Here is a 56,758-nt window from a genome sequence, read left to right as displayed (position 1 = left end):
TTCGAAGCGGGCCAGCGACAGGCTGCCGTTCGCGCGCCGGGGCGCGAGCGCGTCGAGCGTCGCGAACGGCGGGGAATCGAGATCCGCGTAGCGGCTCGCATAAGCGCGGTCACGGCCGGACGGCGTCAGCACGATCGCGCCCGCACCGTCGGCGAAGCCGCTCTCGGCCACCTGCTCGACGTCCGCGAGCGCTTCCGCGCGAACGACGAGCGCGCGCCGATAGCCGAGCTGCCGGCAATGGCTTTGCGCGAGATCGAGTGCGAGCGTCCAGTCCGCATCGAGCAGATCGAACACGGCCGCATGTCGCGCACGCAGGTCGCGCTGCACGGGGTGCGCGAGCCGCGGGCCCGCGATCGACGGCGAGTCCGCCATCCGGCTGGGGGAGATCGACAGGCTGACGATCAGATCCAGTTCCGACGGCAGGCAACCGGCTTGCCGCAGCGCCTGCCTGGCCGCCTTGATCGCGTAATCGTTGGCATAGGGTTGCGCAGCGGTCGCTGCACCCGGCAGGGCCACCGCGGCTCCAAGAATTTTCATAGCGCTAGCTCGTTTTGGACTGCGTGATTCAGGGGACTCGTCGCGCCGTTGGCCTGCTGCCGGAGCACGGCGCGCCGCAATTTGCCCGATTCGTTGCGGGGCAAGCCGGCGGCGTGATAGGCCACGCGATGCGGACACTTGTACGGCGCGATCACGCTTTTCACGTGCTGCTGCAGCTGCGACGTCAACGCGTCCGAGCCGTCGACGCCCGGGCGCAGCACCACGTGCGCGCAGATGAGCGTGCCGCCCCGCTCGTCGACGTGCCCGACGACGCCGCATTCGGCGATATCCGGATGGCGCAGCAGCGCCTGCTCCACTTCGCCGGGCGACACCGTGTAGCCGGAGGTGATGATCATGTCGTCCGCGCGGGCCTGGTAGAACAGATAGCCGTCCTCGTCCAGGTAGGCGCTGTCGCCCGTCAGGTTCCAGCCGTGCTTGACGTAGTCGCGTTGCCGCGCGTCGTTCAGGTAGCGGCATCCGGTCGGCCCCTGCACGGCCAGGTAGCCGATCTCGTGGGGCGGCAGGCACCGGCCGTGCTCGTCCACGACGGCAAGGCGGTAACCGGGCACCGCCTTGCCGATCGCGCCGTCCTTCGTGCCGGTGTCGCCGGTCGACGCGAAGATGTGCAGCATCTCGGTCGACCCGATGCCGTCGATCAGGTGCAGGCCGGTGCGGATCTGCCACGCGTCGCGCGTCCATGGCGGCAGCGCCTCGCCCGCCGACACGCATTTGCGCAGGGACGACACGTCGTGATGGTCGAGATGGCCGAGCATGGCCCGATAGGCCGCCGGCGCCGTAAACAGGATGCTGACCCGATGTCGCTCGACGGCGGCCAGCAGCTGTTCCGGGCCCGCTTTCGGCAACAGCACGACGCTCGCGCCGACGCTGACCGGAAACAGCAGCAGCGCGCCGAGGCCGAACGTGAACGCGAGCGGCGGCGATCCGCAGAAGACGTCGTCGGCCGTGGGCCGGAGCACGTGCTGCGGAAAGCAGTGGCAGGCCGCCATCACGTCGCGATGAAAATGAACGGTGGCCTTCGGTTCCCCGGTCGTTCCCGACGTGAACGCGATCAGGCAGGGATCGTCCGCGCGCGTTTCGGCGGCCGTGAAGTCATCCGAATAGCCGCTGAGCCAGCCGTCGCGCGGATGAACGTCGTCCGTGTCGTAGCGTCGAACGTCGCCGCGCCACTGCAGGCTCGCCATCGCCGCGTCGAGTTCGGCGGACAGCCCGGCTTCGCAGATGACGTGCGTGACCCGGGCCCGCGCGATGATGGTCGACAGTTCTCCCGCGCGCAGCTTCGGCATCGTGGCGACGGCGACGCCGCCGGCCTTGACCACGCCGAACCACGCGGCGGCCAGCATCGGGTGATTCGCGCCGTGCAGCAGCACCCGGTTGCCGGCCACGAGGCCCGCGTCATGAACGAGCAGGTTGGCGATCCGGTTGGCGGCATCGCGCAATTCGCGATACGACCACGTGATGCCCGACCCGGTCGTGATCGCCACCCGATCGCCCCAGCCGCGCTCGTCGACGGCGGCATCCAGCAGCGCGGCGGCGCAATTGAGAAACGGCGGAAACTGCAGCCCCGGCAATTCGAAGACGAACGTCGGCCAATCCTCGGCAGGGGGCAAATTCGCGCGGCAAAAGTCGTCCATCGTCAGCGCTCGCAAGCGTGTGAGTTCAAAGTTCGCGATAACGGCATGGCGCCGGCCGAACGCAATGCTCACGCCCGTTCCGTGCAGCCTGAATCGCGATGGCAAAAAAGGGGTTGTCGAAGCGGCAGGCGCATGTCATCCCCGGGTGGCGCACGGCGCATCCGGTCATTCACATGTCGGCCTGTTGATTCACTTGCAGGTATTTCGTCGCGCCATTTTTGAAAAACAAACAAGCGCGACGAAAGCAATTCGATCAATTCATTTCAACGCAATAAACTCAGGATTCCGAATTCAAAAGTAAACAATTTCAAAATCGGAGTAATGATCTTGCAAGCTTGTCGGCATTCTAAATGCAAGGCGTATGTGAAGCTAGATGGATCATTCAAATCTTTGCGCGAAACCGACATCATCAAAATAAAAACTATTACGAATCGCACTACTGAATTAAATTATTTCGCAACGCAGAGCAATGACTGATCGATCGGGCGCTTCGCGCGTCACGCGTGGCCCGCAAGAAACTTGAGTGCGCGCGCCGCCGACACGGGCGACGCGCGAAACAGTTTCGGATGACTGCCGCCCACCTCCACTTCGAGCCGCGCGCCCGGAATCCGCCCGGCGGCGAACACCGACCCGCCGCAATGCGCAATCTCGTCGTCGTCGCCCGCGACGACCATCGTCGGCACGCTGACGCGCGGCAGCAACGCAAGGGCGTCGACCTTGTTGAGCGCATCGCTCAACTTCGCATACCGGTACATCAGCTCGGCATTCGCATACGGATAGAGCGCCGCGTGCGCGATCTCGGCCGGAACGGTCACGAGCGTCGATGGATCGGCGAACCTGCGCTGCACGTCCTGCGCGACGTCGCGCCCCTGCGCGGCGGCTTCCATCAGCCACGCGTAGTTGCGCTGATGCATCGTCCGCAGCGCGTCGTCCGACAGGTTGTAGTCGCCGTACCACAGGTTCAGCGACACCGCCCGCGCCGGCTGCGCGAGCGCCGCCTGCAACGCGACGACGGCGCCGCCGCAGATGCCCATCAGGTGCGCGCGATCGACGCCGAAGCGGTCCATCACGGCGAACAGGTCGTCGGCCTGCGCGTCGATGTCGGTGCGGGCCGCGTCGAACGCATCGCACGCGCCGAACAGCGCGCGCGTTTCCCAGGTCAGCACGAAGTGGCGCTCGGCGAGCGCGTCGAACCAGCGCTGGCACAGGTCGAGCGGCATCCCGCACGGCAGCGCGAGCACGACCGCGGGCCGGTCGCGATGCGAGCCCGCATACGCGGACAGCGAAACGCCCGCCTCGCGCGCGATCCGCACCCGCTCGACGCCGGCGCTCAGCACATCGAAGTCGAAGTCTTCCGCCTCGCGCTGCGCGCAGGCCAGGCGCTGCGGCGTGTCGAAGTGATCGTAGCGGTAATCGAACGCCGCGCTGATGCGCCGGCTCATCAACAGTTCGAACGACGACAGGCGTGCCGCGCCGTCCGGTTCGAACCGCACGTCGCGCGCGCCGATGCGTGCGAACGCGATCGCGACGACGCGCTGCGCGTCGCGCGCATCGGACGCCGGGCGATCGGACGCATCGTCGAACAGGCACAGGCGAACCGGCCCCGGCAGGCTCGCGGCGAGATGCCGGAACGCGCGGATCGTGCTCAGCACGCGCAAGTCGAGGATCGAGTCGGACGCGTCCAGTGCGGCGGCGGTCGATTCGTGCATGAAGGGATTCCAGGCGATCGATGACGAAACAGGCGCGCCGGGCACGCCGCCCGGCACGTCGATTGAAGCACCCGTGCGCCGGAATGTCTGCAACGGAAAGCCGGGACACGTGCGAGCGTCGCGATCGCCGGCGCTCGCGTCGGCGCTCTGTGGGCGAACGTTCGCGACGCCGCCGTCCCGCGGCGGTCCGTCATGCAGTTCACCGTCACGCAGCCGACGCGCACGGCACGCGTTCGTCGATCATCCATTTCCTGAGCCCGTGCCGCCCGCTGATGCCGAGCTTGACCGCCGCGCGCTTGATGTAGGTCTCGACCGTGCTCTCCTTCAGGCCGAGCTCGCCCGCCATCTCGCGCAGCATCTTGCCCGCGAGCAGGCCGAGGCACACTTCGCTTTCGCGCGCCGACAGCACGACCGCCGAGCGCGCGAGCCGCGATTCGAAGTCGCGGCGCAGCGCCTCGACACCCGGTGCGCCCGCCGCCGGATCGCGCGGCGCCGCGCCTGCGACTGTGCCGTGACGCCACGTCGACGCGTGCCACTCGACGAGCGGCAGCAGCGTATCGGCGAAGTTCTTCAGGAACGACATCTCCTGCAACGAGAAGTCGCGATGTGACGACGTGCGATGCAGCGAGATCACGTAGCGGCGATTCGCCTTGCGCGACACGAGATGACACTGGAATCCCGCGCCTGTCTCGCGCAGCGGCATCATGCTGCTGCCGTCGCCGCGCCGCGCGGGCGGGTTGATGTGAATCAGCTGACGGTCACTGGCGCTCACGATCCAGTTCAGCAGCGGATGCCCGGCCGGGTCCCGCTCGACCTGCGCCGCGGGCGGCACCATCCGCGGATCGTCGCGGGGGGCGCCGGACGCGCCGAGCGATTGCACGTCGACGACCTTGCCTTCCGGTTCATTGAGCGTCCATTCGCTGATTCCTGTGATCGCGAGCGGAATCGACTCGGCCAGCAGCGCGTGCATGTCGGATGCGAACCGCTCGCTTCCCGCGCTCGAAATCACCTTTCCGAGCTTCGTGAAGATTTCGACCATCTGACTCTCCTTGTATTGCGTGCCTGAAGGCAGCGACGCGCCGCCGGCGCAGTCGCGCGCAGCGCGGATCGCGATGCGTCTGCGCTGCCATCGCGCGCCGTCCGGCTTGCGCCGGACAGCGCCCTCTTCTTTCATGTCAGTTCGATGCCAGTCCGAGCGCGGCCCCGGCGGCGGCCGCAGCAGGATCGCCGGCGCTGCGCACCGCCTGCTGCCACCATTGCGCGAAGCGCTCGACGTGCGGCGGCCGAATCATCGTGTAGTGATTGCCCGGACAGCGCCACATGGCCATCCGCGGCGCGAAGCGCCGCCAGCCGGACAGCACGTCATCGGGCACGAAGCCGCGCTCCGCGTCGTCACCGTCGGCGGCGAGCACGAGCGTCGCGCACCCCGCATAGACGTCGGCCGGACGGTACGCGGTGCGCAGCGCCGTCCCGTAGGTGCGCACGATGCCCTGCACGTCATGCAGCCCGGCGCCGCTGCGGATGATGCGGGCGTCGACCATCCCGCGATGGAGCATCGCCCATTGCCCGCGCCGGTCCGCGCGAAACAGCGCATCGCGCTCGATGCCGAGCGGGCGGCCCGTGGCCTGTTCGAGCGCGCGGGCGAGATTCCACACGACGCTCGCGAACGTGTACTGGCGCCCCAGCCGGCCTGCCGACGCCGGCGCCTCGGTGTCGACGATCGTCAGCGACGCGGGCGGACGGCCGATCGCCTGCAGCCGGCACGCGATTTCCATCGCGACCCAGCCGCCGAACGAATGGCCGATCAGATGCACCGGCGCGCGCGCGTCGGCCGCCAGCCGTTCGACGACGGGCAGGTATGCCGTCGCCGCGGCGTCGACGCTCGCATACGGCGCGAGCACGCCGTCGAGGCCGCGCGGCTGAAGGCCGTGCATCGGCCAGCCCGGCTCCGCCGCGATCGTGAACGGCAGGAACGTCGCGACGTTGTCGCCTGCGCCCGGAATCAGCACGACCGGCCGGCGGCCCGGCGCCCCGCGCTGGATCGGCAGGTGCGGCGAATAGCTCGCCTCCGGCGGGTGCGCGTTCTGCTCACCGCCGCCGGCAGCCGCGCGGCGCTCGTCCTGCAACGCATGCGCGATCGCGCGGCCGAGCGCCGGCGCGGCGCCGCCCGCCGACGCGTGCCGCGCCGGCACGTCAACCACGCGGATCTCGCCGGGCTCGAGCCGCGCCGCCCAGCCGTCCGCACGATCCGGCAGCGCGGCGGCGGCGCCGGCACTGCGCAGCTCGAACCAGTGAACCGGCATCGACAGCGAAAACGGCTCGTAGTGTGCAAACGCATGATCGAGCGCCGCCCAGCGGTCGAGCCATCGCAGCAGTTGCGCATCGCTCAGGCCCCGCAACCCGGGCGGCAGCAGCCCCGCGTCGCGGCACCGGGACGCGATCTCGGCAAAATCCGACGTCGCCGCGTCCGCGATCAGTTCGCGTGGATCGATCCCGCCGCCATTCGCTTGGCCACCGTCCGCTTCGCCATCGAACAGCCGCAGCCATTCGGCCCGCCGCATGTCGCGCGAACGGGCGGCAACGCCGCCGGCTGCATTCGATTCGGCGACCAGTTCGACGAGACGCTCGCCGGCCGGCACGTCGGCGGCATGCCCGGGCCGGGCGGCCGCGTCCGCCGTCGACAGCGACGCATCCGCGATGCCGAGAAACGCGACGGTCTCGTCCCGCCCGGCCAGCTGGGTCGCCACTTCGTAGGCGAGCAGGCCGCCGGACGCCCAGCCCGCGAGCCGGTACGGCCCGCGCGGCTGGAGCGCGACGATGCGCTCGAGCAGGCGTGCGGCAAGCCATTCGACGGTCGGTGGCGCATCGCACGACGGGTCGGCGTCCAGCTCGCACACGCGCCAGCCCGCGCCGAGATGCTCGGAGACGCGCCGCGCGCCGTCGCTCGAGCGTGCATAGCCCGCGATCCAGAAGACGCGGTGCGCATACGATCGATCTTCAGGCGCGGCGACCGCAGCCCCGTCATCGACGATCGACAAGGCCGATGACAAGCGTGAAGCAGGCACGATGTTCCCTCCGTGTTCGACGGCGCCATGCCGGCGGCGTCGCGTTGATCAACGATCGTTACTGGCAAATGCTGCGAAAAAACGCCGAGACGACTTCCGTCATTGAGCTTTGCTGATTGGCCGCCCGGCCGACAGACCCGGCGGAAAATCGTTTCCGCAAAACGAAACGATTATTCCCATTGAATTTGGCTCAGGCACATCCTAGTCGAGCATGATAGCGATGAATTTAAAATTTTGCATTTAGTAAAATGTTTCTTTTTATATAACTAAACGGCCCAGCCACTGAATTCCCGGGAATTTCCGATCGATTCGCGCGTTCGATTGCAGCCAAATCGGGAAAAATTTCCTTTGCGCACGGCAAATTCGGTAGAAAACTCTTGCGTATGCACTAAAACATCCATTTCAAAGACGTCTTATTCAGAACAATTAAGGCTTAATGCGATCAACATGAGATACTCATCAGCAAACGCCAGGCCGTTTCTTTCCAGCGAACTGTTTCGATTCATTCAACGATCGATTCGATGTGCCACGCAGCCTGACATGAATTGTCCGCCGGCCGCCCGGCACCGGCTCGCTCACGCGCCCAGCCCCGAGGGACGGCCCGGATAGCATTTCCGATGAATATGACATCGACGTTGCAGAACACACATAAATCAGATGATCGTTTCTTGACACAAAACTTCGCGCGGAAACGATTGTTTCGAATATTCTCGAAACCGCAATAATCATGGCAATACAACCCGATTCCCCTCGATCACCCAATGACTTGCCGCAGCGAATACAAGTTGCTAACCTTGGCTGGCCGTAAAAATCAAATTGTCAACCGATTTAAAACTGCTTCCAAATTTATTTAATACCCTGAAACCATGAAAACAGGCATTCCCAGACCATCATTATTCTGACGATCGTCGGATATAGCGTCTCGAAACATTCCAGAGCGCATCGTTTTTCACTCCCGACCAGCCAACGCGCGAATCTGCACGCGCATCCGTTCCGCTGAAACAGCACCACCCGCGGTCTCAACTCGTTGTCTTTGGCCTTTCCATCTGCAAAACAATTCCAATAGTTGGAGCACACCTTGAATCACGACTTCCGAGACGAATCCAAGCCGCGTCGCGCGTTCCTCGCCGACATGGCCAAGCTCGCGGCAGCCGGTGTCGTTGCCGGCTGGACGCCGATCTACCAGGTTGCCGCGAACGCGGCGACGGCCGGCGCGACGCCGCCCGGCTTCCCCGGAGACATCCCGCTCTACAAGCAGGCGTTCCAGAACTGGAGCGGCGAGATCGTCGTGCAGGACGTATGGACCGCCGCGCCGCGCTCCGCCGACGACGTCGTCGCGACGGTCAACTGGGCGCGTGCGAACGGCTACCGGGTGCGCCCGCGCGGCTACATGCACAACTGGTCGCCGCTGACGCTCGATCCGGGCGTCGCCCCCGCGAACCTCGTGCTGCTCGACACGACGAAGTCGCTGACCGCGGTGTCCGTCGACACGTCGACGCGGCCGGCGCGCGTCACCGCGCAAACGGGCGTCTCGCTGGAGACGCTGCTCGCGAAGCTCGAGGATTACGGCCTCGGCGTCGTCGCCGCGCCCGCGCCGGGCGACATTACACTCGGCGGCGCGCTCGCGATCGACGCGCACGGCACCGCCGTGCCCGCGGTCGGCGAAACCTTGCAGCCCGGCCACACCTACGGCTCATTGAGCAACCTGGTGCTCTCGCTGACCGCGGTCGTGTTCGATCCAGCCAGCCGGCAATACGCGCTGCGCACGTTCCAGCGCAACGATCCCGACATCGGCGCGTTCCTCGCGCACATCGGCCGGGCGCTCGTCGTCGAGGTCACGCTGGCGGCCGGGCCGAACCAGCGGCTGCGCTGCCAGAGCTTCATCGACATTCCGGCCTCCGAACTGTTTTCCGCCAACGCGTCGCAGGGCCGCACCGTCGCGTCGTTTCTCGATCAGTCGGGCCGGCTGGAAGCGATCTGGTTCCCGTTCACGACTTGCCCGTGGCTCAAGGTCTGGACCCTGCAGCCCAGCAAGCCGCTGCTGTCGCGCGCCGTCACGCAGCCGTACAACTACCCGTTCTCCGATTCGATCCCGCAATCGCTGTCGGATCTCGTCAAGCGGATCATCATCGGCGGCGAGGGCTCGCTCACGCCGCTGTTCGGCCAGACGCAATACGCGATCACGACCGCCGGTCTCGGGCTCACGCTCAGCGTGGACATCTGGGGCTGGTCGCGCACCGTGCTGCAGTACATCCGCCCGACGACGCTGCGCGTCACCGCGAACGGCTACGCGGTGCTCGCACGGCGCGCCGACGTGCAGCGCGTGGTCAGCGAGTTCGTCCAGTACTATCAGAACCGCGTCGACGCGTACAAGGCGCGCGGCGAATACCCGATGAACGGCCCCGTCGAGATTCGCATCACCGGCCTCGACAAGCCCGCCGATGCCGGCGCCGGCGCGGTGGTCCCGACGCTGTCCGCGCTCAAGCCGCGGCCCGACCATCCGGAATGGGACGTCGCCGTCTGGTTCGACATCCTGACGCTGCCGGGCACGCCCGCCGCCGATCGCTTCTATCGCGAGATCGAGCAGTGGATGCTCGCGAACTACAGCGGCGCGTACGCGACGGTGCGTCCCGAATGGTCGAAGGGCTGGGCCTACACCGACACGGCCGCATGGCAGGACGACACGATGATCACCACCACGATCCCGAATCTGCAGAGTGCGGGCCAGCCCGCCGCGAGCAACTGGGACGCGGCGCGCGCGACCCTCGAGCGCTACGACCCGCAGCGGATCTTCCGGTCGCCGCTGCTGGATCGGTTGATGCCGTAGCGGTATCGGCGAGCGTCGGCGCTGCGCTTTGGCTTGCGCGCGGCGTCGACGACGTCAGGCCGGATATTTGCGATCGAACGCCTGGTTGTTCGCCTCGATCGCGTGCAGCGCATCCTCCGCCCAGGCCTTCAGCGCGACGACGAGCGGCAGGAGCGTGAGCGCCAGCCCGCTCAGCGTGTACTCGACGCGCAACGGCAGTTCGTCATAGACGTTCCGCTCGATCAGGCCGTCGCGCTCCATCGCGCGCAGCGTCTGGGTCAGCATCTTTTGCGACACGCCCTCGAGGCGGCGCCGGATGTCGCCGAAACGCATCGGCCCGTTCTGCAGTGCGACCATGGTCAGCACGGTCCATTTCTGCCCGATGCGAGACAGCACCGCGCGGGACGGACAGACCTTCAGGAACGCATCCGGCGGCAGTTCGATCTTCTTCGACATGGTTACCTTCAGGTACCTAATTGATTGTGGAAACCATCATTGAAAGAATGATGCCACTGACGCAATCGCGAGGAACATAACCATGAAGATCGCATTTCTCGGTGGCGGAAATTTCGGCGGGAATCTGGCCGAGCTGCTCGTCGCGGCCGGACATGACGTGGTGGTCGGGTTGCGCGACCCCGGACGGGCGCGGCCTCGGGCGCGTTACCGGGTAGCGTCGCTGGAGGAAGCGGCGGCGCACGGAGACGTCGTCGTCATCGCGGTCCTCTATCAGGCATGCGCCGACGTGTTGCCGCCGCTTGCCCGGCAGTTGGCCGGCAAGATCGTTGTTGATGCAACGAATGCGCTGCACGACGACTGGTCGCCCCTCCCGCTGGGCGCCGACGATTCCGCCGCGCAGCAGATCGGCCGCTTGTTGCCGGGCGTTCGCCTGGTGAAGTGTTTCAACACGGTGTTCGCCGACATCATGACGCCGAAGCGCATCGATCGAGCCGGACATGCGGTGACCGCATTCATCGCGGGCGACGATGCCGAGGCCAATGCGGCAGTCGCGGAGATCGCCGCGAGCGCGGGATTTGCGCCGCTCGTTACCGGAGCCTTGAACAACGCCCGCTATCTCGAGGCGATGGCGCATCTCAACATTCAGATCGCGGTCGTTCGGGGTGGCGGAACGAATGCGGGCTTCGTGTATCACCGGGTCGGCGCGTAGGACCGCGCATCACGGATCAAGTCAAAACGAAAAGGGCCGAGCCCCGTGCAATACGGAACCCGGCCCAGTCAGCCCCGGCCGTCAGTCGGTTCAGACCGCCGGGGCTTTCTCCATCGACGGTCGTCAGCCGATGTTCACGCCATGGGCTTCAGCCAGAGGCTTCAGGCCGCCGGCGAAACCCTGGCCGATCGCCTTGAACTTGAACTCGTCGTTGTGACGGTACAGCTCGCCGAAGATCATCGCGGTCTCGGTGGACGCATCTTCGGACAGGTCGTAGCGGGCGATTTCCTTGCCATCGGCCTTGTTCACGACGCGGATGTAGGCGTTGGACACCTGGCCGAAGGACTGCTTGCGGCTTTCGGCGTCGTGGATGGTCACGGCGAACACCAGCTTCTTCACGTCGGCCGCCAGGCCGGTCAGCTTGACGACGACCTGTTCGTCATCGCCTTCGCCCTGGCCGGAACGGTTGTCGCCGAGGTGCTCGACGGAGCCGTCGGCGGACTTCTTGTTGTTGTAGAAGATGAAGCCGGCATCGCTCAGGACCTTGCCGCTGTCGCCGGTGACGAAGACGGAGGCGTCGAGGTCGAACTCGGTGCCGTCGGTGACGCGCGGGTCCCAGCCCAGGCCGACCAGCACTTCGCTCAAGCCCGGGGCTTCTTTCGACAGGGAGACGTTACCGCCTTTGGACAGACTTACAGCCATGGTGAGATTCCTCGTTCAGTTGAATTGAGTTGCGTTGCGTTGCGCGATCAGAAGCTCATGCCGTAGCCGTTGGCCAGCGCGCGCAGGCCGCCGGCGTAGCCTTGGCCGACGGCGCGGAACTTCCACTCGTTGTTGTGGCGGTACAGCTCGGCGAAGATCATCGCGGTTTCGACCGAAGCGTCCTCGGCGAGGTCGTAGCGAACGACCTCGGCGCCGTTGGTCTCGTTGACGATGCGGATGAACGAGTTGCTGACCTGGCCGAAGTTCTGCTTGCGAGCGTCGGCGTCGTGGATGGTGACGGTGAAGGCAACCTTGTCGACATCGGCCGGCACGCGGCTCAGGTCGACCTTGATCACCTCGTCGTCGCCGTCGCCGGCGCCGGTGCGGTTGTCGCCGGTGTGCTCGACGGAGCCGTCCGGGCTCTTCAGCTGGTTGTAGAAGATGAAGTCGGCGTCGCCGCGGACTTTGCCGTTGGCGCCCAGCAGGAAGGCGCTGGCGTCCAGGTCGAACTCGGTGCCGTCAGTGGCGCGCGGGTCCCAGCCCAGGCCGACCAGGATCCTGGTCAGGCCAGGGGCCTCTTTGGACAGGGAGAGGTTGCCGCCTTTTTGAAGAGTCAGTGCCATGAGTACAGCTCCTTGTGGTTGCTACGGGTTACGGGTTGCCGGCCGATGCTTGCGCATGGCCGAATGGACAGCGCGTCAGAGCTCGAAATCCGCCGGGTTCAGGCCCAGCTCCAGGCAGATCAGGCGACACGCAGCCTTCTCCTTGTCGTCGAAGTTGCCGTCCGAGCCGCCGATGGCAATGCACACCCGCACCAGCAGGCGCGCTTCGCCGTCCTTGCCCTTGATCTTGCTGATGGCCTTCAGCGCTTCGGCCTGGCCGATCTGAAAGTCGAACTCGAACTTCGCGCAGGCGTCGGTGAAGACCTTGATCACATCGGTCAGATTGAAGACCTTGAGCTCCGGGGAGTTGTTGATGAAGCCGACCATCTTCATCTTCTCCTCGGACTGGATCACGCCGTCGGCCGCGGCGATCAGCGCGCAGCCATTGGCGACCGCCTCCATAAAGGTCCGGTTCTTGAACTTGGCGACTTCCGTCGTCAAGGTTTCGCGCGCTTTCGCCGCGTTGGTTTTCAGCCACTCGAGCATGGTTTCCTCCTCGTTGGGCGGGGCGCCCCGGCCCCGCCGGATATCTCGTTACTTGGAGCCGGCGCGCCAGCGCATCCCCCATCCGTAGGCACGGTCCATGTCGTCATGCCCACGGTGGAAGTCGACCTGGCGGGTGACCTTGACGGCGCCGCCCACGTTTTCCAGCAGCGCGATCGCGCACATGCCGTGGCGGCCGCCTTCCTCGTTCAGCCGCACCTCGATCTCGGGCTGGCCGGGCACGAAGACGGTCACCACGCCGTCGGTCGCCTTCCAGTTGGGGGCGCCTTCGTAGATGAACGCGAAGACCAGGATCCGCTTGATCTCGCTCCACTGCTTGCCGTTGATGTGCAGCCATTCGCCGCCCGCGACGGAGCCGGTGCGGTCGTCACCCATGAGCTGGATGTAAGGCTCGTCATTCAGGTCGCCGAAGCAGTTGCCGAGCGCCTGGACGACGCCCTTGTAGCCGTCCTGCAGTTCGAACAGGCAGCCGACGTCGAGGTCGACGGAACCGCCCTTGCCGAAGAGGCCGCCCAGCAGGCCCCCGCCGCTGCCGCTGCCGCGGTTCCAGTTCAGGTTCACCTTGATCTCGCCGAAACCCGCTGCCGGCTTGTCCAGGCTGATGCTGGAGCGCGTCTTGTCCAGCGTGACCTTGCTCAGGCTGACCGTCGATTTCGGCGGCGCCGGAGGAACGGGCGCCGGGGCCGGCGTCGGCGCGGAAGCCGGCGCCGGCGCGGCAACGTCGACGCCGAAGTGCTTGGCCAGCGGCTCGAGGCCACCCGCGAAGCCTTGACCGACGCAGCGGAACTTCCAGGCGCCCTGGCGGAGATAGAACTCGCCGAGGATCAGCGCCGTCTCGCTCATGCCGCCGGTCGGGATCCGGGCTTCGATGCCGCCGGTGACGGCCAGCGCCAGGGTCGACACGCGGTCGAAGGCGGCCTTGTTCTCGTAGATGGTTGCGGTCAGCGCAATCTTCTCGACCGCCGGGTCGACACGGCCGAGGTCCAGCGTGAACTCGGCGCGACCCGCGGCGCTGCCGGTCAGTTGGACAGCCCCGCCCAGGATGCTGGTCTGGCCGTAGAAGCACATGTCGCCGTCGCCACGGACTTTGCCCGTGGTGGTCAGCGCGAATGCGGAGATGTCGATATCGGCGCCCGGGATCGGCGCGTAGTGGATGTCGACGCGAAGTGGGCCGGTGGCGACCGGCGCATTGCCGCCAGGCAGGAGCGTGGTCATGCGCGCACCGCCTGAATGGCCAGGTTGACGAGGTCTTCGGCGGTGCGACCGTTGGTGGACTGGCCGATCGCCTTGAACTCCCAGCCGCCGCTCGCACGGCTCAGGCTGGCCATCACCACGCCGGTGTGGCGGCCTTTCTCGGCCAGGTTGAAGCGCGCGAGCTCCTTGTTGGCGGTTTCGTTCAGGATGCGGCAGTACGCGTTCTCGACCTGATCGAAGGTCTGGCCGCGGAAGCTGTTCACGGTGAAGACCAGATGCGTCGCCTTGGCCGGCAGGCGCTGCAGGTCCACGTGGATGGTTTCGTCATCGCCGTCGCCGTCGCCGGTCAGGTTGTCGCCGGAGTGTTCGATCGAGCCGTCCTTCGATTCCAGCTGGCGGAACCAGACGACATCGATGGGCGCGTAGTCGCCATCCAGAACGATGCACGAGGCATCGAGGTCGATCGAGTCGTTACCGCTGCCCAGCATCCTGGAAAGGAAGCCGCCGGGCTTCACGGGGTCCCAGCCCAGGCCCAGGCTGACGTTGCTCAGGCCGGTGCCGGCCGTCTTCTCCAGCGAGATGCTCTGATTCTTGCTCAGGGTGAGTGCCATGATTACGCTCCTTGTTGATCTTCGTTGTTCGGTCGGGATTGAGAGGTCGAGGCGCTCTCCTCGCGCCCGATTTCTTGAACCGCGTGCGGGCCCGCCGCCGCCCAGGTTGAAAATGTCGCCGGCATCAATTGGCCTCCGCCAGGCGGATGCTGGGCTCGCCGCCGCCGGCCTCGGCGGGCTTGACCCCGAGCCATTTGGCGCGCTCGAGGATGTTGGCTGCCCACTTGTGATGGGTGGCGGGTTCGCACATCGCGTCGTTGTGCCTGAACACGGCCTGCGCACCCTGATCGACGATCAGCCTGGCGGCGTTGAGATCCTCCAGGCTGACGCGAAGCGTGTCCTGGATGAGACTGATCTGGCGGGGGTGAATCGCTGTCTTGCCCACCAGCCCGTGACAGATGTCCAGCTCCAGTTCCGCTTGCAGGAGTGCCGGCGTGGCGTGCTGCTCGAACACCGGCGCGGTCAGCGAAAAGCCTTGCGCGCCCATGACGCCGGCCAGCATCGGGATCACATAACTCATCGGGGTGTCGTAGAGCGTCCTGGCCGGGTTGCGGCGAAGCCCGAGGCAGCCCATGAGGTCGTTGCCGCCGATCCGTAGCGCGATGATGCGTTCGTTCAGGCTGGCCTTCAGCGCCTGGCCCAGCTCCACCATTGCACCCGGGTTGTAGACGTCGGCTGTCTCGAGCGTGGGCATGAGGAGCAGGTCCGGGTTGCTGACCGCTTTCTCCCAGGCGCCCAGGCGCTTCAAGGTCAGCTTCGGCACCACGAAACCGTCCACGTGCTTCATCAGCGGCCAGTCGTTCAGCACGGCCGCCATGCCCACATCGCGGGGCCGGACGAACACGAGCGGACCTTCCGCGGGACGTCCGCCGCGAACGTCGATCTGCGTGAGCAGCGCCTGCAGGTTCCCCAGCGCGCGCTCGACATCGATCTCCGCCACGGCGTCTTCCAGGCACACCACGAGCGAGCGAAGCTCGGGGAGCTTGCTGCCGAAGACCACGTCCAGAATGTCGCTGCGGGTGGCCGGCATGTACAGGGTCGCCCCGAGGGCGAACGGCGAAATGGCCTTCATCCGTTCACACTCCGGATGAGGGTCGCTGCACGGTACGGGCCCAGGGCCGAACCCGCTTCTTCGACGGTCACGCCGGCGCGCTCGGCGAGGTGCATCAGCAATTGCACGTCGCCGTCGCCGCGATCACGGACCAGGACGTGGTCAGGCACGCGGCGAAGGACGGCGCGCGTCGCCTCGGCGATGCCGGGCTTCACGCGGTTCAGGTTGGCGATCCCGAAGCGCGCCGCGAGCGAATGCACCACGTTGTCTGCTTCCGCCTGAAGCATCAGGCGCTGATCGGCAGTCCACGGAGACGCCTGCGGCACCTCGCCCAATGCGCGACGCGCGGTCTCGATCTGCTCGATGAAGTCACGGGTGACGTCGTGCTCATGCAGGTGGTCGTACACCACACAGCCATGCAGACCGCCTTGCGCCGGCCAGATGGAACGCGATACCAGGCCGGATACGGTGGCGCCCAGAATGCCGGACGGAATCACCCAGTCTTCCGCCGACGCGGCCAGCCACGCACGGCCGCACGGGTCCGCCAGCACGACGAGGCGCGGAGCCTCCGGGAAGCGCTTGTCCGCGCCGAGCGCGCGCGCGAGTTCGCCGGAAATCGCGCCCTTGCCGGTCCAGCCATCCACGAAAACGATGTTCTCCGCACCGTGGAGACGGACGATCGCTTCGAGGGCAACCGTGTCCATGCCGCGGTCGCGGATGATGCTGACGCCGTAGTGGCGCGCGTCGCGCCCCATCGCCACCAGCGCGCGGCGCAGCAGCACGCCAAGCGGCAGTCCGGCGCGCACGAAGGAGACGAGCGCGATGCTCGCGCCGGTATACGCGGCATTCAAGGCCAGCGCCAGCGACTGCACGTCAGTGGCCATGCGCTTGCCGTTCTGCGCCAGGGCGCGCGCATAGAGGCGCTGGTGCAACTCGGTCGGCGCATGCTCCAGGCTGATCATCTCGGAGTAGTGCTTGCGGTTCGTCTGGATCAGGCGCTCCTTCTCCCGAACGTCCGTCACCTGCATCTGCATGCGCTGCAGCAGCAGATGCACGTCGTCAGGGGCATAGCTGCCGCTGCCGATGGTCATGAGGGAGGCGAAAGGATCACGCATGGATCAGGCCCTCCGCTGCCTTCGCCAACTGGCTCCGGGCCGGCGTGGCCCACATGTGGCAGAGGTCCATGAAACCGAGATCGGTGATGCTGTCGCCCAAGCCCAGCACCGGGCGTTCGCCGTTGAGTTCGCGGTCACGGCGCAGCCATTCCCGAACGGCCAGGCGCTTGGCCAGCCCGTCGGGCAGGAAGGCCAGATTGTTGCCGTTGGCGTGGATGTGCATGCCGTCCAGCAGCCCTCGGGCCTGAACCTCGGCAAGCACCGTGGAAAGCACGGCGTCGTCCGATTCGTTGTGCTTGGTCACCACGTAGTGGCGCAGCCCGTGCTCCGCCGCGACCCAGCCGCGCAGGGAGAAGCCAAGCGCCGCGCCGATCCGCAGCGTGGCTTCGCTCAGCGCCGGCAGACGATCCTGGAAAGTCCGGAGCGCTTCCGCCATCCGGCCGTGCCAGTCCTGATCGAGCGTGCCGTCAGCACGCAGGATCACGCCGCCGTGGGAGCAGATTGCGCCGCGCGTGAACGGCAGCTTCACGCGGCGGTAGGCCTCGACGCTGCGCGCGGTGACCGGAACGACGTCGGCCGATGCCAGCAGCCAGTTGATCAAAGCCTGCTGCACCGGGGTCATGTAGCCGTTGGGCTGGCCGTGACCATCCACGGTTGCCGGGATGCGCGGGGTGCCTTCCGGCATCTTGCGTGCGGTCTGGAACAGCGTGTCGTCGAGATCGACGAGCACCAGCGGGCGCTTACTGCTCATCGACGATCACCTCCGCGCCCAGGGCATCCACCAGCTCGGCGGGCAGCGCCTGCGCGGGGGTTTCGGTGCAGATCAGCACCCGGTCGAACTGGCCGGGCTTCACGTTGTAGAGGAAGTTCGGGATGCCGAGGCCGTAGTTGTCCGGGAAGGAAAGCGCGTGCTCGATGGCGTGGCCCAGTGCGATGGGGGAACGGGTGGTGGAGCTGAAGTGGACATCCGCGCCGGCGCGCTTCAGGCGCTCCGCCAGCAGGAAGGGCCGCCACACGAACTCGCCGGTGCCGATCACGACGATCTTCTCGCCCGGCGCGACCTGGAGGTCCGGCGCGAGGGTGTCTTCCACGTTGCGCACGCCCAGGCGTCCCCAGTCGTTCCGAGGGGAGAGCCGCCATTCGCCGGCGGACACCGCGCCCACGTCCGGCATGTCCGGCAGCGGCGCGGACGGGTCTTCATGAAACCGGTAAGAACCCTTCATCAGCGACACCGACGTGGCCGATTCGCCGATGGCCTTGCCAACGGCCCCTGCGGACCAGTCGGTCAGGACGCAGGTGACGACCCGCTCGACCTTCGTCAGGCCGGCCTCCACCAGCGCGCGATGCAGGTTGACGAAGGTCTTGCCGGTGGAAGCTTCATCGTCCACCAGCACCAGCGATCTGGCCTCGAGCATCATCTCCCGGACTTCCGGCTCGACCGGCATGTGGATCAGATGAGCGCTGGCGTGGCTATGCTCTTCGTCGAATCGAGCGAAGAGTTCAGTGCCGAGCGGATGGCGGGTGCTGACCAGGTAGACGGTATCGGGCCGGGTTGCGCTCAATGCACGGTGCACGCCGGCGCCGAGCCCGACGGCGGTTTCTGCCATGCCGATCACGAGCACCGGGCCGGGCAGGTCCGCCGGGATCTCCGCCGCCAGGCGCTCGAAGCTGGCGGACATGACGGACGGGCTAACCGGTATGTGCCGGCCCAGGACCTTGGACACGAACAGGAAGGCCCGCTTGGGGTTGCGGCGCTCGGCGAAGCCGAACAGGGCGGACGGAGGCAGGACGGCGTCGTCGACGTTGACTTCGAGCAGTCCCCGCATCAGCTGTGCGCGGAGGGACACGGGTACGGCATGGCTTTCCATAACTGCTTCCTCGGGATTCAAGTCAACGTGCTTCTATGGGTTCCGCGCCTCGATTCGCCATAGAAACTGCTGCGCCTCGCGGGATATCTGGGCTGTGGTGAAGGTTTTGCCCGAGGGGGTTCTGGAGGCGACGACGCCGCAGGCATCCAGGAAGGCCAGCGCGAGGCCGGCCTTCACCGCGAAATTCATGTTCTGGGCATCCGGCACCGTCGAGGTGACCATCCCCACGACCGCGCCGGACGTATCGAACAGCGGACTGCCGCTCGATCCGGGCTGGATCGGGGCCGTGAACTGCAGCAGGCTGGCGTCGTTGTGCAGTCCGAACAGTGCGGAGACACCTCCCTGCGTGACCTGCACGCCTCCGCCGGTCAGGCCGGCCAGCGGGAAGCCCATCGCGACCACCTGCTCGCCGAGGTCGCAGCCCGTGCCGTCCCTGAAGGAGACATGCTTGAAGACGGGCGCCCCCTGGACGCGCAGCAGCGCGAGGTCGTTGCGGCGGTCCACCACCACGGGCTCCGCGCGGTGTCGGCCCTCGAGGGAAGCGATGTGGATTTCCTGCATGTCCTCGATGACATGCGCACAGGTGAGGACGTGCGTCGCGCTGATGGCGAAGCCGGTGCCGCTGGCAGCGCGACACGAATCGGAGGAGCGTGGGCGGCGATCGGGATGGGCGTCGTCGACAGCCAGCCCGATCCTGCGGCCGAGGGCGGAAAGTCCATAGGCGGAGCCTTCGGCCAGCGCGCGGAACTTCCACTGCTGGTTACGGCAGTAGAACTCGCCGATGATGATTGCTGATTCGCCGTTCTCGGAGAGGTTCAGGCTGAACTCGATCTGGTCGTCGACCTGCAGGCGAAGGGAGCGGAGCTCGCGCACCGGGCCGATGGCCGAGAAGGTGTACACGACGACGAGTACGCGGTCGGCGCCGGCCGGAAGTGCGGAAAGGTCCAGTCGGCAGCCGATTCTCTCCCGGCTGCCGCTCCATGCCATCCAGCCTCGTTCGACCTGGAACAGGGCCGCGTCCCCCTTGGGCTGACGCTTGTCGTCAACCGGGAGTAGAGCGACTGCAGCATATTCCCCGAAGGCCGAGGGGTTCGCGCATTCCAGCGTCCAGGAACATTGAGGTGCTCCTAAAGCGGTGTTTGCGCCAGGCGCCAGCACCATCATTCCTGCTTCGCTCCTTGAGTCCGAACCCATACAGAAACAATACAGTTGCCATACAAATAGTGGCGGTATGGTATCAAACTTAAGGAATTTTGTAAGACGAGAAACGAACCTGTCTTGATGGTTCCGGCTATATGGCGGCGCTGGTCTGCCGTGAACCCTGAATCAGGAAATTGCCCGGCTCAAAAAATTGAGAAATTCGGCGGGCAGGCCATGACGTTTGAACGGTTCACGCAGTCGTCACCAATCTGAAATTGTTGAAGAAAAAACGATATCGAGCGACCTGCCTTGGGGAAACCATGTGCACCAGGCGGCATCACCGCCCTGCGACCGTCACGAGCGCCTGCGCCAGGCACCCGTCGCGACGCGCGAGTGTCTCGAGTATCGAAAAGTGCGTGCAGCCCGGTACGTGGAGCAACTCGACCGCCTCTCCGGCGGACGCACACGCGGCCGCATATTCGTCCGACTGCCGCACGAGTTCCGGCAATTCCGCGCCGCCGACCGCGACCATCGTCGGCACGCCCTTTCCGATATGTCTCAACGGGCTGAATTCATCGATCTCCCGGGCCGACAACTTCAGTTTGTCGTTGAGCCATGACAGGCTGATCGGCTCGAGATCGACGAGCGCGCTGATCGGCAGTGCGCTCGTCACGACCGGATGCCCGCGATACATCGCAGTCAGGTGGCCGCCGGCCGAATGGCCGCACAGCACGAGCGGACGCCCCTTCGTCCCGAGCGCGTCGCGATCAGCGCCAAGATGATCGAGCAGGCGGCCGATCTCACCGACGATCTGCGTCATCGAAGCGTCGGGCGCCAGCGTGTACTCGGCAAGCACGACATTGAGCCCGTTCGCGAGCGGGCCGCTTGCGATGAACGCGAAATCTTCCTTCGCGCAATTCTGCCAATAGCCGCCGTGAATGAATACGAGCGTCGGCGCAGCGGGCTGCCCGCATGCGATCCAGTCGTATCGTTCGCGCGGGCTGCCGCCATAGCGAAGGTCACGGCGGCACGATGCCTGCTCGTATAGCCCGGTGCTGCGCGCCTGAAAATCGGCCAGTACGGCCGGGAAATCGGGAATGGCCTCGACGTTGTTGTAAGCAGCGTCGAGCGCCGCGCGGTTCATGCCGCGATAAAGCGTCGTCATGTTCGTGTCCTCATCGGCTTCCAGGATAGACGGACGTGCCGGCTGCGCGGCACGCGTCAGCCATGGTTCCACGAAGGCTCGCCGCGGACTATCGCAACGGCGCCATCCGTATCGAAAACGCGCCATCATTTGCCGAAGACCCGCGCGCCCTTCGTTATGTTCCATGTGTGCAATTTCCGATGCGGCAAGGTCGATCAACCTTGCGACACCTGCTTGCCGCTTCCAGTTGCCGGGTGTGCCGTCTCCTTCATGTTCGAAGGCAATGCGATCCCGGCAACGGCCGGCGCATGCAGATTGATCTGACGCGTGAACATCACCTCCTTTTGTCTCGCAAGACCTCGTCATCGCAGGCGGGGCACGTGCCAAGGGGAATCCGTATAATGCTTTCGGCATTGAGCCCTGTCCGGGCATCCGGGTCGCTCACCGCGGCCGAGCATCGCATACGGTCCCATCATTCCCGGAACATTCGCCGGTGACTATCGCGGTTGCTCCGCCAGTATCAGAAAAGCGCCATCTTTCGTTGTCCGTGACAACGAGCGGCCCGCTACCAGGAGCCCGATGATGAACGGCCATCCTCCCTGTCCGCACCCGCCGACGCTGCATTTCCCGCCGCTCTTGCCCGGTAGTGATATTCCGCGTGGCGCGCTGCTGTTCCAGTCCGATGACCTCGAGCACGCGCGCACCAGGATCGGCCGCATCTATCGTCCATATCGGTTCACGGCTGGCGAACGCCGCACGATGCCCGTCACCATGTTCAAGCTCGACGGCAACGGCATGGCGCTGACATGGTTCGCGTACGGCACCGACATTTCGATCCAGCCCGAGATCTGCGGCAATTTCGCGCTCGTGCTCACCACTCTCGCGGGACACTCGGAAGCCCGGAGCGGCCGGGTCGAACAGGTGGGCGGCACCGGATCGACGGTGCTCGTCGCGTCGAATGCGCGGTCGGCATTCCGCTATAGCGCGGACAACGTGCAACTCGGCGTGCGCATCGACGCGGGCCGCATCGCGGACATCTGGCGCAGCATCGCGGGGCGCGAGCCGCCGGCCGAACTTCCCGTGCCGGCGCCGTTCGATGCGCCACGTCGCGACCGCTGGCTCGCCTCGGTTCAACTGGTCAGGCAGTTGCTCGATCCCGACACGCCGGCCGCACTCAGAGCGATGCAACTCCCGCGAGCGGAAGAAATCCTGCTGATGAGCCTGGTCGGCGAACAGCTGACCGACGCGCTGCCTGCGGAAGGCGGCATTGCATCCGCCTGCGTGAGACGCGCGGTCGCGTTCATCGAGGAACACGCTGAACGACCGCTGACGCTGACCGACATCGCGGCGGCATCGCATTGCAGCGTCCGCACGCTGCACCGTGCGTTCCGGCAATGGCGCGACGTCAGCGTCATGCGCCATCTGAAGGACGTGCGTTTGCGGCGCGTGAGAATGGCGTTGCACGATCCGGACGAAACGGCCTCGATCACCGAGATCGCGACGCGCTGGGGATTCGCGCATCTCGGGCAGTTCGCCACGGACTACCGGAAAGCGTTCAACGAACGGCCGTCAGACACGCGCGCGAAGCGCTAGTCTGAATGGTCGGCGAGCGAAGCCTGTCAAGCAAAGTCGGCGTCGGCTCAATTCGATATGTAGCAATCCTTCCGGGATTGCTCCGATGCGTCGCGGTGTTGAAACGGATATTTTTGCAGAACCTCCAGGGACGATCACCACCCAGCCATCATAAAATGGCTCATGCGCTACCCACCTGTCAGCCCGCCAAACCAAATTGACAGATGCGATGTGAGGCTATCTCGAAAACTATCGGAATACATGTGGAATAAAATTTCATCGCGATCGAGTAAAGCTGGCGCTAAAGGAACACGCGAGCGGCATGGTCGGCACTGGGCAAGGACACCTATAACGCCCCGCTCAGGTGACATCCTTGAAGGAAACAAGAATAACCGCGTCGAAGAACTACAATGCCAACTGTCCTGCCACGGGGAAACCATATGACAATGCTGGGCAACAGCCTGATCGGGATAGGTGCGCTCGCATCGCTGGTCGGGATTAATGGCTTTATCGACACGCGTAAGGTCGATCGGAGATTCAGGACTGGCTATAAGAATAACGAGCCGGATTCCAGAAACTTTGGCCGGTCAAGCAAGATCCTGTTGTGCGGCGTCGGCCTGTGTCTCGTCGGCTTAACGATCAATCGCATATTGGATTCAGAAGTAGAGCCGATTCGGTCCTTACCGACCCAAAACGGTTCCAACGCAAACTTTCGCGACCAGCTTCGACTGCTCACAAGCATCACATGACGATGAGTCAGCGATCTGTCATGACCCTGGCTTGGCAGCGATGGACCGGAGGCTGGCTCAGCTGTATTCGGACGCACTGCGCACCATCTCGGATCCGGAATCCCTTCGGCAATCCGAATCAGACTGGTCACTGCGCGACATCAGTGCGGCAAGGATCTCGACTGCCTGCGCCGCGCATACGGCGAGCGGATCGGCCAGTTCGCGGGTTCGCTCGGTTCCAAGCCTTTGCTTTCGGGGGAAGGGAATTAGATTCACTTCGCCACTAACAACTCCGGCGCGTGGCAAATGCCACGCTCGGACTACCCTCTCTAGCGCCGGCTCACCCCATCGTCCGCTTGGCCGCTACCGTGCCTGCCATGTCGCCCATATCGGCAACGACCTTGAGCGGCACCTCGCCGACACCCATCGCACGCTCAATCAGCAGATCGTCGCCATGTTGCGCCAGCAACGCCTGCAACCGGTCGAACTCGCCGCACCAAAGCGTTTCCACATCCTTGTCGCGAACAACATCTCGATTCGCGACGAGGGATACAGCCCGAACCTGCAGGCGGCCGGCTTGGGCCTGACCACCAACTTCGACTCCATAACCCGGCAAGGAAGGTTTCTTGACAACGACGCGGCCGTCCTGCGCCCATGCAGTCGTCATGCCTTCATGCACTTCATAGCCTAGTCGCGCCAAGCCGCTCAAGATCGCGTTGCGCCGAGCCTCAGCTGCTTGTTGTTGCCTCACCCGCGCGATCAAGTCCTGTCCGGCTCGAATCAGTTCGGCCACGATGTCCGGCGATGCGGCCGCATCGCACTGTCGAGCGCGTTCGACAAAGTCCGCCGTTTCTGACGTGTTGCACGCGCGAATCTCCGCGATCAGTTCCTGCAGTGCCGCGAAAGCCGCGCGACGTGCACGGGCCGACTCGATCGTGCTCGACAGGTCGAGGATCAGGCTGTCGAGCAACAGGCTTCTTCGCGCTTCGTTCGTCTCCTCCTCGAGGGCGTTCAGTCTCGACGAGAAACCCGCCACTTCCGACACGTCCAGGAATACTTGCGCTTCCCCGATGCGCCGATCGAGACGGTCGATCGCCGGATCACGAGATATAGCCAGTTGCGCAGCTTTCCAGGCCTGAAAGTCCGCAGACGCTTCGGCTGGCATCAGGCGATTCGCTAGTGCCCGTTGCGCATCGCTGAGCGTCCGCCCCGCGTCCGGCGCCAGAAGAGCAAACCCTTGCGCGAGCAGGGCATCGGCGTTTTCGAGTATTTCGCCCGATCGCATGCGATCAAGCTGGCTACGGAACTCTGCCGGAATCGCAATGCCTTTCGCTTCCAGTGAGCGGAGCAATGTCGTTGCGCCGTGCCGCCCCTGCCGCCGGCGTGTCGCTGCCTGTTCGGCCTTGCCCACCGCCGCCTGTTGACGTCGTGCGAGATCCGCTTTCAGGAAGGCAATTTCGTCGGGCACTTTCTTCTGCAAATCCGTGAACGCGTCGGCGGAGAGCAATGCAGTCAGTGCTTCGCGGCGCGCCTGGGTAGCTGCGATCTCTTCGCCTGACAGCATGCCGGTGCGCCGTCCCTCGGCAACCCACGTGGCGATTGCCTGGTCAAGGCGCAGTAGATGTCCGTCGCAGATCGCGACGATTTCCTCGCGTGTCACGATCCGTACCACCTTCGGGCCGCTCATGCTGTCACCTCCTGGCTCAGGGCAAGCTCCACAGCAGCCTTCAGGCGTGCCTTCTCCGTCTCCGGTTCGTGGTACCAAGCTTGCGACGAGACGCGATGCAGTTTCGAAATGGCTCGTCCCAGCACGGACGGACGCCAGATTTCCCGGGCTCGCGCGTGTTCGAGCAAAGGATGACGCGGCGCATCGCATTCGATGCCGATCGCATAAAGGCCGGTTTCGGGGTCCGCGATCGCGAAATCGAGCCCGAAGGCATCGCCTTCCTGTGCAGGGACAGGCGAAAATCCGAGCCCCTGGAGATAGGCAAGAACATCCTGGGCGAAACCGTCGACAGTGCCAGCTTGTCGCAACTTCGCATGTGCCCGTTCGCTGCTCATGCGGCCAAGCAACGCACGGCCGGCGGGCAGTTCGCCATTCGACATCGCGCGTGCATATTCCATATAACCCTGAAGATAATCGCGCGGAATCGCCGGCTTGCGCTGCGTCGTGAGCATGTCGGAGATCTCCCGGATCGGCATCGACGTGATGAGCACGACTTTATGGCGGGCACGCGTCACGGCCACATTAAGACGCCGCTCGCCACCGCTCTGGCCAAGCACGCCAAACAGGCGCCGGAAGGTGCCCTGGCCATTCCGCCCGAAGGTTGTCGAAAAGACGATGGTGTCGCGTTCGTCGCCCTGGACATTCTCGACGTTCTTCACGAATACGGCCATGTCCTCGCCACGATCGGTTCGATCGAGTTCCTCACGGTAGGCATCGCAGAACGCTTCATCTACTTCCGCACGCAGCTCCAGTCGTTCCAGGATGAGGTCGGCCTGCTTGCGATTGAACGTAACCACACCGACCGAGGGCCGCCGCGCGTAAGGCTGTTGCCACAGTTGCGCCAGATAGGCGACCACGCGGTCCGCCTCGTCGCTGTTGGTCTGCTGCTCGTAAAGACCGTCTACCTGGATGAGTTCGAGCGGCTTGACCTCGCGCACCGTGGCATCCGGATGGCGGGCCGGCACGCTGAGGTTGTTCTCGTAGAACGCCGCATTCGAATAGCCGATCAGCTCGCGGTACGCCGAACGATAGTGAATCTGCAGCGTCGACACGGGCAGCGCGCTGCGCGCCAGTTGCAGCAAATCGGGGCAATCCTTGATTTCGCGCCGATTCCAGGTGTCCTCGAATCGCTCGCGCTCGTCTTCCGTCGCTGCGTCGTCGGGCTGCTCGCCGTCGAAGATCTCCATCTCGTCGCTATCCGTTCGGCTCGAGAAGAACGCCGTCGGCGGCATTTGCTTCTCATCACCGCTGACGATCGACAGGTTGCCACGGAACAACGTCGGAATCGCGTACTCGACCGGCATCTGTGATGCCTCGTCATAGACGACTGAATCGAACAGCCCTGATTTCAGCGGCAGCACGCGGCTGGCGACGTCGGGGTTCATCAGCCAGACCGGCCGCAGCGCCATCAGGCCCAGCTCGGTGCCGAGATCGATGAATTCGCGCAGGCGCCGGGAGCGCCGACCGGTCAGACGCGTCACGTCTTCCCAATCGCGCGCCGAGCCAAGTTTTCCGTGGTCGATACCGTTGCGAAGCAACTCGCGATTCAGGCGACGCATTTCCTCGTCGGCAGTCGCGAGCGCGTCAATTTTCGCGGCTGTTTCGCTCTGGTCGAGCAGCAGCTCCGGGTTGTCCTGCTCCATGCGACGCTTCCAGCCGAGCCGGGCCTCACGGTTGATCAAGCGCCGCACGGCTTCGTCGAGGTGTTCGGGCGGCAGGCGCGTCAGCGCGTCCTCGTGGTCTCGCATGATCGCAAACACGTCGAGCGCTTCAGCGGTGACATGCCGTGCCCGGGTCCGGAACTGCTGATAGGCGGCCAATGTCGGCAAGGCATCGCCGATTCGGTTCAACGGTGCCTGGTAACTGATGTTGTCGGCAATCGCCTGGCGACAGGCCGCGACGAGTTCGGCCGAGATCCATTCCTCGAGCGGCCTCAGCGCCCGAAGACTGTGCTGGCGCGCGTTGTGCCGCACAAACGCGGTCTCGAAACCATCAAGCAGCTGTTCGACCGGCGCCCGATCTCCCGTCATCACGGCCGAGTCGAACTCGTCGCCGCGCGGTGCAATCGCAAGATGCTGCGCGAGTTCGCGGATTTCCTCGAGCTGGCGCAGGCGGCTCAGACTGGCATCGGCGAGTGCTGGTCCGCAGGTCGGCTCGATCGTCTCGAGATGCAATGCCCGGCTGATCGTGTTCAATGTGTCGCGTAACGGTCTCCAGGCCTTTTCGAGCCGCGCGGCAGCCAACAGCTTGCGGAGCATCTCGTCCGTCGCGGGCGCGCCGCAACCGGCGATGAACTTCATCAGGCGAGCGCGCCGCAGATAGGTGATGGGGTTGATGCGACTCAACAGAGACGGAGCACGAGTCGCCAGCGCCGCCTGGGTCTCGAGTCTGCCGAGCTCCTGGTCCGGCAAGCGCGCGACAGCACCCGACAGCACGGTATCGAAGCCGCTGGTCTCGACCGCCAGCAGATCCCGATGCAGGCTGCTCAGCGCGGCGTAGTGCCGATGGCCTTGCGCATCGGCATGATCGGCCGGGCGAAACAACGGCAACCATTGCGCAAGCCGTTTGCGTTGCGTATCGTCCAGCGCGACAAGGCGGCCGGCATTGGCATCGAGCCAGGCCCGGTATGGTGCTGGATCGTCGACGTCGAATCGAGCCGGATGCGCGGCGAGCGTCTCGATCCGCAAGCGCTCCGCCTCGCGGAAATCCGCGAAGATCGCATTGAATGCGTCGATCGTGGCCGCGTCCGTCGCGAACGACTTCAATTGCGCCAGCGCGCTGCCCTCGAACTTCGCCGGCAGCCAGTAGCGCGCCAGCGGTGCGCAGTGTTCCTCCAGCGTTGTCAGTGCCGAAATATCCAACGTGGCAAGCGGTGTGCGCAATTGCGGCACGCTGACAGGCGGTGTGCCGGCCTCGAGCTGGATCAGTTCGCCGAGCAGTGCCCGATAGCTGAGGCCGGTCGATTCGTCGATGCGATGAAGTGCCGTGTGATGGCGGTCCAGTTCGCCCTCGAGGGCCTCGATTCTGACAGCCATGCGTTCGCGCTGGCGTATCAATCCGTGGTCGAACACGGTGCCGCGGAAGATCGCATCCAGTTGCTCGCGGACTGCCCGGATCGTCGGCTCGCGGTCCTTGTTGACGTCGTTGAGCATCACGATGCGATCACCCAGTCCTTCCGCGACGAGGCGCTTGTGAACGACTTCCAGCGCGGCGTGCTTCTGGCACACGATCAACAGGCTCCGGCCCCGTCCGATCGCGTCGGCAACCATGTTGACGATCGTCTGGCTCTTGCCGGTACCCGGCGGACCTTCGACCAGCAATCCGGGCCCTTGCCGCGCCTGCAGGATTGCCGTTTCCTGCGACGGATCGCTCGCCACGGTAAGGAATCGGTCTATTTCGGTCGAGGCCGCGTCGGATGCGTCGTAGGCTGATTTGTCCTTGAGCCTCAGCATCGCCTCGAGCGCCGTGCCGGAAGGTGACAACTGCTTGAGCTGACGCAGATCCTCGCCGATGGCCTGGCCGGCGAAATCGACGTGAAAGAGTACGCCGGCGCAGACGATGCGCACCGCGCCGACGGGCACGTCGAGGGTCGGCGGCGGCAGAGCGCCGAGTTTCCGGCCCTCCACATCAGCCAGCAGGCCGAAGGCATCGACGACGTCGGCTGCCTTCAGCGCGGAGCGTCCGAGCACCTCGTCGGCAGCGACACGCCATGCCTTGGCAGCCTCGCGTCCCAGCAGGCCCTCGAGCGCCGGATTCAGGCGAACTTCCTCGCGCTCGCCGTCGAAGGCCATCTCGACTTGCCCCCGTGTGCCCAGTTCCATCAGCAGCCTAACCGGCCACAACAGGACGGGTGCGATGCGGGGACGCGTCGTGCCACGATGATCCTTGTAAAGCAGGAATGGGAACCCTAGATAGAGGCCGTCGATGCCGGTATCCCGCTTGTAGAGCGAGGTCTGCCGGTACAGGGTGTTTAACCGGCTTTCCAGCGTCGCGCTTGCGCCAAACACTGCGGGGTCCACCGATACCGCCTGTACATTGCGCTGAAGCAGATGATCGAGCAGTGCGGTGCTGGCGAAGCGCTCGCCGTTCAGTTCGTGAAGATCGACCCGGCCCGTGGTCTTACCGATGGTCATCCGTACCAGCGGGCCGCGCAACACGGTCGTAGCGACCTTTTTCTCGAAGAAGTCGAGAATCTGCGACACATATTGCTGCTTCTGCGGTTCCAGCCACTGCTCAGCGGGCACGGACAGCAGGACGACCACTTCGTGCAGCGGCAGGCGACGTTCCAGCCGGAACTGCTCCGCCCATTCATCGACCGTCTGGCTGCCAGTACGCGCGAATCCGGCAATTCGTTCGTCGACGGCGCGGAACAGCTCGGCGCGCGGCAGCGCAAGTGCGGCCCGGGCCGCCTGGCGGTCGAACACCAGAATCTGCTCCCGTTCCGCAATGACTGCCGCCTGATCGAGGATCTCGTCGACGGAACGGAACTGGGAAATCGCCGCGCTCAACAGGACGATGAGGTCTTCCTCGCTGAGAACGCGTCGCTCCGACAGCGACAGCAGGCCGTGATGATCTGAATCGGGCAGCAGCAGGCGCCGCTCTTCCCACTGCGCGGCCAATTGGGCGCGCGACGTGGACAGCAGCGCGATGCGCACCATGTCCTCGTCAAGCTCGATGCCGAGATGGCTAGCCCGGTGTCGCACTTCCTCGGCTCGCGAGCGTAACCGGGACAGCCAGCTTTCCGTGCCCAGCCGCTCCAGGAACGCCGGTACCGGTCCGGTCACCAGGTCGTAACCCTCCAACGGGTTTTGCAGCAACCAACCGGGCGTGACGATATCGCCGCGCAGAATCAGCGGCATGTCGTGATTCAGGAGCTTGAGCGCGATCATCAGGCGGCAATCGTCATCAACGCCGTCGAGCTGAACGACCTGACGCAGGCCAGCCAGCGTCTTCGCGCTGACGCCGGCCTGTTCTGCCCATGTCATTACGACGCCGCGATTCAGGTGGTCGCGCGCCGCTTCCCAATTCTCGCGCTCCGCCGCGGCGAGCGCGAAGACCGCCGGCCTGCGATATTGACGAGCCCCCAGCGCGATGCCGGCACCTTCGCCGCCATCGGAATCCACCGTCGTTGCCGACGGTGCGTCTACCGGTTCGCCTTCCAGCCAGGCCTTGATTTGCGGCCATTGCCAGCGTTGATGCCGGTCGCGTGCGAGCAGGCCCCGCAGCAGCAGGTGAAGCGACGGATCCAGATCGTCCGGCAGCGCGACGCCGTTGGCCAGCACATGAATCAGAAACGCGCGCGGATTGATGCCCTCGAAGCAGCGGCCGTCGGTCAGCTGTTCGAGCAGGATCATGCCGAGACTCCACCAGTCGGACGCCGCGGCAACACCGCCCGCGATGGCCTCAGGCGCCATGTAGCGCGTCGTTTCGAGCGGGGAGACGATGTCGAGATCGAATTCGGACAGCCGGGCCGAACCGAAGCCGCTGACTACGAGGTCGAGCGGTTCACGGCTACGCACAAGCAAAGTCCCGGGCCGCAGGTCGCGATGTCGCAGACCCACTTCCGAAAACGCCTGCAGGGCCTGACCGAGTTCATCGACCACATGGCGGATCGTCGCGATGTCGCGTACCGCCATGCCGAGATCCGCCAGCGTCCCGCCGTTCAGCTCCTCGGCGAGTTCGTAGGCGCGTCCATCCCAGCGTCCGGTTGCGATGATCTCCGGCACGTGCTCGCGCGGCAGGCGGCGAATCACGTCGTATACCGCCGGGTCCGGTTCCGCACCCGGCCGGTAAAGCGTCAGGACCGCCTGCCGACCGGTCCCGTCCTGCTGGGCCACGTAACGTTCGCGTACGCCGTCCGTGCTCGATATCTGACGCAGCAATCGCCAGCCATCGATTCGCGTTTCCTCGGCTGGCGTCGGCGGCGAATCCTGACCGGTATGGTCCACGGGATCCACAGGATCGACGGCGAGTTGCTGCGTATCGGCTTGCGCAGCTGGATCCGCGCCACACTCCAGGCACATCAGATCGCCGTCGTTCATTGGATGGCCGTTCACGCACGATACCGATGTCCGTGCGGCGGACTCGGACGAGACCGAAGCTACGTGCTGGTTGACGGCGTCGGCCGTGACCACATCCTGGGGCCGCCAGCCCGGCGCCCGGATCGGCAGGCCCGACAGATCCCAGTTGCAGATGGCACCGCCGATCGTGCCGGCACAGAACCACTCGTCCACCGACCGCTCGGTCCGGCAATTCGGGCAAAAACGCATCATGGCTGGCATTTCCTGTCTTATCTGTTTTTCGCCTTGTCGGCGCTGATCCGGACGCGATGGCCCTGATCGGTCAATAGGTCTCTCAAGCGCTGAAAATCGTCCCGGTCCGGTATCCCCGCGAACCAGACACTACCGTCCTCGTCGAACATCACGTCCAGTGTCTTGCCGCTGCTCGACGACGCGTGCTCGTACTGTGCAAAACGTGCGTGGCCAATTGCCGTCAGGCAATGCAGCCGCTGGTTGTCGCTGCCGCGCAGCGGACGCGTCTGTGCGGCAGCGATATCGAACGGATCAGAGATCAATGCATCGATCAGGCCGTCGGCTCGGGCCAAGGTATCGGCCAATGATTCAATGGCGTGACCGCTGTAGACAAGGACGTCGTCCGCGGACAGCCGCCGCAGACCACGCAGGAGCGCGATCAACGCCTCGGGCTGATCGAATGGTTCTCCGCCCGAAATCGTGATGCCATCGGCTTCCGGCAACCAGGTCCGGACCTGCGCCAGCACCGCGTCGATGGTGGTCTCGCCTCCGGCGCTCGCCCAGGTATCCATTGAAATGCAGCCGGGGCACCGGATCGTGCAGCCCTGAAACCAGATTCCGATCCGCCGCCCCGGCCCCAGCGTCGTGACCGGAAAGTGCAGGCGCGAAATGCGGATGTCCATGGCCTAACGCTTTTGCAGCCGGAACGAATCCGCATCGATGCCCGAAATGACAAATCGATCGCCGGATTTCGCATCTTGATCGAACAGGCCACGTGCCAGCAGGTTGAGCAGATGCGCCTCGATCTGGTTGCGGATGCCGCGGCCACCGTTGGATAGATCGCCGAGGCACCTCGCCTGAAGCGCCATCTTCCATTCGGCGTCCAGTTCGACGACGATACCCTGGGAGGCGATGTCGTCGAGCACGGCACGGACCATCTGCTCGAAGATTTCTGTCGCGACATCATCGCGGATGAAATCGAAGACGATGATGTTCTCGCCGATGCGGTTCAGGATCTCAGGCCGGTTCAAGACCAGCTTGAAATGCCGCTGGATCTCGCCGAGTACTTTTTTCTGGATCTCCGCAAAGTCGTCGCCCGGCTGGACGTTCGCCACGCGCTGGCCCAATTCGTCCTGACGGTAAATGCCGAGGTTCGAGGTGAAGACGATCAGCGCTTCGGAAAAGTACACGCGATCGCCGCGCCCTGACGTCAGCACGCCGTCGTCGAGAATCTGCAGGAACTTGTCGAGAATGCGCGGATGCGCCTTTTCGATTTCATCGAAGAGCACCACGCTGAACGGACGTTCGCGAATCGCATTCGTCAACTCTCCACCAACGTCGTAGCCAACGTAGCCGGGCGGAGCGCCGATCAGCCGCTGGTCCGCGTGTTCCGCGCTGAATTCCGACATGTCGAAGCGGATGTAGGCGCTTTCGTCGCCGAACAGCAGGCTCGTGATCGTCTTGGCGAGTTCTGTCTTCCCGACGCCGGTCGGACCGGCGAGGAACGCGACGCCACGCGGCCGGTTGCCTTTGCGCTGCGACCCCACACCGGTCATCGCGCGCTTGACGAGATCGAGCATGTGCGTGACCGCATGCGTCTGTCCCTTGACGCGCTGGCGAATGAACGCCTCGGCATGACGGATCTTGTCGCGATCGATCTGCAGCCACGGATCCTCGGTTACCCCGACCTTGTAGCGCCGCACGGCATCGGCGATCTTCTCGATGGGGACGTGTTCGACGCGAGCGAGCGTCGCAATCGCGTTCATATCGGCCAGCAGCAATCCCTCGGAGCCGTCGACGAATGCGGATTCCGCATCTGCCAGGCTGTCCGGTGCGGCTGTCTGGGCGCCCGGCACACCGCGCAGCAATGCCCCGGACAAGGCCCGGCGCGCGGCGCTATCTGGCTTCGATACGGGAATGTGCCGGATGCGCGGATTATCGATCAGCAACCAGTCGGGCAGATCGCCTTCCTTGTCGACAATCCAGATTACGGTATTGAAGAACGGGCGCCGCAATTCGCCGGCGGGACGCGGCACAGCCATATGCGCGAGTACCAGTGCGCGGGTAAAAAGCGTGTGCTCGGCCGGGTTCAGTGTTTCCGTACGAATCGCCAGCCGCGAAGCAAAATCGACGACGAGCGCCACCGGCATGCCAGGCAGGACGACCAGGCGCTCGAGGCAGGCGGTCAGCGCGTCGATGCCGCCCTGCGCCGCGCCGTCGACTGGCGTCAGGCCGAGACGCCGCAGCGTTTCGTCGGCGGGCTCCGTCGGCGGCACCCGGCTGTCGGGTACCGTGAAACCTGCGACTGGATTCCACACGACCAGTTGCGCATAGCCCGCTTCCTTGAGACTGTCACCGAGCGTACTGACCAGCGACTGGGCCGTCACGATTTCCGGCGCAACTTCACAGGCCTGTAAATCGCGTACGTTTCCAGATAGCACAAACTGGCTCTTTAACGGGAGAAAACGCTGCAGATCCCGTAACCATCTGGGTTTGACGTATGCAGGCATGTCGTGGAGGCGAGTGCGAAAAACGAAAGCAAAACGTTACCATAGCCGACCGATTAGCATATGCCGAATGAATGACAACATCGGAAACGATTCGGCGTATTTACGGGAGCCCAGATATTTTCCCGATCGGGCGATTGCACCGTTCATTTCGCGTTTTGGCAAACGTTGATTTTCAAATTTGAAAATCGGCGCGGTGAACAAGCGTCGCGAAGGCGATCGCTACGCCTCACTGTTCCGATCGTTGTCAACATGCGTTGGCAATCTCTCTGATCGTCATGCCTGCCATTGGAACCGCCACGCGAGCAAGGCCGACACAAAACACCTGTTCGCATGCTGGCTGCGTCCGGCTTCGACGCATACCAAGAGACCGATCGCCACGTGCGTGGAGCGGGCCGCCGAACTTGCCGTGTGGACTGCTACCTGCCGGGAGCGCGCGCGAAACACCTCGAAGCACCCGCAGCCACCATCCCGCCCCAAATATTCCGCATTGACTTCCTATCTTTCGATATATATCTTTAGATATGTTTTCCGACATATAGGACACAATCATGCGACACAGTCACTTCCGCGGCCACGCCCGTTGCGACGGGTACGGTGCGCAATCCGCCCCCGCCTGGTTCGCCGGTCTCTGGTACGCGATCGGCCGCCACCGTCGCGGCCACGATCCATTCGGTGGCGGCGGGCCCTTTGGCGGCGGCCCCGGCGGTTTCGGGGGATTCGGCGGCGACGATGCGATGCCGCGCGGCCGCCAGTTCAGCTCCGACGATCTCCAGTTGCTGTTGCTTGCGCTCGTCGCCGAGCAACCGAGCCACGGCTACGAGCTGATCAAGGCGCTCGACACGCGTTCGAACGGTTTCTACAGCCCGAGCCCCGGCATGGTGTACCCGGCGCTCACGTATCTCGAAGAAGTCGGCTTCGTCGCGTCGCAGGCGGAAGGCAACCGCAAGCGTTATGCACTGACCGACGCCGGCCGCACCCATCTCGACGCCCAGCGCGAACGGGTCGACACGCTGTTCGCTCGCCTCACGCACCTCGCGCGCAAGATGGAGTTCATGCGCCGTGCATTCGCCGGCGAAACGGCCGGCGAAACCGCGGACGAATCGCAAGGCGGCTGGCTGCCGGAATTCGTCGAAGCGCGCGTCGCGCTGAAGCATGCGCTGCTGCACAGGAGCGGCGCGTCAGCCGACGAACAGCGCCGCATCGCGGCCATCATGCGCCGCGCGACGGCCGAAATCGAAGGGGGCACCGGCGAGTAAGCCGCATCGTTTCAGCAAGGAGCGCAGATTGATGCAACACAACCCCGACCTCACCGTGACCCGCGTGCGCCACACCCTCAAGTTCCGCTTGCTTCAGGTCCTGCGCGTGCACGCCGTGACGCCGCACCTGCTGCGCGTCACGCTCGGCGGCCCCGATCTCGCGGATTTCGAATCCGCGTCGTTCGACGATCACGTGAAGGTATTTTTCCCGCCGCCCGGCGCCGAACGGCCCGCACTGCCGTCCCTGGGACCGGACGGCCCCGTGTTCCCCGACGGCGAGCCGAAGCCCGTCGCGCGCGACTTCACGCCGCGCCGCTTCGACCGCGCCGTCCGCGAACTCGATCTGGAATTCGTGCTGAACCACCCGGGCCCGGCGTCGCAATGGGCCGCACAGGCACGCGTCGGCCAATGGCTCGGCATCGGCGGCCCGCGCGGTTCGTTCGTCGTCCCGACCGGTTTCGACTGGCACCTGTTGATCGGCGACGATACGGCGCTGCCGGCGGTCGCCCGACGCCTGGAAGAGCTGCCCGCGGGCTCGCGCGCGGCCGTCGTGATGGAAGTCGCGGATCGCACCGCGCAGATCGCGTTCGACACGCGCGCCGACGTGCACGAAATCTGGCGCTTCCGCGCCGAAGCGCAGGCCGGCGGCAGCGACGCGCTGCTGGACGCGGTCCGCGACCTGCCGCTGCCGCCTTCCGGCGACGGCTACGTGTGGGCGGCGGGCGAAGCGATGTCGATGCGCGCGGTACGCCAGCACCTGACCGGCGAGCGCGGCATCGACAAATCGCGCATCCGCGCGGCGGCCTACTGGAAGCGCGGCGCGAGCGCGGTGCACGAATCGCTCGACGACTGACGCGACGGGCAGCCGGCATACGGGCAGCCTGCGACGGACTCTCGAAATTCGGACTCCCGACACAGGCGTTCCGGCGTCCGGCGCGCGGACGGCCTGGCATTGGCGCGGCGGCTGGTATATACCTACGTCTGCGACGCCGCCGTCACGCAGTCGACGCTGTCCGCACCAGGAGCGTCCGGTCATGACAAAAGAAAGCCCCGCTTCGCCTTTCCTTCGCAACCTGAAGATCGTCGGTTATTGCGGCCTTGCCGCGGTGGTCCTTGCGCTGTTCGTCGCGATGTGCGCGATCCTGAAGGAAAGCGCGCTCGACCGCGACGCCGCGCGGCAGCCGGCAGACACGGCCGAGCTGCACGGCAGCGCTGCCCCGGCGACGGCCGAATCGGCCAGAACGCCGGGCTGACCGCCCCGGCCCGATCCTTCCCGTTACGGCGCGTGCCGGCGCCCCATCACGACTGCATGCACCGAATCGCCGATGCGCTCGAGCATCGCCGTGACGGGCCGCGCATACAGGTGCGCGGCCAGCGCGCCGGCCGTGCCGACCAGCACGCCGCCCGCCATGTCGAACGGCCAGTGCACGCCCGCATAGATGCGCCCCCATGCAATCGCCGCGGCCATCGCGGCCATCACGAGGCCCGTCACGCGCGTCGCGCCGCCGAGCAGCATGCCGACCGCCACACTCCAGACGAACGTCATGTGATCGCTCGGAAACGAGCTGTCCGGCGCATGCGGAATCAGTTGCGTGCCGACGCCGGCCATGAACGGGCGCGGCGAGAACCAGAAATGTCCGATGACCTGTGCGAGCGCGAGCGCCACGCACACGCCGACGCCGGCTTCGATCGCCTGGCGCCGCGTCGTGCGCGCGCCGAAGATCCAGGTCAGCAGCAGCATCGCGGGCAGTACATAGACGAGCCAGTCGGCGGCGAAGATGGCGAGACGGGCAACGCCCGGCTGCGGCGCAACCCCGGCGTTGATGGCGGAAAAAAGGGTGAGATTGAGGGTCTGCATGGATCCGGAGACGTGGGGCGGGAATGCGCGACCGGTCATCCGGTCACGTCCGATGCTAAGAGCGGCTCGCTTAAGCAATGCTTAACGAGGGCCGGCACCGCGACGGGCGATGCCCGGCCATCCGGCCGCAAGGACGCGGTTAGAGCATGCTTTGCAACACAAGTTCACACAATTGAAATATTTCGCGCGGAGCGTTTCCCGTAAAGCCTCACCTTGCACCCCGAAAAAGCTCACCTTCGGTCACATCGCGGCGTCGTCGACACCCGCGATGATCGGTGCGCTGAGCGCCCATCGGGCCATTGGCGTCGTTCGCATCAACATTTGCGTAGTCAATTCACCGATTCCTGCAACAATTAATTCCAGATGCGGCATCGCACAACGGCAACGCACAGGCATAGGATTACGAGCACTCATCCACGAAGCGATCAACAACAAGGAGTCCGCATGAAACCCAGCGATGTCCGATCGAAAGCGTTTGCGATGCCGTTGACCAGCCCTGCCTTCCCGATGGGCCCTTACCGTTTCGTCGATCGTGAGTTCCTGATCATCACGTATCGCACCGATCCGGATCGCCTCCGCGAAATCGTCCCCGAGCCGCTGCAGGTCACCGAGCCGCTCGTGCATTACGAATTCATCCGCATGGCCGATTCGACCGGCTTCGGCGATTACACCGAAAGCGGCCAGGTGATTCCCGTCGAGTACAACGGCCAGCCGGGCGGCTATACGCTCGCGATGTATCTCGACGATCACCCGCCGATCGCCGGCGGCCGCGAACTGTGGGGCTTCCCGAAGAAACTCGCATCGCCCACGCTGCACGTGAACACCGACCACATCCTCGGCACGCTCGACTACGGCAAGGTGCGCGTCGCCACCGGCACGATGGGCTACAAGCACAAGGAACTCGACATCGACGAGCAGACGAAGCGTCTCGCCGGCCCCAATTTCCTGCTGAAGATCATCCCGCACGTCGACGGCACCGCGCGCGTCTGCGAACTGGTGCGCTACTACATGCAGGACATCAGGATGAAGGGCGCGTGGACGGGCCCCGCATCGCTCGAGCTGGCGCCGCACGCGCTCGCGCCGGTCGCCGACCTGCCCGTGCTCGAAATCGTCGAAGCCCGCCACCTGGTCGCAGATTTGACACTGGGCCTCGGCGAAGTCGTCTACGATTACCTGGCTCAGTAACACGTCCGCAGTCCTTTTCCACCCCTTGCACCTTTTTCACCCTTGATTACGGAATCCCGAACATGAGCAATCTGAATGGCAAGACCGCAGTCGTCACGGGCGCCGCGAGCGGCATCGGCAAGGAAATCGCACTCGAGCTCGCGAAAGCGGGCGCGGCCGTCGCGATCGCCGACCTGAACCAGGACGGCGCGAACGCCGTTGCCGACGAGATCGTCAAGGCGGGCGGCAAGGCGATCGGCGTCGCGATGGACGTGACGAACGAGGACGCCGTGAACAGCTGTATCGACAAGGTGGCCGAAACGTTCGGCTCGGTCGACATCCTCGTGTCGAACGCGGGCATCCAGATCGTCAACCCGATCGAGAACTACGCGTTCTCCGACTGGAAGAAGATGCAGGCGATCCACGTCGACGGTGCGTTCCTGACGACCAAGGCCGCGCTCAAGCACATGTACAAGGACGATCGCGGCGGTGTCGTGATCTACATGGGTTCGGTGCATTCGCACGAAGCGTCGCCGCTGAAGTCCGCGTACGTGACGGCCAAGCACGGGCTGCTCGGCCTGGCCCGCGTGCTGGCGAAGGAAGGCGCGAAGCACAACGTGCGCTCGCACGTCGTGTGTCCGGGCTTCGTGCGCACGCCGCTGGTCGACAAGCAGATTCCGGAGCAGGCGAAGGAGCTCGGGATCAGCGAAGAGGAAGTGGTGAAGAAGGTGATGCTCGGCAATACGGTCGACGGCGTGTTCACGACGGTGCAGGACGTCGCGCAGACGGTGCTGTTCCTGTCGGCCTTCCCGAGCGCCGCGCTCACGGGCCAGTCGTTCATCGTCAGCCACGGCTGGTTCATGCAATGAAGCCGCACGCCCGCACCGAAAAGCAGGCCGTCGATGCGGCGGACCTGCATCACGAGGCCGGCGCACCGGCCGCCGCGCGTACGCTGCCGTACGAAACGATCGCGCTCGTGCTGCAAGGCGGCGGCGCGCTCGGCGCGTACCAGGCCGGCGTGTTCGAAGGGCTGCACGAGGCGGGCATTCCGCTCGACTGGATCGCGGGCATCTCGATCGGCGCGCTCAACACCGCGCTGATCGCGGGCAATGCGCCCGAGCATCGCGTCGAGCGGCTGCGCGAGTTCTGGGAAACGATCTGCAAGCCGGCGTTCTTCCCGACGGTTCCGGCCGCATTCGAGTTCGCGCTGTTCAACAGCATCGACCAGGTTCGTACGTTCTTCACGGCGTCACAGGCCGCGAGCGCGATGATGCAGGGCCAGCAGGGCTTCTTCGTGCCGCGCTTCCCGCCGCCGCTGCCGGGCGTGTCGGATCATCCGGAGAAGATCAGCTGGTACGACACGTCGCAACTGCGCGCGACGCTGCTGAAGCTGTGCGATTTCGACCGGATCAATTCGGGCGAAACGCGCGTGTCGGTCGGCGCCGTCAACGTCGGCACCGGCAACTTCGTGTACTTCGACAACTCGCGCATCCGTCTGGCGCCCGAGCATTTCATGGCGTCCGGCGCGCTGCCGCCCGCGTTCCCGCCGGTCGAGATCGACGGCGAGTACTACTGGGACGGCGGTGTCGTGTCGAACACGCCGCTGATGGAAGTGCTGCGCGCACGGCCGCGCCGCGACACGCTCGCGTTCCAGGTCGACCTGTGGAGCGCGCGCGGGCCGCTGCCGCGCACGATGGCCGACGTCGCCGAGCGCACGAAGGACGTGCAGTATTCGAGCCGCACGCGCTTCGTGACCGACACGCTGCAGCGCGAACAGCGTTACCGCAACGTGCTGCGCCACGTGCTCGAGCAGGTGCCGGAAGAGCAGCGCAAGGCGGATCCCTGGTGCATCGAGGCCGATGCGATGTCGTCCAGCAAGAAGTACAACATCCAGCACCTGATCTACCAGCAGAAGGCGTACGAGCATCACTACAAGGACTATCAGTTCGGTCTGTCGACGATGCGTGACCACTGGTCCGCGGGCCTCGACGACATCCGCAAGACGCTCGCAGTCAAGGACGGCCTCGCGCTGCCCAACAACGACGCGGGCTTCGTGACGCACGACATTCACCGCAGGCGGTGACGTCGTGCCCGAGCGGACCGGCGCGCTGCCTGCGCCGGTCCGCTTCTCTTTCCGAAACCGACATGCCGATTTTCATTGCACTGTTCGCGCTCGTCGCTGCCGGATGGGGCGCGGTTCACCTGTTTCAAGTCATCGCCGCACAGTTCGGCCAGCCGGTCGCGATCGCGGCCGCCGTGCTCGCCGCCGCGATCCTGATCGCGCTGGTCGCCTGGTGGATCAAACGCCGCCGCGACATCGCACCGAATACGAAGGAAGAAGGCTGGACCCACGTCGTGCATCGCGCGTGGGGCGAGCTGCGCGTGTCGGCGACGCAGGGGCTGCTGTGGCTGTCGCACGACGGCGCGGACGGCCGCTATACGCTGTCGCAGCTCGACGGCTGCCAGGCCGCGCCGATCGGCGGCCGCTGGCATCTCGTCGTGCACGTGCGCGATGGCGTGCGCAGCGAATGGAAGCTGCCGATGATGGACAAGCACGACGCGCAACGCTGGGCGCGCGTGCTGACGCTCGCGAAGGACAACCGGCTGTGACCCGGTGCGGGCGGCACTGAATCACGATCCCGCAAAAGCTCACCTTTGGCGTGCATCACGCGACGCCGTCGTTCGCCGTGTCGTTCAGATGCGCGAACGCATCCGCGAGAAAGTCGACGCACACGCGCACTTTGGCCGACGCCGCAACGCGCTCCGGATACACGGCCCAGATGTTCGCGGGCTGGATCGCGTCCGGCAGCACGCGACACAGTGCACCGCGTTCGATCAGCGGCGCGGCTTCCCAGATCGAACGCAGCACGATGCCGCGCCCGGCCAGCGCCCATTGCACGGCTACCTCGCCATGGTTCGTCGACAGCGCGCCACCCACCTTCACCGTGGCCGTTTCGCCGCGCACGTTCAGCCGCCACACGCCGAACGGGTGATCGCGCTCCTTGATGGCAAGACAGTCGTGCGAGGCGAGATCCGCGAGCGAGCGCGGTGTACCGCGCCGGGCGAGATAGTCGGGCGACGCACACAGCACGCGGTAGTTCGCGGCGAGGCGGCGCGCGATCAGGTGATCGGCAATCTCGTCGCCGATGCGCACGTCGAGGTCGTAGCCTTCGCCCGCGACGTCGACGAGCCGGTCGAACAGGTCGAGCCGCACGTTCAGCTGCGGATAGCGCGCGGTGAAGTCGAGCAGCGCCGGCGCGACGATGTGCCGGCCGAACCCGAAGCTGCTCGAAATGCGCAGCGTGCCGCGCGGCACCGTACGCGTGGTCGACACGTCCTCGACGAGATGATCGACGTCGTCGAGAATCTTCTCGGCGCGCGCGAACACGCGCTCGCCGGCTTCCGTGACCGTCACGCGGCGGGTCGAGCGATGCAGCAGGCGCGTGCCGAGCTGCGCCTCGAGCAACGCGATGCGCTTGCTGACATAGGCGGGCGACACCGCGAGCTGCTCGGCGGCCGCGCTGAAGCTGGTCAGGCGGACGACCAGGCTGAATACCCGGAGGTCGTCGAGATTCGGCGATTTGTTCACGATTCGTGGAAAGTCGATTAACCTTTCACGCGATTTTAATCCAGATGGAAACAAATAGAATGGGGCCATCTGCCGCTGCGCGCGTGGTCTGCGGCGGCCCGAATCGATCTGGAGGAGCATTCGCATGAGCGACAGGACCTACAGAATTGCCGTGATTCCCGGCGACGGCATCGGCCGTGAAGTGATGCCCGAGGGCCTGCGCGCACTCGATGCCGTGACCGCGCGCTTCGGCATCCGCTTCGACTTCGTCCGCATCGACTGGGCGAGCTGCGACTACTACACGCAGCACGGCCAGATGATGCCGGACGACTGGAAGGCGCAGTTGTCGGGCATGGACGCGATCCTGTTCGGCGCGGTCGGCTGGCCTGCGACGGTGCCCGATCACGTGTCGCTGTGGGGCTCGCTGCTGAAGTTCCGCCGCGAATTCGACCAGTACATCAACCTGCGGCCCGCGCGCCTGTTCGACGGCGTGCCGTCGCCGCTCGCCGGCCGCCGCGCGGGCGACATCGACTTCATGATCGTGCGCGAGAACACCGAGGGCGAGTATTCGTCGGTCGGCGGCACGATGTTCGAAGGCACCGATCGCGAGATCGTGATGCAGCAGTCGATCTTCACGCGCCACGGCACCGAGCGCGTGCTGAAATTCGCGTTCGAACTCGCGCAGCGGCGCGCGAAGCGCCTCACCGTCGCGACGAAGAGCAACGGCATCGCGATCAGCATGCCGTGGTGGGACGCACGCACGGCCGAGATGGCCGAACGCTATCCCGACATCGCCGTCGACAAGCAGCACATCGACATCCTGTGCGCGCGTTTCGTGCTGCAGCCTGACCGCTTCGACGTCGTCGTCGCGTCGAACCTGTTCGGCGACATCCTGTCGGATCTCGGGCCCGCCTGTACGGGCACGATCGGCATCGCGCCGTCGGCGAACCTGAACCCCGACCGCGCGTTTCCGTCGCTGTTCGAACCCGTGCACGGCTCTGCACCCGACATCACGGGGCAATACATCGCGAACCCGGTCGCGATGATCTGGTCGGCGGCCCTGATGCTCGACTTCCTCGGCAACGGCGCGGGCCGCGAACGCGAGGCGCACGATGCGATCGTCGCCGCGATCGAGGACGTGCTGCGCACGGGGCCGCATACGCGCGATCTCGGCGGCAACGCGGGGACACAGGAAGTGGGCGAAGCGATCGCGACGCGGATTGCGGGATGACCGGTGATGGGCTGGGCAACGCTGCGCCGTATGCATGAGAGGTGAGGTGATCGGCACGACGCGTCGCACGCTTGGCGCGGCGACGTGCCGATCTTGCATACGGGTGAGATGCGCGGTGTATCGACGCGCACCGACGGGCGCATCCGTTCGACCGGATGCGGCCTGCGGTGAGAAACACGGCGTGCCGATACGCACCACCATGCATTTCGGCAGTGTCACATCGCATATTCGCACCGAACGAGATCGGTGAGCTGCGCGTCGTGTCGTTGCGTCACCGAAGCGACAGATGCGATGGCGTTTTCATTGCTCCCGAAAACGCTCACCTTGACCGAACCTGCTCCCGTATTGCCTCACCAATCGATCGCACGGCCGCCGCGTCCGACTGTGCGACGCGCTTACAGGCCGAGATCGGACAGCCCGGGATGATCGTCCGGACGACGACCGAGCGGCCAGTGAAAGAGCCGGTCCGCTTCGCGAATCGGCAGGTCGTTGATACTCGCGTGACGATGCGCCATCAGCCCGTTTTCGTCGAACTCCCAGTTTTCGTTGCCGTACGAACGGAACCAGTTGCCGGCATCGTCATGCCATTCGTACGCAAAGCGCACCGCGATGCGATTGCCGTCGAATGCCCACAGCTCCTTGATCAGCCGGTAGTCGAGCTCGCGCGCCCACTTGCGCTGCAGCAGCCCGACGATCTCGTCGCGGCCGGTCACGAATTCCGCACGATTGCGCCATCGGCTTTGCGGCGTATAGGCGAGCGACACGCGCTGCGGGTCGCGCGTGTTCCACGCGTCCTCGGCGGCGCGCACTTTCTGGCGCGCCGTTTCGAGCGTGAAGGGCGGAACGGGCGGGCGGACTTCGGCTGATTCAGACATCGTTTTCTCCAGTCAGGGTTCGGCCGCGCAATGCCGCGGCCAGCTTGCTACCTCGACGGCCGCGACACGGCGTCGAGCAGCAGTTCGGCCGTCGCGCGCGCATCGCGCGCGGCGTTTGCATCGCCACTGACGAGCGCCACGCCGATTGCGCCGTCGATCAGCACGAGCCACTGACGCGCAATGCGCGCAAGCCCGCGGCGCTCGATCCCCGCGTCGTCGGCCAGCGCGTCGAGCCGTTCGCGCACGAACGCCAGCAAGCGCGCCTTGTGCGCCCGTGCGACGACGCGCACCGGATCGTCGGCATCGGGAATCTCGCCCGATGCGTTGAGGAACGCACAGCCGTGAAAGTCGGGTTGCGCGAACCAGTCGCGCAGCACGTCGAACATGCCGAGCAACTGCGAGCGCGGTGCGTTGCCGCGCGCCAGCGTCGCGTCGACGAACCAGCGCATCCAGCGCTCGTCGCGACGTTCGAGCGCGGCCACCACCAGCGCCTCTTTCGATTCGAAATGCGAATAAAAGCTCTTTCGCGCCGCGCCGGATCGCTTGACGATCGCATCGACACCGGTTGCATGAATGCCGCCCGAGTAGATCAGCGCTTCGGCTGCATCGAGCAGCCGGTCGCGAACGCCCGGTTCCCCGGGCTGAGGTTCGTATGAGGTCATGGTCGGTCAAACGGATCTGTCATGGTTCGAGTTGATGGGTTTACGGTAGAACGATCGTTCTCCCTCGTCAAGAATAATGCAGAACGATCGTTCCACCACGATATGCGTGCGACGCCGGTCCGCAATCTTTACGACATTTTTTCTTGATGCCGACATTCGCGACTCACTACACTGCGTGCACCTTGATGGGCCTGAGGATGTCATGCCGCATTCCGAACCCGCACGCCGCACCCGTAGCTACGCCGCTTACGCGAAGCAGCTCGACGAGCGCGTCGTGCTGAGACGTTTCGATCCGCGCGTGGACTCGTACGAGTCGCTGACCGCGCTGCTGCAGCGTGCCTTCGCACCGCTCGGCGCACTGGGCTTTCCATACCCGGCCGCCGGCCGTTCCGCCGCCGGAACACGCGAGCGCACGCTCGCCGGCGAGTGCTTCGTTGCGCTCGGCAACGCGCACCTGGTCGCGACGGTGACGATGCGCCTGTCCGATCCCGATTCGCCGTGCGATCCGTATCGCAGCCGCCGGGTCGTGACGATCCGCGAGCTCGCGGTCGATCCGGTCTGGCAGGATCGCGGCATCGGCCGATCGCTGCTCGCGTTCGCCGAGCAGTGGAGCGCGTCGCACCGGGCCAGCCATCTCGCGCTCGATGTGCCGCAAGAGGCCGGCCGGCTCGTCGCGTTCTGCGTCGGCGAAGGCTTCCGGCCGATCGACGTCATGCGCTTCGCGGGCCGCGGCTATGACAGCGCCGTGCTCTGCAAGCCGGTCGGCCCGACGAACGGCGCAGCCGCGATGCGCGGCGCCGTCGCGATTCGCCCCAATCGCCGCCAAGCGGCTTCATCATGAAGCGCGACCCGCTCCCGGGCCGCGACTCGTCCATCCCGCCCATCCCACCCGTCTCGCCGGACGAAGCCGCGCGGCTCGCGCTGCGCAACGCGCGCCTTCGCGCCGCGATCCGGCTGCGCGGCCTCGCGAAGCTGGCGCTCGTCACGATCGCCGTCGCGCACCTGCTGACGCTCGCGTTCGAATTCGCGCTCGTCTCGGCCGGGTTCGCGCCGGAAGCCGCGACGCTGCTGCTGTTCCGCTTCATGTCGTGCGCGCTGGTCGGCTACTGGCTGCAGGCCGACGCACAGCGCGCATACCGCCATGCTCTCGATCACGGGTTCGTCGCGTTCGGCGGTTCCGACGAAGAGCCGGTCCGCATCGCGCCGCGCTGTCCGAAGCGCTGGCTCGTGCTCCTCAACCTGCAGCTCGATCCGCACTGGATCGAGAACAAGCCGCTCCGCTAGCCGCGCGCCGCGTTATGCATGCGTTGAAATGAAACAATCCATTCGATGCAGGGCGGCGGCGCCGGCCTGGGAGGCAGCGTGATCGGCAATGCCTGGACACAGGTCGGCGTGTTCCTGTTTGTTCTCACCTTTCTGGTCAAACCGCTCGGGACAGCCATCGCCCGTATCGCGCTCGGCGACCTGCCGGGGCCGCTGCGGCGCGTCGCCGTCGTCGAACGCGCGATTTACCGGCTGTCGGGCGTCGCCCCCGACGAGGAAATGGACTGGAAGCGCTATGCGGTCGCGCTCGTCGCGTTCAACGCGCTCGGCGCGGCTGCGCTTTACCTGCTGCAGCGCATCCAGGTCTGGCTGCCGCTCAATCCGCAGCACTTGCCGAACGTCGAACCGGGGCTCGCATTCAACACGGCCGTCAGCTTCGCGACGAATACGAGCTGGCAGGCGTATGCGGGCGAGACGACGCTCAGCCACCTGACGCAGATGCTCGGCATCGGCGTGCAGGCGTTCCTGTCGGCGGCGAGCGGGATGGTCGTCATGCTCGCGCTGATTCGTGGGCTCGTGCGCCGGGGCAGCAAAACGATCGGCAATGTCTGGATCGACCTGACGCGCATGACGCTCTACGTGCTGGTTCCGCTGGCGGCCCTGTTCGCGGCGGCGTTCATCGGGCAGGGTGTGGTGCAGAATTTCGCGCCGAATCGCGACGTTGCGATCGTGCAGCCGCACTCGTCGACGCCCGCCGCCACGCTGACGCTGCCGATGGGGCCCGTCGCGTCGCAGGAATCGATCAAGCTGATGAGCGGCGACGGCGGCGGATTCTTCAACGCGAATTCGGCGCATCCGTACGAGAACCCGACACCGTTCGCGAATTTCCTGCAGATGCTGGCGATGCTGATCATTCCGGCCGCGCTCTGCCACACGTTCGGCACGATGATTCAGGACCGCCGGCAGGGGTGGACGATCTACGCCGCGATGCTGACGCTGTTCGTCGCCGCCGCCGCGATGGTGATCCGGGCGGAGCAGGCTGCCGGTCCGGCGCTGAGTGCGCCCGGCATCGACACGGTCGCGTCGGCGAGCCAGCCGGGCGGCAACATGGAAGGGAAGGAGACGCGCTTCGGGATCGTGTCGTCGGCGCTGTACGCGACGGTGTCGACGAGCAGCGGCGACGGCGCGGTCGATGCGATGCACGATTCGTTCACGCCGCTCGGGGGCCTCGTGCCGATGGCGCTGATGCAGACCGGCGAAGTCGTGTTCGGCGGCCCCGGTTCCGGCCTGTACAGCATGCTGATGGTGGTGCTGCTCGCGGTGTTCGTCGCCGGGCTGATGATCGGGCGCGCCCCCGAATACGTCGGCAAGAAGATCGAAGCGTACGAAATGAAGATGGTGTCGATCGCGATTCTCGCGACGCCGGCGATCGTGCTGGTCGGCACCGCAATCGCGGCCGTGACGCCGGCCGGCGTCGCCGGACTCGGCAATCCGGGCGCGCACGGCTTCAGCGAGATGCTCTACGCGTTCTCGTCCGCCGCGAACAACAACGGCAGCGCGTTTGCGGGCCTGTCGGCAAACACGGCGTTCTACAACACGTCACTGGCTGCCGCGATGTGGTTCGGCCGCTTCACGGTCATCGTGCCGGTGCTGGCGATCGCAGGCTCCCTCGCGGCCAAGCAGCGACGCGCGGCCGGCGCCGGCACGCTGCCGACGCACGGGCCGCTGTTCGTCTGCATGCTGCTCTCGACCGTGGTGCTGGTCACGCTGCTGACGTTCCTGCCGGCGCTCGCGCTCGGCCCGATCGCCGAGCATCTTGCGATGACGGCCGGCCGGTGACGCTTCCGTGCCCCCGGCCGACGCCGCGCGGCGAGGCGCGACGACGCACGCCATGCAGGGAGCGCGTTCAGGCCGTCCAGTCGAGAATCACCTTGCCGCTCTCGCCGGACAGCATCGCGGCGAAGCCTTTCTCGAAATCGTCGGCCGCGAAGCGATGCGTGATGATCGGCGACAGGTCGAGGCCGCTCTGCAGCATCGCGACCATCTTGTACCAGGTCTCGAACATCTCGCGGCCATAGATGCCCTTGATCTCGAGCCCCTTGAAGATCACCTGGTTCCAGTCGATCGCCGTCTGCGCGGGCGGAATGCCGAGCAGCGCGACCTTGCCGCCGTGGTTCATCGCCTCGAGCATGCTCGTGAACGCGCTCGGCACACCCGACATTTCGAGGCCGACGTCGAAGCCTTCGGTCATGTGCAGGTCGGTCATCACGTCGCGCAACGACTCGCGTGCGACGTTGACCGCGCGCGTCGCGCCCATCTTGCGCGCGAGTTCCAGCCGGTAGTCGTTGATGTCGGTGATGACGACGTTGCGCGCGCCGACATGCTTCGCGATCGCCACGGCCATGATGCCGATCGGGCCCGCGCCGGTGATCAGCACGTCTTCGCCGACGAGGTTGAACGACAGTGCCGTGTGCGTCGCGTTGCCGAACGGATCGAAGATCGACGCGAGATCGTCGGAAATCTCGGGCGGGATCTTGAACGCGTTGAATGCCGGGATCGCCAGATACTCGGCGAACGCGCCTTCGCGGTTCACGCCGACGCCAACCGTGTTCCGGCACAGATGCCGGCGCCCAGCGCGACAGTTACGGCAGAAGCCGCACGTGATGTGGCCTTCGCCGGACACGCGATCGCCGATCGCGAAACCGCGCACCTCCTGCCCCATCTCGACGATCTCGCCGACATATTCGTGACCGACGTGCATCGGTACGGGAATCGTCTTCTGCGCCCAGTCGTCCCACTTCCAGATATGGATGTCGGTGCCGCAGATCGCCGTGCGACGGATCTTGATCAGCACGTCGTTGTGGCCGACTTCCGGACGCTTCACGCGCGTGAGCGTGAGGCCGGGGCCGCGTTCGAGTTTTGCCAGTGCTTTCATGGTCGCGCCTCCGTCAGATCACGCCGAGCGACTTGCCCACGCGCACGAACGCGGCGACCGTCTGGTCGATCTGTTCAGGCGTATGCGCGGCGCTCATCTGCGTGCGGATGCGCGCGCGGCCGCGCGGCACGACGGGGAACGAGAAGCCGATCACGTAGACGCCTTCGCCGAGCAGCTTGTCGGCCATGTTCGTCGCGAGCTGCGCATCGCCGAGCATCACCGGGATGATCGGATGCGCGCCCGGCACGAGCGTGAAGCCGGCTTCGGTCATCTGCTTGCGAAACCGCGCGCCGTTCTCGCGCACGCGCTCGCGCAGCTTCGCGCCTTCGTCGCTGCCGAGCAGTTCCAGCACCTTCAGCGATGCCGCGGCGATGCTCGGCGTAAGCGTGTTCGAGAAGAGATACGGGCGCGAGCGCTGGCGCAGCAGCTCGACGACTTCGCGACGCGCGGCGACATAGCCGCCCGATGCGCCGCCGAGCGCCTTGCCGAGCGTCCCCGTGATGATGTCGACGCGGCCTTCGACGCCGCAATGCTCGGGCGTGCCGCGGCCGTGCGTGCCGATGAAGCCGACCGCATGCGAATCGTCGACCATCACGAGCGCGCCGTAGCGATCGGCGAGATCGCAGATGCCTTTCAGGTCGGCGATGATGCCGTCCATCGAGAACACGCCGTCGGTCGCGATCAGCTTGTGGCGCGCGCCCGCCGCATCGGCTTCCTTCAGCTTCGCCTCGAGGTCGGACAGGTCGTTGTTCTTGTAGCGGAACCGCTTCGCCTTGCAGAGGCGGATGCCGTCGATGATGCTCGCGTGGTTCAGCTCGTCGCTGATCACCGCGTCGTTCTCGTCGAGCAGCGTCTCGAACAGCCCGCCGTTCGCATCGAAGCAGCTCGAATAGAGGATGCTGTCCTCCGTGCCGAGAAAGGCGGCCAGCGCGCTTTCCAGTTGCTTGTGCACGGTTTGCGTGCCGCAGATGAAGCGCACCGATGCCATGCCGAAGCCGTCCTGGTCGAGGCCGGCCTTCGCCGCCTCGATCAGGCGCGGATCGTTCGCCAGGCCCAGGTAGTTGTTCGCGCAGAAATTGAGCACGCCGGCACCGCCGGCGAGCCGCACGGCTGCCGCCTGGGGACTCGCGATCTCGCGCTCGGTCTTGTAAAAACCGTCCGCGCGGATCTGGTCCAGCGTCCCGCGCACCTGGGCGAGAAAGGCATCACGCATCGCAAAGCTCCTGACATGAATCGCAACCCGCCGGCCGCCGCTCGTGGCGGCGGCGCAACGGCCTGCTACTGTTATAGTCGGTCGTTCGGTTGACCGCATTTATCCGATATTCCGAACTAGAATTCGAAATACCGAACAACTCTAAGCGAACGGAATCCAAATGGCAAGTTCCTCCGGTTCGCGGCGCACGCCTGCCAGCGCCGCACCGTAACCGCCGGCCGCCACGCCGCCGCGTGTCGGCGAGCAGATCCAGCGGCTGCGCAACGAACGCAAGCTGACACTCGACGACCTGTCGCGCGCAGCCGGCGTATCGAAATCGATGCTCTCCGAGATCGAACGCGACAAGGCCAACCCGACGATCGCGGTGGCGTGGCGGCTGACGAACGCACTCGGCATCACGCTCGACGAGCTGTTCTCGCAGCCGAAGGCGCCCGAGACGATCCGTGTAGACGGCCCGCACGACATTCCGACGCTCGCCGGCCATGACGGCCGATACCAGCTGCGCGTGTGGGGCCCGATCGACCTCGCCGGCAAGTTCGAGTGGTACGAGCTGACGCTGCCGGGCGGCGGCGCACTGATATCGAACGCCCACGAGCCCGGCACGCGCGAGCACCTCACCGTGCTGCAGGGCGCGATGGAAATCGAAGCCGCGGCGGCAAGCCGGCGCCTGAAGGCAGGCGACACGGCGCGCTACCCGGCCGACGAGCCGCACGCGATCCGCAATCCCGGCAAGGCCGAAGCGAGAGCGTTGTTGATCGTGATTCATCGCTGACGGGCCGTCGAGTCAGCCAAACGGCCAGTTGCGGAAAACACTGTATGTTTGTACAGTATACGGACATTCCGATATGCGTCGGCCAGAGTGCGAAGCCTGGGCCACCCCAGGCGCTAAGGCGCCAACTCCGACCGACAGGAGCCTGCAATGACAGAAGAACAGGATTTGGCCGCGCTCAGCTTCAAGGCTGCCGCGCACGACCTCGAGCTGATCGTTCGCCATATCGCCGGGCGTTATATCCGCCAGCGCGTCCCGCTGACGTGGCGCCTGCTGCACGCGATCGAAGCCGAGGCGCTCGCCGATCTCGGCTTTGCCAGCCGGCACGAGGCCGGCATGCGTCAATTGTTCGAACGGCCGTCGGACATGACGTTTCCCGAAACGGACGATCCGATCGACTTCGGCAAGTCCAACGCGCTGCCGGCCGTATTCTCGTTCGCAGTCGTCGCGTATGAGGCCGCTGCAAGCAAGCGCGACGTGCAACCCCCGTCCGTCAAAACCGGGCGCACGACCAAGGGCTGGCGCGGCTGATTGCGGGCCGGGCGCGGCTTGCCGGCAACCGTCGTTGCGGTCGGATAAGCGAGCGCCATGCAGTGCGGCGACGGATGCGCGTTCCGCATATCGAGCCTTTCGGCTCATCCCGCCCGGGGGTTGCAAAAAGAGCTACCATGCACGCAACTAACGGAATAAATCACATGTCCCTTCCTTCGCCCACGCACACGCCATTGCCAACGGTAGAAAAGGATTTGTTCGACCGTCACGCATCGGACTGGATCGTCTCGCCCGAAGCCGCATTCGATGCATGGCTCGCCATGCAGGACTATCGTCGCTCATCGGCCGACGTCTATCGCGCGCAATGGGGCGCGTTTCTCACGTGGCTGCGTACGCACCAGAAGAATCTCGCATCGGTCGACACCGCATCGATCGCCCACTTCGTCGGCGAACTCCCGATCCGGAAAACCCAGCGAATGCGCTATCTGCGGCTGATCGAGCGTGTGCTCGACCATATCCGGCGTACCGAATACGCGTCGACCAACCCGGCCCGGTTCATTGCTCAGGATGGCGAAGCGAACTGGCGCAAGGCGCGCGACAACGAACCTACCGGTTTCCTCACGCCGGCCGAGCGCGCGACGTTGCTCACGTACCTGTTTTCGCCGATCGGCGTATCCGGTTCCGCGTACTGGAAAGAGCGGCGCGACCGCGCGCTCGTCGCCGCGTTTCTCGGCGCCGGCATTAAAACCGGTGAAGCGCGCGTACTTACGATTAGTTGCATCAATACGGCTGGAACGTCGCTGCAGATCCCGTCGACACATCCCGATTTCGCACGGGAAACGCACGTGGCGTCGTTCGCGATCGCCCTGCTCGAAGCGTGGCTCACCGAACGCAAGCGCCAGGACATACCGGGCGACCTCATCTTTCCGGCATCGCACGCGGGACGCCCGATGCACAAGGCGACGATGCTGCGCGCCATCGACGCGATCGTCGAAGCGGCAGACATCGCGACGTCGCGCACCGCGCGCGCAAGCCCGCAGACTTTGCGCAACACCTATGCCGCGGAATTGTTCGAGAACGACGTGCCGCCCGAACGAGTCGGCAAATGGCTGGGCTTCATGCGACCGATCTCGTCGAACCGCCTGCATCGCGCATGGAAGAACTGGCGTGACAGCTTGATCGAGGGTGAGGTGCCGTCCGAGCCCGAATCTCACTGATCCGGGGATTGCCGGACGCAGCCGGCGATGTGAGAGCGCCTTGCGCAGCAGGGCCTCACCGTTCAATCGCTCCCGAAAAACCTCACCTCAAGGCTCCCGGAAAATCTCACCTTTGACTGTGCATCCGGATTGAACGCGGTCAATTGCTTCCAAAACGGGTGACCGCTTCGAAGCGCGAGGGCCACGAGCCTGACGCGTATTCGCACTCCGGGCACGACACCTCGAAACCCTCATCCGTGTGCGACAACTCCGGTTCGCCGTCGCAGTGCGGACACTGGTTCGGCACGGGGATATCGGAATCCAGTGCCGTGCCGATCACTGTGAATGCGTCGGCGTCGAGCTTGCCGGCATCGGCCAGGCGGCGGATCAGCGCGGCGATTTCCGGATTCATTCCGCGGCTCGCGCGCAGCGTGTTCATTTCGCGCGTCGCCGCGGCCAATTCGTCGCTCTGGCTGCGCAACTGTTCTTCGAGCCGGTCGGCACGCGCCTTGGCCGCACTCAATTGCTGGAGGAAATCGAATTCCTTGCGCTGAACGTCGCGTAAGCCGTTCTGGTAGGTCGACGCCGTGCTGCGCAACGAATCCAGCTCGACCAGCATCGGCTTGACGCGGCGTTCGGCTTCGGCCACCGCATCCTTGATTTGCTGCGCGTAGTGCTCGGTGCGCTGCTGCAGTTCTGCTTGAAGCGCATCGATACGGTCGCGCAACGCAGCGTTCTGCGTCTGTTCGGCATCCACGCGGCCGGTGGCCGCGGCCAGATCCTTTTCCAGGCGGTTGACTGTGGTGAGCAGCGTGGCCTCGTTTGCCGAACCGTGGGTGCTTTGGGACGCCAGTTGAACTTCGAGCTCGGTCACCCGCGCCTGAAGCTGTTCGTTGCGGGTTTCGCTGCGTGCGATGGCCGCTTCGAGCGTCTCCTGGCGGATGGCTGCGTCGCGCAGCCGCTGTTCGGCCTGCGCGACGTCGGTGCGCACCTGTTCGCGGTCGCCATCGAGACTGTCTCGAGCGGCTTTCAACGCTTCTTCATAGAGTGCTCCGAGCAACGCGCCGGCTTTTTCCTCGACGGCTTTCGGAATCGCGGCGCCTTCCAGACGAACCTTCGATGCCGAGCGGATCCGCTCCCAGAAATGGTCGATGTCTTTCGGGATATCGCTGGCGCTGCCGGTCTGGGTGAGATCGCGGACGTTGGCAGCCGACGGCCGGATGCCAAGATCAAAAAATAGCCGCTTGCACGCGTGCAGCGACAATTCCTGCCGTCGTGCGCCGGCAGCGCGCAACGATTCCAGCTCTTCTCGGATGACTTGACGCATCTCGTCCAGGGTCATGGCGTCTCTCGCAAGCATTAAATGTCGCAATCATAACGAAATACGTATTGATCGATACCGATTTTTGACGGACGTTGCGAATTTACGTCGATGTGCACAGAAAGCGCTGCTGTGGCCGTCTGTGACCGATGAAGGGTGCGGATTCCGTGAAACAAAGCGAAGAAAACGAGCTAAGCGATTGTATCGAAAGCGTTTTTGAACCAATAGCGAAAAGTCGGCGTTGTTTCACATGACGGCAGGTCCCAAGGATCGGTGGGTGTTGGGGTAAGGGGTGTCTGTGGAAAACTCTACGGCCGATGTCTTGAGAGTATTAGAAGTAAACACCCTTGAACCCTTAGTTAAAAACGTTAACGCCACGGCACAGCCTTATGCTGCAAGGCTTTCCGGCCGACAAGGTGAAGTTTTACGGGAGCCAAGGTGATCTTCTGCGGGAGCTGAAGTGATGGGGTTCAGGGAGCTGCGTGAGCCGTTGCGGGAAAGGTCGTGAGCGGATTCGGGATCACAGTGAAACACGAGATTTCTCAAAGGTGAGGCTTTTCGGGGCCTCACAGCCACGAAACGCCTGCTGTGCCTGAGGGCACAGTTTTTTGCCTGTGAAGGTGTCGGTGAGCCTTTTCGGGACCTTCGTTTGCAGCCGATTCTGCCCTTCTTTTAGGCAATTTGGATGAAAGGTGAGATTTCACGGGATTCCACACAGTTTTGCTGTGAGGATATCCGGGACGCGAACGCGATTTTGCACCGCAAATGTGCATTTGCGGGCCTGTGAACCCCAAAAGGTGAGCGTTTTCGGGAGCAAAACGGCGGATTCCCTGGCCGGATCGGCTTGAGGTGAGCTTTTTCGGGGCATGACTGAAGAGCAGCCCGTGGACCCAAAGGTGAGCCTTTCCGGGAATGGAATTTGCCCGAAAAATGGTCAAAGGTGAGGCTTTTCGGGAGCTGTGAGCGTCCACTTCCGCTGAAATCCCCGCCAGTACTGGATGGTAAGCCCGTTTTCACAGGCGTTTTTTTGGCACAGGTGAGATTTTTCGGGACTCGTCACGCTGCTGTCGTACGAATGGGCGCTGTGGATAGGTGAGGCTTTTCGGGGGCTGGCGGCATTGGGCCGGCCAGCCGGGAATCGCGCTAAGTATCGGAAGGCATTGAGGTTTTTGATACCGCGTCGGTTACGGTGAGGTTTTTCGGGAGTCGTCCGAATGTCTGCTTTCGCGCCGTTTTTGTCGGTAAGGTGAGGGTTTACAGGAGGTGCAAACGGTCGATCCCGCGCGCGACGGGCGTTCGCCACAGATCGGCCACCAGGGCTGTGCGGATCGAGGGTGAGAATTTTCGGGAGTCTGTGATGATGGTGCACTGTACAATGCGCGCCCGGGCTGTCGAAGCCGGGTGGCGATGGGCATCGAAACACGCACAGGCCATGCCGGATCCAGTCGCTCATGCGCCGAATGCGTGCGTCTGTCCGGACTTCTGACGCTGTGCCGATCGCCCGACCGGCTTTGCCTGTACATGCATACAGGCGGCTGTGCGCAGGTTTGCTGCTATCGGTCAGGCGCAGTGAAAACGCTGTGCGGCGCTCACGAAAAGCAGTCGCAAATTTGCGACAAGGTCACAGGTGAGCCGATACGGGAAGGTGCGGCGCACGTATCGTGCACAGGCGAAAAACTGTGATTCCGCGTCTCCCGCGACGCGTAAAGGTGAGTCCCGCACAGGCCGATTCTGGACCGGTGAGCCTTTACGGGAGCCGATTGGGGTGAGTGCCGTTTCGCCGGCGCGCATCACCCGCTATGGTGAGCATGTCGTTCTGGACGCACTTCACCGCAGACGCTATCCTTCCGGAAAACTTCTCCTCCGACCCGACGTATGGCCACGACGAAGCGCGCCAAGAAAACCGATGTGGATGTGGTGAGTGCCAGTTCAGCCGAGTTGCGTAAGGCCGTCGAGGCGATCGCAATTCAGCCGAAGAGCGGCAAGATCACGCTCCTCACTCGCAAGCTGTTCAATGTCCTGCTGGCCGTGGCGCAGCAGGCCGACGATTCGGGCGATACGTATCGCGCGCTGCTCTCGGACATCGTCGCCAACTCCGCCTTCGATTCGAACGACACCGCGCTGGTGAAGGAACACCTGCGTCGCATGGTGTCGGTGCAGGTCGAATGGAGCACGGGGACGTCGAGCCAGAAGCCGGGCCGCAAGTGGGGGATCTCGACGCTGATCGCCGACGCCGAAATTCTCGAGGATCCGGCGACCCGCCGCGTGTGGGTCGAATTCTCGTTCGCGCCGAAGATCAAGAAAAAGCTGCTCGACCCGGTCCAGTACGCGCGCCTGAGCCTGCAGTTCCAGAGCCAGCTGCGCAGCAGCGCCGGCCTCGCGCTGTACGAAATCTGCGTGCGCTACCTGACGAACCCGAGCCACCTGACGATGCGCGAGCCGTGGGAGTGGTGGCGGCCGATCCTGTCGGGCACGCCCGACACGGAAGCCGGCGACGAAGCGAAACGCGAATACAAGTACTTCAAGCGCGACTATCTGCGTCCGGCGATCGCGGAAGTCAACGCGGTCACCAACATCTTCGTCGAGCTGATCGAACACCGTGAAGGGCGCCGGGTCGCGGAGATCCAGTTCCGCGTGACCGAGCGCAAGCAGCCGATGCTCGCGCTCGACGAACATCCGAACGTGTTCGACAGCACGCTGGTCGACCGGATGGTGAAGCTCGGGATCCCGCTGAAGGAAGCGCAGACGCTCTATGCGGACAGTGAGGAGAACCGCATTCGTGCCGCGCTGCAGATGACCGAGCAGCGGATGCGCAGCACGACGCTGCCGCCGGTGCGCAGCGCGCCGGCATTGTTCAAGGATGCACTGAAGAAGGGTTATGCGCCGCCGGTCGAGGCCGTCGACGCGTTGCCGGCCGGCACGACGCCGGGCAAGGCCGCCGCGACGCAGCCGGACGATCTGAAGGCACGCCTGTTGAGCGAGTTCGCTGCGTTCCGCCGCAAGGAAGCGAAGGTGCTGTACGAAGAGCAGGGCGACGCCGAGCGCGAAGTGGCGCGCGAGTCGTTCGAGTCGGAGGCGCTGCCGACGATGGGCACCCATCTGCGCGACGACTGGCGCAAGCGCGGCCTCGATTCCAAGCTGGCCGAGACGGCCTTTTTCGACTGGCTGGCCCAGAAGACCTGGGGCGAGCCGACGGACGGCGACCTGCTGTCGTTTACGCTGAATCAATCCCGGGCGGCCTGA

At 65.0% G+C, this 56,758-nt stretch carries 48 protein-coding genes and 1 pseudogene (1 of these 49 cut by a window edge); 21 read left to right on the top strand and 28 right to left on the bottom strand.

Annotation, left to right across the window (positions count from 1 at the left end; translation table 11 throughout):
* Together WT26_RS20740 and WT26_RS20735 are read right to left on the bottom strand one after the other, a co-directional pair.
* Positions 1-537 carry the 5' portion of a hypothetical protein gene (locus WT26_RS20740; protein WP_069273831.1) on the bottom strand. It extends 351 nt beyond the left edge of the window, so the window shows 537 of its 888 coding nt (coding positions 1-537); its start codon is at positions 535-537; its stop codon lies beyond the left edge, outside the window.
* On the bottom strand, positions 534-2,189 hold the full coding sequence (locus WT26_RS20735; RefSeq protein WP_069275099.1) for an AMP-binding protein: 1,656 nt from the start codon (positions 2,187-2,189) through the stop codon (positions 534-536). The genes WT26_RS20740 and WT26_RS20735 overlap by 4 nt, the downstream gene beginning before the upstream one ends.
* 64 nt (positions 2,190-2,253) lie before the next feature.
* Here WT26_RS20735 and WT26_RS37405 point away from each other — a divergent pair, with 64 nt between their 5' ends.
* On the top strand, positions 2,254-2,490 hold the full coding sequence (locus WT26_RS37405) for a hypothetical protein (protein WP_155123151.1): 237 nt from the start codon (positions 2,254-2,256) through the stop codon (positions 2,488-2,490).
* A 196-nt stretch (positions 2,491-2,686) separates the two neighbouring features.
* Here WT26_RS37405 and WT26_RS20730 read toward each other — a convergent pair whose 3' ends face one another.
* From WT26_RS20730 to WT26_RS20720, 3 genes are all read right to left on the bottom strand, one after another.
* On the bottom strand, positions 2,687-3,898 hold the full coding sequence (locus tag WT26_RS20730) for an alpha/beta fold hydrolase (RefSeq protein ID WP_069271798.1): 1,212 nt from the start codon (positions 3,896-3,898) through the stop codon (positions 2,687-2,689).
* 205 nt (positions 3,899-4,103) lie between these two features.
* Positions 4,104-4,937 carry a LuxR family transcriptional regulator gene (locus tag WT26_RS20725; RefSeq protein ID WP_059488559.1) on the bottom strand — a complete coding sequence of 278 codons (834 nt, stop codon included), beginning with the start codon at positions 4,935-4,937 and terminating at the stop codon, positions 4,104-4,106.
* A gap of 136 nt (positions 4,938-5,073) precedes the next feature.
* Complete coding sequence (locus WT26_RS20720; RefSeq protein ID WP_230461695.1) at positions 5,074-6,963, bottom strand: alpha/beta fold hydrolase; 1,890 nt, start codon at positions 6,961-6,963, stop codon at positions 5,074-5,076.
* A gap of 1,132 nt (positions 6,964-8,095) precedes the next feature.
* Here WT26_RS20720 and WT26_RS20715 point away from each other — a divergent pair.
* Positions 8,096-9,790, top strand: a complete 1,695-nt coding sequence (locus WT26_RS20715; RefSeq protein ID WP_059551664.1) for a cholesterol oxidase substrate-binding domain-containing protein — start codon at positions 8,096-8,098, stop codon at positions 9,788-9,790.
* Between the two features lie 54 nt (positions 9,791-9,844).
* Here WT26_RS20715 and WT26_RS20710 read toward each other — a convergent pair whose 3' ends face one another.
* Complete coding sequence (locus tag WT26_RS20710) at positions 9,845-10,225, bottom strand: winged helix-turn-helix transcriptional regulator (protein WP_059958686.1); 381 nt, start codon at positions 10,223-10,225, stop codon at positions 9,845-9,847.
* An 82-nt stretch (positions 10,226-10,307) separates the two neighbouring features.
* Between WT26_RS20710 and WT26_RS20705 the strand changes: the two genes are divergently transcribed.
* Positions 10,308-10,934: an NADPH-dependent F420 reductase gene (locus WT26_RS20705; RefSeq protein ID WP_069270765.1), complete on the top strand. Its 627-nt coding sequence runs from the start codon at positions 10,308-10,310 to the stop codon at positions 10,932-10,934.
* Between the two features lie 123 nt (positions 10,935-11,057).
* On the opposite strand, the gene WT26_RS20700 is transcribed toward WT26_RS20705, so the two are convergent.
* The 11 genes from WT26_RS20700 to WT26_RS20650 all read right to left on the bottom strand — a co-directional run bounded on the left by WT26_RS20700 (position 11,058) and on the right by WT26_RS20650 (position 20,946).
* Positions 11,058-11,636, bottom strand: coding sequence for a TerD family protein (locus WT26_RS20700; protein WP_059533880.1), 579 nt, complete (start codon positions 11,634-11,636; stop codon positions 11,058-11,060).
* 47 nt (positions 11,637-11,683) lie between these two features.
* Positions 11,684-12,259: a TerD family protein gene (locus WT26_RS20695; protein WP_059624565.1), complete on the bottom strand. Its 576-nt coding sequence runs from the start codon at positions 12,257-12,259 to the stop codon at positions 11,684-11,686.
* Between the two features lie 75 nt (positions 12,260-12,334).
* The gene (locus WT26_RS20690) at positions 12,335-12,784 is read right to left on the bottom strand and encodes a tellurite resistance TerB family protein (protein ID WP_042584699.1); all 450 of its coding nucleotides are present in this window, start codon (positions 12,782-12,784) and stop codon (positions 12,335-12,337) included.
* Between the two features lie 48 nt (positions 12,785-12,832).
* On the bottom strand, positions 12,833-14,017 hold the full coding sequence (locus tag WT26_RS20685) for a TerD family protein (RefSeq protein WP_069270764.1): 1,185 nt from the start codon (positions 14,015-14,017) through the stop codon (positions 12,833-12,835).
* Positions 14,014-14,607, bottom strand: a complete 594-nt coding sequence (locus tag WT26_RS20680) for a TerD family protein (RefSeq protein ID WP_059768158.1) — start codon at positions 14,605-14,607, stop codon at positions 14,014-14,016. Before WT26_RS20680 ends, WT26_RS20685 begins: the two co-directional genes overlap by 4 nt.
* Before the next feature lie 124 nt (positions 14,608-14,731).
* Positions 14,732-15,679 (bottom strand): HpcH/HpaI aldolase/citrate lyase family protein, encoded by a 948-nt coding sequence (locus WT26_RS20675; RefSeq protein ID WP_069270763.1) that lies wholly within the window; start codon positions 15,677-15,679, stop codon positions 14,732-14,734.
* A complete protein-coding gene (locus tag WT26_RS20670) occupies positions 15,676-16,773 on the bottom strand; it encodes a cysteine protease StiP family protein (RefSeq protein ID WP_069270762.1) in 1,098 nt (365 codons plus the stop codon). The genes WT26_RS20675 and WT26_RS20670 overlap by 4 nt, the downstream gene beginning before the upstream one ends.
* Positions 16,766-17,524: a trehalose phosphatase gene (locus WT26_RS20665; protein ID WP_069270761.1), complete on the bottom strand. Its 759-nt coding sequence runs from the start codon at positions 17,522-17,524 to the stop codon at positions 16,766-16,768. The genes WT26_RS20670 and WT26_RS20665 overlap by 8 nt, the downstream gene beginning before the upstream one ends.
* Complete coding sequence (locus WT26_RS20660; RefSeq protein ID WP_069270760.1) at positions 17,514-18,641, bottom strand: phosphoribosyltransferase domain-containing protein; 1,128 nt, start codon at positions 18,639-18,641, stop codon at positions 17,514-17,516. Before WT26_RS20660 ends, WT26_RS20665 begins: the two co-directional genes overlap by 11 nt.
* Before the next feature lie 33 nt (positions 18,642-18,674).
* Complete coding sequence (locus tag WT26_RS20655) at positions 18,675-19,805, bottom strand: trypsin-like peptidase domain-containing protein (protein WP_069270759.1); 1,131 nt, start codon at positions 19,803-19,805, stop codon at positions 18,675-18,677.
* Positions 19,806-20,118: 313 nt separating this feature from the next.
* The gene (locus tag WT26_RS20650; RefSeq protein WP_069270758.1) at positions 20,119-20,946 is read right to left on the bottom strand and encodes an alpha/beta hydrolase; all 828 of its coding nucleotides are present in this window, start codon (positions 20,944-20,946) and stop codon (positions 20,119-20,121) included.
* 561 nt (positions 20,947-21,507) lie between these two features.
* Here WT26_RS20650 and WT26_RS20645 point away from each other — a divergent pair.
* Entirely contained in the window at positions 21,508-22,518 is a 1,011-nt protein-coding gene (locus tag WT26_RS20645) for an AraC family transcriptional regulator (protein WP_196222177.1), read from the top strand.
* Between the two features lie 419 nt (positions 22,519-22,937).
* Positions 22,938-23,246: a hypothetical protein gene (locus WT26_RS38475; RefSeq protein ID WP_230461694.1), complete on the top strand. Its 309-nt coding sequence runs from the start codon at positions 22,938-22,940 to the stop codon at positions 23,244-23,246.
* Between the two features lie 319 nt (positions 23,247-23,565).
* Here WT26_RS38475 and WT26_RS20640 read toward each other — a convergent pair whose 3' ends face one another.
* From WT26_RS20640 to WT26_RS20625, 4 genes are read right to left on the bottom strand one after another with little or no spacing between them, the layout of a single operon-like run.
* On the bottom strand, positions 23,566-24,912 hold the full coding sequence (locus WT26_RS20640) for a hypothetical protein (RefSeq protein ID WP_069270757.1): 1,347 nt from the start codon (positions 24,910-24,912) through the stop codon (positions 23,566-23,568).
* Positions 24,909-31,223, bottom strand: coding sequence for an AAA domain-containing protein (locus WT26_RS20635; RefSeq protein WP_069270756.1), 6,315 nt, complete (start codon positions 31,221-31,223; stop codon positions 24,909-24,911). The genes WT26_RS20640 and WT26_RS20635 overlap by 4 nt, the downstream gene beginning before the upstream one ends.
* Before the next feature lie 17 nt (positions 31,224-31,240).
* The gene (locus WT26_RS20630; RefSeq protein WP_059482678.1) at positions 31,241-31,885 is read right to left on the bottom strand and encodes a 4Fe-4S single cluster domain-containing protein; all 645 of its coding nucleotides are present in this window, start codon (positions 31,883-31,885) and stop codon (positions 31,241-31,243) included.
* Between the two features lie 3 nt (positions 31,886-31,888).
* Entirely contained in the window at positions 31,889-33,712 is a 1,824-nt protein-coding gene (locus tag WT26_RS20625; RefSeq protein WP_069270755.1) for an AAA family ATPase, read from the bottom strand.
* Between the two features lie 548 nt (positions 33,713-34,260).
* On the opposite strand from WT26_RS20625, the gene WT26_RS20620 reads away from it, so the two are divergent.
* The 3 genes from WT26_RS20620 (at position 34,261) to WT26_RS20610 (ending at position 36,221) form a co-directional block, all read left to right on the top strand.
* A complete protein-coding gene (locus WT26_RS20620) occupies positions 34,261-34,968 on the top strand; it encodes a PadR family transcriptional regulator (RefSeq protein ID WP_069273830.1) in 708 nt (235 codons plus the stop codon).
* Positions 34,969-34,999: 31 nt separating this feature from the next.
* Complete coding sequence (locus WT26_RS20615; protein WP_069273829.1) at positions 35,000-35,821, top strand: siderophore-interacting protein; 822 nt, start codon at positions 35,000-35,002, stop codon at positions 35,819-35,821.
* Positions 35,822-36,002: 181 nt separating this feature from the next.
* Positions 36,003-36,221, top strand: coding sequence for a hypothetical protein (locus WT26_RS20610; protein ID WP_069273828.1), 219 nt, complete (start codon positions 36,003-36,005; stop codon positions 36,219-36,221).
* Between the two features lie 23 nt (positions 36,222-36,244).
* On the opposite strand, the gene WT26_RS20605 is transcribed toward WT26_RS20610, so the two are convergent.
* Positions 36,245-36,826 carry an undecaprenyl-diphosphatase gene (locus WT26_RS20605; RefSeq protein WP_069273827.1) on the bottom strand — a complete coding sequence of 194 codons (582 nt, stop codon included), beginning with the start codon at positions 36,824-36,826 and terminating at the stop codon, positions 36,245-36,247.
* 109 nt (positions 36,827-36,935) lie between these two features.
* On the opposite strand from WT26_RS20605, the gene WT26_RS38470 reads away from it, so the two are divergent.
* From WT26_RS38470 to WT26_RS20585, 5 genes are all read left to right on the top strand, one after another.
* On the top strand, positions 36,936-37,274 hold the full coding sequence (locus tag WT26_RS38470) for a hypothetical protein (protein WP_231130505.1): 339 nt from the start codon (positions 36,936-36,938) through the stop codon (positions 37,272-37,274).
* Positions 37,271-38,011 carry an acetoacetate decarboxylase gene (locus tag WT26_RS20600; RefSeq protein ID WP_059523461.1) on the top strand — a complete coding sequence of 247 codons (741 nt, stop codon included), beginning with the start codon at positions 37,271-37,273 and terminating at the stop codon, positions 38,009-38,011. The genes WT26_RS38470 and WT26_RS20600 overlap by 4 nt, the downstream gene beginning before the upstream one ends.
* A 62-nt stretch (positions 38,012-38,073) precedes the next feature.
* Positions 38,074-38,859: a 3-hydroxybutyrate dehydrogenase gene (locus WT26_RS20595; RefSeq protein ID WP_069273826.1), complete on the top strand. Its 786-nt coding sequence runs from the start codon at positions 38,074-38,076 to the stop codon at positions 38,857-38,859.
* A complete protein-coding gene (locus WT26_RS20590; protein ID WP_069273825.1) occupies positions 38,856-40,073 on the top strand; it encodes a patatin-like phospholipase family protein in 1,218 nt (405 codons plus the stop codon). The genes WT26_RS20595 and WT26_RS20590 overlap by 4 nt, the downstream gene beginning before the upstream one ends.
* Before the next feature lie 62 nt (positions 40,074-40,135).
* The gene (locus WT26_RS20585) at positions 40,136-40,600 is read left to right on the top strand and encodes a hypothetical protein (RefSeq protein WP_069273824.1); all 465 of its coding nucleotides are present in this window, start codon (positions 40,136-40,138) and stop codon (positions 40,598-40,600) included.
* Positions 40,601-40,655: 55 nt separating this feature from the next.
* Here the strand turns inward: WT26_RS20585 and WT26_RS20580 are convergent, their stop codons facing one another.
* On the bottom strand, positions 40,656-41,579 hold the full coding sequence (locus WT26_RS20580) for a LysR substrate-binding domain-containing protein (protein ID WP_069273823.1): 924 nt from the start codon (positions 41,577-41,579) through the stop codon (positions 40,656-40,658).
* 124 nt (positions 41,580-41,703) lie between these two features.
* Here WT26_RS20580 and WT26_RS20575 point away from each other — a divergent pair, with 124 nt between their 5' ends.
* A complete protein-coding gene (locus WT26_RS20575) occupies positions 41,704-42,789 on the top strand; it encodes a tartrate dehydrogenase (protein WP_069273822.1) in 1,086 nt (361 codons plus the stop codon).
* A gap of 395 nt (positions 42,790-43,184) precedes the next feature.
* Here the strand turns inward: WT26_RS20575 and WT26_RS20570 are convergent, their stop codons facing one another.
* Positions 43,185-43,664, bottom strand: a complete 480-nt coding sequence (locus WT26_RS20570) for a DUF1348 family protein (protein WP_069273821.1) — start codon at positions 43,662-43,664, stop codon at positions 43,185-43,187.
* A gap of 47 nt (positions 43,665-43,711) precedes the next feature.
* A complete protein-coding gene (locus tag WT26_RS20565) occupies positions 43,712-44,326 on the bottom strand; it encodes a TetR/AcrR family transcriptional regulator (RefSeq protein WP_069273820.1) in 615 nt (204 codons plus the stop codon).
* Positions 44,327-44,528: 202 nt separating this feature from the next.
* Between WT26_RS20565 and WT26_RS20560 the strand changes: the two genes are divergently transcribed.
* From WT26_RS20560 to kdpA, 3 genes are read left to right on the top strand one after another with little or no spacing between them, the layout of a single operon-like run.
* Positions 44,529-45,167: a GNAT family N-acetyltransferase gene (locus tag WT26_RS20560; RefSeq protein ID WP_069273819.1), complete on the top strand. Its 639-nt coding sequence runs from the start codon at positions 44,529-44,531 to the stop codon at positions 45,165-45,167.
* Positions 45,164-45,610 carry a hypothetical protein gene (locus WT26_RS20555; protein ID WP_080485699.1) on the top strand — a complete coding sequence of 149 codons (447 nt, stop codon included), beginning with the start codon at positions 45,164-45,166 and terminating at the stop codon, positions 45,608-45,610. The genes WT26_RS20560 and WT26_RS20555 overlap by 4 nt, the downstream gene beginning before the upstream one ends.
* 45 nt (positions 45,611-45,655) lie before the next feature.
* Positions 45,656-47,428: a potassium-transporting ATPase subunit KdpA gene (gene kdpA / locus WT26_RS20550; protein ID WP_069270749.1), complete on the top strand. Its 1,773-nt coding sequence runs from the start codon at positions 45,656-45,658 to the stop codon at positions 47,426-47,428.
* A gap of 67 nt (positions 47,429-47,495) precedes the next feature.
* Here kdpA and tdh read toward each other — a convergent pair whose 3' ends face one another.
* Positions 47,496-48,524, bottom strand: coding sequence for an L-threonine 3-dehydrogenase (gene tdh, locus WT26_RS20545; protein WP_059523085.1), 1,029 nt, complete (start codon positions 48,522-48,524; stop codon positions 47,496-47,498).
* A gap of 13 nt (positions 48,525-48,537) precedes the next feature.
* The gene (locus WT26_RS20540; protein WP_059523086.1) at positions 48,538-49,737 is read right to left on the bottom strand and encodes a glycine C-acetyltransferase; all 1,200 of its coding nucleotides are present in this window, start codon (positions 49,735-49,737) and stop codon (positions 48,538-48,540) included.
* A gap of 160 nt (positions 49,738-49,897) precedes the next feature.
* On the opposite strand from WT26_RS20540, the pseudogene WT26_RS20535 reads away from it, so the two are divergent.
* The 3 genes and pseudogenes from WT26_RS20535 to WT26_RS20525 all read left to right on the top strand — a co-directional run bounded on the left by WT26_RS20535 (position 49,898) and on the right by WT26_RS20525 (position 52,215).
* Positions 49,898-50,509, top strand: a pseudogene (locus WT26_RS20535) (helix-turn-helix domain-containing protein).
* Between the two features lie 147 nt (positions 50,510-50,656).
* Entirely contained in the window at positions 50,657-51,037 is a 381-nt protein-coding gene (locus WT26_RS20530) for a DUF2471 family protein (RefSeq protein ID WP_069273818.1), read from the top strand.
* A 164-nt stretch (positions 51,038-51,201) separates the two neighbouring features.
* Positions 51,202-52,215, top strand: a complete 1,014-nt coding sequence (locus tag WT26_RS20525; protein WP_069273817.1) for a tyrosine-type recombinase/integrase — start codon at positions 51,202-51,204, stop codon at positions 52,213-52,215.
* Positions 52,216-52,354: 139 nt separating this feature from the next.
* Here WT26_RS20525 and WT26_RS20520 read toward each other — a convergent pair whose 3' ends face one another.
* Positions 52,355-53,536 carry a DNA-binding protein gene (locus WT26_RS20520; protein ID WP_069273816.1) on the bottom strand — a complete coding sequence of 394 codons (1,182 nt, stop codon included), beginning with the start codon at positions 53,534-53,536 and terminating at the stop codon, positions 52,355-52,357.
* 1,854 nt (positions 53,537-55,390) lie between these two features.
* Here WT26_RS20520 and WT26_RS20515 point away from each other — a divergent pair.
* Positions 55,391-56,758, top strand: a complete 1,368-nt coding sequence (locus WT26_RS20515; protein ID WP_069273815.1) for a replication initiation protein — start codon at positions 55,391-55,393, stop codon at positions 56,756-56,758.

The sequence above is a fragment of the Burkholderia cepacia genome, assembly GCF_001718835.1.
GTDB classification, from domain to species: domain Bacteria; phylum Pseudomonadota; class Gammaproteobacteria; order Burkholderiales; family Burkholderiaceae; genus Burkholderia; species Burkholderia cepacia_F.
The sequence above is the reverse complement of the archived record's forward strand: the minus strand, read 5'-3'. Positions and strand labels throughout refer to the sequence as shown.

What these genes read in the sequence shown, in the direction of transcription:
- WT26_RS20560 (WP_069273819.1), top strand. Translation starts at nt 44,529, where the DNA reads ATGCCGCATTCCGAACCCGCACGCCGCACCCGTAGCTACGCCGCTTAC.
- WT26_RS20695 (WP_059624565.1), bottom strand. Translation starts at nt 12,259, where the DNA reads ATGGCACTGACTCTTCAAAAAGGCGGCAACCTCTCCCTGTCCAAAGAG.
- WT26_RS20625 (WP_069270755.1), bottom strand. Translation starts at nt 33,712, where the DNA reads ATGCCTGCATACGTCAAACCCAGATGGTTACGGGATCTGCAGCGTTTT.
- WT26_RS20610 (WP_069273828.1), top strand. Translation starts at nt 36,003, where the DNA reads ATGACAAAAGAAAGCCCCGCTTCGCCTTTCCTTCGCAACCTGAAGATC.
- WT26_RS20725 (WP_059488559.1), bottom strand. Translation starts at nt 4,937, where the DNA reads ATGGTCGAAATCTTCACGAAGCTCGGAAAGGTGATTTCGAGCGCGGGA.
- WT26_RS20640 (WP_069270757.1), bottom strand. Translation starts at nt 24,912, where the DNA reads ATGAGCGGCCCGAAGGTGGTACGGATCGTGACACGCGAGGAAATCGTC.
- WT26_RS20590 (WP_069273825.1), top strand. Translation starts at nt 38,856, where the DNA reads ATGAAGCCGCACGCCCGCACCGAAAAGCAGGCCGTCGATGCGGCGGAC.
- WT26_RS38475 (WP_230461694.1), top strand. Translation starts at nt 22,938, where the DNA reads ATGACAATGCTGGGCAACAGCCTGATCGGGATAGGTGCGCTCGCATCG.
- WT26_RS37405 (WP_155123151.1), top strand. Translation starts at nt 2,254, where the DNA reads ATGCTCACGCCCGTTCCGTGCAGCCTGAATCGCGATGGCAAAAAAGGG.
- WT26_RS20620 (WP_069273830.1), top strand. Translation starts at nt 34,261, where the DNA reads ATGCGACACAGTCACTTCCGCGGCCACGCCCGTTGCGACGGGTACGGT.
- WT26_RS20605 (WP_069273827.1), bottom strand. Translation starts at nt 36,826, where the DNA reads ATGCAGACCCTCAATCTCACCCTTTTTTCCGCCATCAACGCCGGGGTT.
- WT26_RS20715 (WP_059551664.1), top strand. Translation starts at nt 8,096, where the DNA reads ATGGCCAAGCTCGCGGCAGCCGGTGTCGTTGCCGGCTGGACGCCGATC.
- WT26_RS20730 (WP_069271798.1), bottom strand. Translation starts at nt 3,898, where the DNA reads ATGCACGAATCGACCGCCGCCGCACTGGACGCGTCCGACTCGATCCTC.
- WT26_RS20735 (WP_069275099.1), bottom strand. Translation starts at nt 2,189, where the DNA reads ATGGACGACTTTTGCCGCGCGAATTTGCCCCCTGCCGAGGATTGGCCG.
- WT26_RS20685 (WP_069270764.1), bottom strand. Translation starts at nt 14,017, where the DNA reads ATGACCACGCTCCTGCCTGGCGGCAATGCGCCGGTCGCCACCGGCCCA.
- WT26_RS20705 (WP_069270765.1), top strand. Translation starts at nt 10,308, where the DNA reads ATGAAGATCGCATTTCTCGGTGGCGGAAATTTCGGCGGGAATCTGGCC.
- tdh (WP_059523085.1), bottom strand. Translation starts at nt 48,524, where the DNA reads ATGAAAGCACTGGCAAAACTCGAACGCGGCCCCGGCCTCACGCTCACG.
- WT26_RS20645 (WP_196222177.1), top strand. Translation starts at nt 21,508, where the DNA reads ATGAACGGCCATCCTCCCTGTCCGCACCCGCCGACGCTGCATTTCCCG.
- WT26_RS20710 (WP_059958686.1), bottom strand. Translation starts at nt 10,225, where the DNA reads ATGTCGAAGAAGATCGAACTGCCGCCGGATGCGTTCCTGAAGGTCTGT.
- WT26_RS20595 (WP_069273826.1), top strand. Translation starts at nt 38,074, where the DNA reads ATGAGCAATCTGAATGGCAAGACCGCAGTCGTCACGGGCGCCGCGAGC.
- WT26_RS20565 (WP_069273820.1), bottom strand. Translation starts at nt 44,326, where the DNA reads ATGACCTCATACGAACCTCAGCCCGGGGAACCGGGCGTTCGCGACCGG.
- WT26_RS20570 (WP_069273821.1), bottom strand. Translation starts at nt 43,664, where the DNA reads ATGTCTGAATCAGCCGAAGTCCGCCCGCCCGTTCCGCCCTTCACGCTC.
- WT26_RS20530 (WP_069273818.1), top strand. Translation starts at nt 50,657, where the DNA reads ATGACAGAAGAACAGGATTTGGCCGCGCTCAGCTTCAAGGCTGCCGCG.
- WT26_RS20525 (WP_069273817.1), top strand. Translation starts at nt 51,202, where the DNA reads ATGTCCCTTCCTTCGCCCACGCACACGCCATTGCCAACGGTAGAAAAG.
- WT26_RS20540 (WP_059523086.1), bottom strand. Translation starts at nt 49,737, where the DNA reads ATGCGTGATGCCTTTCTCGCCCAGGTGCGCGGGACGCTGGACCAGATC.
- WT26_RS38470 (WP_231130505.1), top strand. Translation starts at nt 36,936, where the DNA reads ATGCCCGGCCATCCGGCCGCAAGGACGCGGTTAGAGCATGCTTTGCAA.
- WT26_RS20555 (WP_080485699.1), top strand. Translation starts at nt 45,164, where the DNA reads ATGAAGCGCGACCCGCTCCCGGGCCGCGACTCGTCCATCCCGCCCATC.
- WT26_RS20690 (WP_042584699.1), bottom strand. Translation starts at nt 12,784, where the DNA reads ATGCTCGAGTGGCTGAAAACCAACGCGGCGAAAGCGCGCGAAACCTTG.
- WT26_RS20660 (WP_069270760.1), bottom strand. Translation starts at nt 18,641, where the DNA reads ATGGAAAGCCATGCCGTACCCGTGTCCCTCCGCGCACAGCTGATGCGG.
- WT26_RS20665 (WP_069270761.1), bottom strand. Translation starts at nt 17,524, where the DNA reads ATGAGCAGTAAGCGCCCGCTGGTGCTCGTCGATCTCGACGACACGCTG.
- WT26_RS20635 (WP_069270756.1), bottom strand. Translation starts at nt 31,223, where the DNA reads ATGATGCGTTTTTGCCCGAATTGCCGGACCGAGCGGTCGGTGGACGAG.
- WT26_RS20630 (WP_059482678.1), bottom strand. Translation starts at nt 31,885, where the DNA reads ATGGACATCCGCATTTCGCGCCTGCACTTTCCGGTCACGACGCTGGGG.
- WT26_RS20655 (WP_069270759.1), bottom strand. Translation starts at nt 19,805, where the DNA reads ATGATGGTGCTGGCGCCTGGCGCAAACACCGCTTTAGGAGCACCTCAA.
- WT26_RS20575 (WP_069273822.1), top strand. Translation starts at nt 41,704, where the DNA reads ATGAGCGACAGGACCTACAGAATTGCCGTGATTCCCGGCGACGGCATC.
- WT26_RS20520 (WP_069273816.1), bottom strand. Translation starts at nt 53,536, where the DNA reads ATGACCCTGGACGAGATGCGTCAAGTCATCCGAGAAGAGCTGGAATCG.
- WT26_RS20700 (WP_059533880.1), bottom strand. Translation starts at nt 11,636, where the DNA reads ATGGCTGTAAGTCTGTCCAAAGGCGGTAACGTCTCCCTGTCGAAAGAA.
- WT26_RS20600 (WP_059523461.1), top strand. Translation starts at nt 37,271, where the DNA reads ATGAAACCCAGCGATGTCCGATCGAAAGCGTTTGCGATGCCGTTGACC.
- WT26_RS20585 (WP_069273824.1), top strand. Translation starts at nt 40,136, where the DNA reads ATGCCGATTTTCATTGCACTGTTCGCGCTCGTCGCTGCCGGATGGGGC.
- WT26_RS20675 (WP_069270763.1), bottom strand. Translation starts at nt 15,679, where the DNA reads ATGAAGGCCATTTCGCCGTTCGCCCTCGGGGCGACCCTGTACATGCCG.
- WT26_RS20515 (WP_069273815.1), top strand. Translation starts at nt 55,391, where the DNA reads ATGGCCACGACGAAGCGCGCCAAGAAAACCGATGTGGATGTGGTGAGT.
- kdpA (WP_069270749.1), top strand. Translation starts at nt 45,656, where the DNA reads ATGCAGGGCGGCGGCGCCGGCCTGGGAGGCAGCGTGATCGGCAATGCC.
- WT26_RS20670 (WP_069270762.1), bottom strand. Translation starts at nt 16,773, where the DNA reads ATGCGTGATCCTTTCGCCTCCCTCATGACCATCGGCAGCGGCAGCTAT.
- WT26_RS20680 (WP_059768158.1), bottom strand. Translation starts at nt 14,607, where the DNA reads ATGGCACTCACCCTGAGCAAGAATCAGAGCATCTCGCTGGAGAAGACG.
- WT26_RS20615 (WP_069273829.1), top strand. Translation starts at nt 35,000, where the DNA reads ATGCAACACAACCCCGACCTCACCGTGACCCGCGTGCGCCACACCCTC.
- WT26_RS20650 (WP_069270758.1), bottom strand. Translation starts at nt 20,946, where the DNA reads ATGACGACGCTTTATCGCGGCATGAACCGCGCGGCGCTCGACGCTGCT.